The 55,553-nt window shown below is 62.2% G+C and carries 60 protein-coding genes and 2 tRNA genes (2 of these 62 only partly in view); 47 read left to right on the forward strand and 15 right to left on the reverse strand.

Translation table 11 applies throughout. The features are described 5' to 3' along the window. From lolB to ychF, 7 genes are all read left to right on the forward strand, one after another. On the forward strand, positions 1–332 hold the 3' portion of the coding sequence (lolB, locus tag BM019_RS04485) for a lipoprotein insertase outer membrane protein LolB (RefSeq protein ID WP_007928346.1). 286 nt of this gene lie to the left of the window's left edge; 332 of the gene's 618 nt are visible here — the last part of the coding sequence; its start codon lies off the left edge, out of view; it ends in the stop codon at positions 330–332. Positions 333–334: 2 nt separating this feature from the next. Further along, on the forward strand, positions 335–1,186 hold the full coding sequence (gene ispE / locus BM019_RS04490) for a 4-(cytidine 5'-diphospho)-2-C-methyl-D-erythritol kinase (RefSeq protein ID WP_092417701.1): 852 nt from the start codon (positions 335–337) through the stop codon (positions 1,184–1,186). A gap of 37 nt (positions 1,187–1,223) precedes the next feature. Further along, positions 1,224–1,298, forward strand: a tRNA-Gln gene (locus tag BM019_RS04495). Positions 1,299–1,346: 48 nt separating this feature from the next. Further along, complete coding sequence (locus BM019_RS04500; RefSeq protein WP_003171603.1) at positions 1,347–2,288, forward strand: ribose-phosphate pyrophosphokinase; 942 nt, start codon at positions 1,347–1,349, stop codon at positions 2,286–2,288. A gap of 140 nt (positions 2,289–2,428) precedes the next feature. Continuing rightward, positions 2,429–3,028 carry a 50S ribosomal protein L25/general stress protein Ctc gene (locus BM019_RS04505; protein WP_007928342.1) on the forward strand — a complete coding sequence of 200 codons (600 nt, stop codon included), beginning with the start codon at positions 2,429–2,431 and terminating at the stop codon, positions 3,026–3,028. Positions 3,029–3,196: 168 nt separating this feature from the next. Beyond that, positions 3,197–3,781, forward strand: a complete 585-nt coding sequence (gene pth / locus BM019_RS04510) for an aminoacyl-tRNA hydrolase (protein WP_007928340.1) — start codon at positions 3,197–3,199, stop codon at positions 3,779–3,781. A 22-nt stretch (positions 3,782–3,803) separates the two neighbouring features. After that, positions 3,804–4,904, forward strand: a complete 1,101-nt coding sequence (gene ychF, locus BM019_RS04515; RefSeq protein ID WP_062824652.1) for a redox-regulated ATPase YchF — start codon at positions 3,804–3,806, stop codon at positions 4,902–4,904. A gap of 224 nt (positions 4,905–5,128) precedes the next feature. Here the strand turns inward: ychF and BM019_RS30415 are convergent, their stop codons facing one another. Then, on the reverse strand, positions 5,129–6,154 hold the full coding sequence (locus BM019_RS30415) for a fimbrial protein (protein ID WP_175510568.1): 1,026 nt from the start codon (positions 6,152–6,154) through the stop codon (positions 5,129–5,131). A 520-nt stretch (positions 6,155–6,674) separates the two neighbouring features. Between BM019_RS30415 and BM019_RS04525 the strand changes: the two genes are divergently transcribed. The 15 genes from BM019_RS04525 (at position 6,675) to gspM (ending at position 22,689) form a co-directional block, all read left to right on the forward strand. Beyond that, positions 6,675–7,301, forward strand: a complete 627-nt coding sequence (locus BM019_RS04525; protein WP_092417703.1) for a response regulator — start codon at positions 6,675–6,677, stop codon at positions 7,299–7,301. Between the two features lie 4 nt (positions 7,302–7,305). Continuing rightward, positions 7,306–10,899, forward strand: a complete 3,594-nt coding sequence (locus BM019_RS04530; RefSeq protein ID WP_092417704.1) for an ATP-binding protein — start codon at positions 7,306–7,308, stop codon at positions 10,897–10,899. 253 nt (positions 10,900–11,152) lie between these two features. After that, positions 11,153–12,646 carry an N-acetylglucosamine-binding protein GbpA gene (gene gbpA, locus BM019_RS04535; protein ID WP_009045569.1) on the forward strand — a complete coding sequence of 498 codons (1,494 nt, stop codon included), beginning with the start codon at positions 11,153–11,155 and terminating at the stop codon, positions 12,644–12,646. Between the two features lie 63 nt (positions 12,647–12,709). Next, positions 12,710–13,231, forward strand: coding sequence for a cytochrome b (locus BM019_RS04540; protein ID WP_092417705.1), 522 nt, complete (start codon positions 12,710–12,712; stop codon positions 13,229–13,231). Continuing rightward, positions 13,228–13,779, forward strand: coding sequence for a type II secretion system protein N (locus BM019_RS04545; RefSeq protein ID WP_092417706.1), 552 nt, complete (start codon positions 13,228–13,230; stop codon positions 13,777–13,779). The genes BM019_RS04540 and BM019_RS04545 overlap by 4 nt, the downstream gene beginning before the upstream one ends. Further along, positions 13,776–15,677 (forward strand): type II secretion system secretin GspD, encoded by a 1,902-nt coding sequence (gspD, locus tag BM019_RS04550; protein ID WP_092417707.1) that lies wholly within the window; start codon positions 13,776–13,778, stop codon positions 15,675–15,677. The genes BM019_RS04545 and gspD overlap by 4 nt, the downstream gene beginning before the upstream one ends. Then, entirely contained in the window at positions 15,674–17,158 is a 1,485-nt protein-coding gene (gene gspE, locus BM019_RS04555; RefSeq protein WP_062824637.1) for a type II secretion system ATPase GspE, read from the forward strand. Before gspD ends, gspE begins: the two co-directional genes overlap by 4 nt. 2 nt (positions 17,159–17,160) lie before the next feature. Next, the gene (gene gspF / locus BM019_RS04560; protein WP_062824636.1) at positions 17,161–18,375 is read left to right on the forward strand and encodes a type II secretion system inner membrane protein GspF; all 1,215 of its coding nucleotides are present in this window, start codon (positions 17,161–17,163) and stop codon (positions 18,373–18,375) included. 12 nt (positions 18,376–18,387) lie between these two features. Further along, positions 18,388–18,822 (forward strand): type II secretion system major pseudopilin GspG, encoded by a 435-nt coding sequence (gene gspG, locus BM019_RS04565; RefSeq protein ID WP_009045575.1) that lies wholly within the window; start codon positions 18,388–18,390, stop codon positions 18,820–18,822. A 1-nt stretch (position 18,823) separates the two neighbouring features. After that, positions 18,824–19,306: a type II secretion system minor pseudopilin GspH gene (gspH, locus tag BM019_RS04570; RefSeq protein WP_085532408.1), complete on the forward strand. Its 483-nt coding sequence runs from the start codon at positions 18,824–18,826 to the stop codon at positions 19,304–19,306. After that, the gene (gene gspI / locus BM019_RS04575; RefSeq protein WP_007923211.1) at positions 19,290–19,664 is read left to right on the forward strand and encodes a type II secretion system minor pseudopilin GspI; all 375 of its coding nucleotides are present in this window, start codon (positions 19,290–19,292) and stop codon (positions 19,662–19,664) included. Before gspH ends, gspI begins: the two co-directional genes overlap by 17 nt. Next, entirely contained in the window at positions 19,661–20,263 is a 603-nt protein-coding gene (gspJ, locus tag BM019_RS04580) for a type II secretion system minor pseudopilin GspJ (RefSeq protein ID WP_009045578.1), read from the forward strand. Before gspI ends, gspJ begins: the two co-directional genes overlap by 4 nt. After that, a complete protein-coding gene (gene gspK / locus BM019_RS04585; RefSeq protein WP_092417708.1) occupies positions 20,256–21,128 on the forward strand; it encodes a type II secretion system minor pseudopilin GspK in 873 nt (290 codons plus the stop codon). The genes gspJ and gspK overlap by 8 nt, the downstream gene beginning before the upstream one ends. 4 nt (positions 21,129–21,132) lie before the next feature. Beyond that, entirely contained in the window at positions 21,133–22,215 is a 1,083-nt protein-coding gene (gene gspL / locus BM019_RS04590) for a type II secretion system protein GspL (protein WP_062824632.1), read from the forward strand. Positions 22,216–22,218: 3 nt separating this feature from the next. Next, a complete protein-coding gene (gspM, locus tag BM019_RS04595) occupies positions 22,219–22,689 on the forward strand; it encodes a type II secretion system protein GspM (protein ID WP_092417709.1) in 471 nt (156 codons plus the stop codon). A gap of 13 nt (positions 22,690–22,702) precedes the next feature. Here the strand turns inward: gspM and BM019_RS04600 are convergent, their stop codons facing one another. Together BM019_RS04600 and BM019_RS04605 are read right to left on the reverse strand one after the other, a co-directional pair. Next, positions 22,703–23,419 (reverse strand): MOSC domain-containing protein, encoded by a 717-nt coding sequence (locus BM019_RS04600; RefSeq protein ID WP_092417710.1) that lies wholly within the window; start codon positions 23,417–23,419, stop codon positions 22,703–22,705. 130 nt (positions 23,420–23,549) lie between these two features. Further along, complete coding sequence (locus BM019_RS04605) at positions 23,550–24,767, reverse strand: MFS transporter (RefSeq protein WP_085532420.1); 1,218 nt, start codon at positions 24,765–24,767, stop codon at positions 23,550–23,552. A 347-nt stretch (positions 24,768–25,114) separates the two neighbouring features. Between BM019_RS04605 and BM019_RS04610 the strand changes: the two genes are divergently transcribed. The 3 genes from BM019_RS04610 to BM019_RS04620 all read left to right on the forward strand — a co-directional run bounded on the left by BM019_RS04610 (position 25,115) and on the right by BM019_RS04620 (position 27,035). Continuing rightward, positions 25,115–25,191, forward strand: a tRNA-Met gene (locus BM019_RS04610). A 375-nt stretch (positions 25,192–25,566) separates the two neighbouring features. Then, a complete protein-coding gene (arsN2, locus tag BM019_RS04615; protein WP_092417711.1) occupies positions 25,567–26,016 on the forward strand; it encodes an arsenic resistance N-acetyltransferase ArsN2 in 450 nt (149 codons plus the stop codon). Positions 26,017–26,444: 428 nt separating this feature from the next. Then, entirely contained in the window at positions 26,445–27,035 is a 591-nt protein-coding gene (locus BM019_RS04620; protein ID WP_092417712.1) for an acyl-homoserine-lactone synthase, read from the forward strand. Positions 27,036–27,066: 31 nt separating this feature from the next. Here BM019_RS04620 and BM019_RS04625 read toward each other — a convergent pair whose 3' ends face one another. Next, on the reverse strand, positions 27,067–27,792 hold the full coding sequence (locus BM019_RS04625) for an autoinducer binding domain-containing protein (RefSeq protein ID WP_009045585.1): 726 nt from the start codon (positions 27,790–27,792) through the stop codon (positions 27,067–27,069). A 430-nt stretch (positions 27,793–28,222) separates the two neighbouring features. On the opposite strand from BM019_RS04625, the gene BM019_RS04630 reads away from it, so the two are divergent. The 13 genes from BM019_RS04630 to BM019_RS04690 all read left to right on the forward strand — a co-directional run bounded on the left by BM019_RS04630 (position 28,223) and on the right by BM019_RS04690 (position 41,115). Continuing rightward, positions 28,223–28,714 carry a PhzA/PhzB family protein gene (locus BM019_RS04630; protein ID WP_009045586.1) on the forward strand — a complete coding sequence of 164 codons (492 nt, stop codon included), beginning with the start codon at positions 28,223–28,225 and terminating at the stop codon, positions 28,712–28,714. Positions 28,715–28,739: 25 nt separating this feature from the next. Then, positions 28,740–29,231 (forward strand): PhzA/PhzB family protein, encoded by a 492-nt coding sequence (locus BM019_RS04635; protein WP_009045587.1) that lies wholly within the window; start codon positions 28,740–28,742, stop codon positions 29,229–29,231. A gap of 23 nt (positions 29,232–29,254) precedes the next feature. Next, positions 29,255–30,457, forward strand: a complete 1,203-nt coding sequence (locus BM019_RS04640) for a 3-deoxy-7-phosphoheptulonate synthase (RefSeq protein ID WP_009045588.1) — start codon at positions 29,255–29,257, stop codon at positions 30,455–30,457. 15 nt (positions 30,458–30,472) lie between these two features. After that, positions 30,473–31,096: an isochorismatase family protein gene (locus BM019_RS04645; RefSeq protein ID WP_009045589.1), complete on the forward strand. Its 624-nt coding sequence runs from the start codon at positions 30,473–30,475 to the stop codon at positions 31,094–31,096. Further along, complete coding sequence (locus tag BM019_RS04650; protein WP_092417713.1) at positions 31,093–33,006, forward strand: anthranilate synthase family protein; 1,914 nt, start codon at positions 31,093–31,095, stop codon at positions 33,004–33,006. The genes BM019_RS04645 and BM019_RS04650 overlap by 4 nt, the downstream gene beginning before the upstream one ends. A 2-nt stretch (positions 33,007–33,008) precedes the next feature. Then, positions 33,009–33,845: a PhzF family phenazine biosynthesis protein gene (locus BM019_RS04655; protein WP_009045591.1), complete on the forward strand. Its 837-nt coding sequence runs from the start codon at positions 33,009–33,011 to the stop codon at positions 33,843–33,845. Next, positions 33,842–34,510, forward strand: coding sequence for a phenazine biosynthesis FMN-dependent oxidase PhzG (gene phzG / locus BM019_RS04660; protein WP_009045592.1), 669 nt, complete (start codon positions 33,842–33,844; stop codon positions 34,508–34,510). Before BM019_RS04655 ends, phzG begins: the two co-directional genes overlap by 4 nt. Before the next feature lie 280 nt (positions 34,511–34,790). After that, positions 34,791–36,266 carry a 4-hydroxyphenylacetate 3-hydroxylase N-terminal domain-containing protein gene (locus tag BM019_RS04665; RefSeq protein ID WP_009045593.1) on the forward strand — a complete coding sequence of 492 codons (1,476 nt, stop codon included), beginning with the start codon at positions 34,791–34,793 and terminating at the stop codon, positions 36,264–36,266. A gap of 655 nt (positions 36,267–36,921) precedes the next feature. Then, positions 36,922–38,760 carry a gamma-glutamyltransferase gene (ggt, locus tag BM019_RS04670; RefSeq protein ID WP_092417714.1) on the forward strand — a complete coding sequence of 613 codons (1,839 nt, stop codon included), beginning with the start codon at positions 36,922–36,924 and terminating at the stop codon, positions 38,758–38,760. A 176-nt stretch (positions 38,761–38,936) separates the two neighbouring features. After that, a complete protein-coding gene (locus BM019_RS04675) occupies positions 38,937–39,437 on the forward strand; it encodes a GNAT family N-acetyltransferase (RefSeq protein WP_092417715.1) in 501 nt (166 codons plus the stop codon). Positions 39,438–40,038: 601 nt separating this feature from the next. Further along, the gene (locus tag BM019_RS04680; RefSeq protein WP_007926256.1) at positions 40,039–40,335 is read left to right on the forward strand and encodes a DUF3077 domain-containing protein; all 297 of its coding nucleotides are present in this window, start codon (positions 40,039–40,041) and stop codon (positions 40,333–40,335) included. A 100-nt stretch (positions 40,336–40,435) separates the two neighbouring features. Next, entirely contained in the window at positions 40,436–40,738 is a 303-nt protein-coding gene (locus tag BM019_RS04685; protein ID WP_009045597.1) for a type II toxin-antitoxin system HigB family toxin, read from the forward strand. 5 nt (positions 40,739–40,743) lie between these two features. Then, positions 40,744–41,115: a helix-turn-helix domain-containing protein gene (locus BM019_RS04690; RefSeq protein ID WP_092417716.1), complete on the forward strand. Its 372-nt coding sequence runs from the start codon at positions 40,744–40,746 to the stop codon at positions 41,113–41,115. A 52-nt stretch (positions 41,116–41,167) separates the two neighbouring features. Here the strand turns inward: BM019_RS04690 and BM019_RS04695 are convergent, their stop codons facing one another. Together BM019_RS04695 and BM019_RS04700 are read right to left on the reverse strand one after the other, a co-directional pair. Continuing rightward, positions 41,168–41,605 (reverse strand): hypothetical protein, encoded by a 438-nt coding sequence (locus tag BM019_RS04695; RefSeq protein WP_085532456.1) that lies wholly within the window; start codon positions 41,603–41,605, stop codon positions 41,168–41,170. Continuing rightward, positions 41,605–42,357, reverse strand: coding sequence for a hypothetical protein (locus BM019_RS04700; protein WP_139217359.1), 753 nt, complete (start codon positions 42,355–42,357; stop codon positions 41,605–41,607). Before BM019_RS04700 ends, BM019_RS04695 begins: the two co-directional genes overlap by 1 nt. Before the next feature lie 217 nt (positions 42,358–42,574). On the opposite strand from BM019_RS04700, the gene BM019_RS30965 reads away from it, so the two are divergent. The 3 genes from BM019_RS30965 to BM019_RS04715 all read left to right on the forward strand — a co-directional run bounded on the left by BM019_RS30965 (position 42,575) and on the right by BM019_RS04715 (position 44,229). After that, positions 42,575–42,742, forward strand: coding sequence for a MerR family DNA-binding transcriptional regulator (locus BM019_RS30965; protein WP_274306884.1), 168 nt, complete (start codon positions 42,575–42,577; stop codon positions 42,740–42,742). 107 nt (positions 42,743–42,849) lie between these two features. Further along, entirely contained in the window at positions 42,850–43,566 is a 717-nt protein-coding gene (locus BM019_RS04710) for a purine nucleoside phosphorylase YfiH/LACC1 family protein (protein WP_092417718.1), read from the forward strand. An 81-nt stretch (positions 43,567–43,647) separates the two neighbouring features. Further along, positions 43,648–44,229, forward strand: a complete 582-nt coding sequence (locus BM019_RS04715; protein WP_225970745.1) for a hypothetical protein — start codon at positions 43,648–43,650, stop codon at positions 44,227–44,229. 9 nt (positions 44,230–44,238) lie between these two features. Here the strand turns inward: BM019_RS04715 and BM019_RS04720 are convergent, their stop codons facing one another. Genes BM019_RS04720 through BM019_RS04745 form a run of 6 tightly spaced genes read right to left on the reverse strand, consistent with a single transcriptional unit; the run spans position 44,239 to position 47,740 of the window. Then, a complete protein-coding gene (locus tag BM019_RS04720; protein ID WP_009045601.1) occupies positions 44,239–44,592 on the reverse strand; it encodes a gamma-glutamylcyclotransferase family protein in 354 nt (117 codons plus the stop codon). Between the two features lie 15 nt (positions 44,593–44,607). Beyond that, a complete protein-coding gene (gene ddlA / locus BM019_RS04725) occupies positions 44,608–45,702 on the reverse strand; it encodes a D-alanine--D-alanine ligase (protein WP_053262634.1) in 1,095 nt (364 codons plus the stop codon). A 46-nt stretch (positions 45,703–45,748) separates the two neighbouring features. Beyond that, positions 45,749–46,228, reverse strand: coding sequence for a GNAT family N-acetyltransferase (locus BM019_RS04730; RefSeq protein ID WP_092417719.1), 480 nt, complete (start codon positions 46,226–46,228; stop codon positions 45,749–45,751). Between the two features lie 49 nt (positions 46,229–46,277). Further along, positions 46,278–46,919 carry a LysE family transporter gene (locus BM019_RS04735; protein ID WP_009045604.1) on the reverse strand — a complete coding sequence of 214 codons (642 nt, stop codon included), beginning with the start codon at positions 46,917–46,919 and terminating at the stop codon, positions 46,278–46,280. A 43-nt stretch (positions 46,920–46,962) separates the two neighbouring features. Next, positions 46,963–47,175, reverse strand: a complete 213-nt coding sequence (locus BM019_RS04740; protein WP_009050838.1) for a helix-turn-helix domain-containing protein — start codon at positions 47,173–47,175, stop codon at positions 46,963–46,965. A 7-nt stretch (positions 47,176–47,182) separates the two neighbouring features. Beyond that, positions 47,183–47,740, reverse strand: coding sequence for a DUF2975 domain-containing protein (locus BM019_RS04745; RefSeq protein WP_053262637.1), 558 nt, complete (start codon positions 47,738–47,740; stop codon positions 47,183–47,185). 154 nt (positions 47,741–47,894) lie between these two features. On the opposite strand from BM019_RS04745, the gene BM019_RS04750 reads away from it, so the two are divergent. The 3 genes from BM019_RS04750 (at position 47,895) to BM019_RS04760 (ending at position 49,592) form a co-directional block, all read left to right on the forward strand. Further along, positions 47,895–48,236, forward strand: coding sequence for a DUF190 domain-containing protein (locus BM019_RS04750; protein WP_062824613.1), 342 nt, complete (start codon positions 47,895–47,897; stop codon positions 48,234–48,236). A 67-nt stretch (positions 48,237–48,303) separates the two neighbouring features. Beyond that, positions 48,304–49,113 carry an AraC family transcriptional regulator gene (locus BM019_RS04755; protein ID WP_092417720.1) on the forward strand — a complete coding sequence of 270 codons (810 nt, stop codon included), beginning with the start codon at positions 48,304–48,306 and terminating at the stop codon, positions 49,111–49,113. 89 nt (positions 49,114–49,202) lie between these two features. Next, positions 49,203–49,592 (forward strand): cupin domain-containing protein, encoded by a 390-nt coding sequence (locus BM019_RS04760; RefSeq protein WP_009045608.1) that lies wholly within the window; start codon positions 49,203–49,205, stop codon positions 49,590–49,592. Positions 49,593–49,782: 190 nt separating this feature from the next. Here BM019_RS04760 and BM019_RS04765 read toward each other — a convergent pair whose 3' ends face one another. Next, positions 49,783–51,186: an MFS transporter gene (locus BM019_RS04765; RefSeq protein WP_092417721.1), complete on the reverse strand. Its 1,404-nt coding sequence runs from the start codon at positions 51,184–51,186 to the stop codon at positions 49,783–49,785. A gap of 96 nt (positions 51,187–51,282) precedes the next feature. Between BM019_RS04765 and BM019_RS04770 the strand changes: the two genes are divergently transcribed. Then, positions 51,283–52,167 carry a LysR family transcriptional regulator gene (locus tag BM019_RS04770; protein WP_053262642.1) on the forward strand — a complete coding sequence of 295 codons (885 nt, stop codon included), beginning with the start codon at positions 51,283–51,285 and terminating at the stop codon, positions 52,165–52,167. Between the two features lie 179 nt (positions 52,168–52,346). Here BM019_RS04770 and BM019_RS04775 read toward each other — a convergent pair whose 3' ends face one another. Beyond that, positions 52,347–52,946 (reverse strand): flavin reductase family protein, encoded by a 600-nt coding sequence (locus BM019_RS04775; RefSeq protein ID WP_092417722.1) that lies wholly within the window; start codon positions 52,944–52,946, stop codon positions 52,347–52,349. Between the two features lie 167 nt (positions 52,947–53,113). Between BM019_RS04775 and BM019_RS04780 the strand changes: the two genes are divergently transcribed. Together BM019_RS04780 and BM019_RS04785 are read left to right on the forward strand one after the other, a co-directional pair. Continuing rightward, positions 53,114–53,887 carry an SDR family oxidoreductase gene (locus tag BM019_RS04780; RefSeq protein WP_092417723.1) on the forward strand — a complete coding sequence of 258 codons (774 nt, stop codon included), beginning with the start codon at positions 53,114–53,116 and terminating at the stop codon, positions 53,885–53,887. Between the two features lie 178 nt (positions 53,888–54,065). Continuing rightward, positions 54,066–54,983: a LysR family transcriptional regulator gene (locus BM019_RS04785; RefSeq protein ID WP_092417724.1), complete on the forward strand. Its 918-nt coding sequence runs from the start codon at positions 54,066–54,068 to the stop codon at positions 54,981–54,983. A 25-nt stretch (positions 54,984–55,008) separates the two neighbouring features. Here BM019_RS04785 and BM019_RS04790 read toward each other — a convergent pair whose 3' ends face one another. Next, positions 55,009–55,553, reverse strand: partial view of a methyl-accepting chemotaxis protein gene (locus BM019_RS04790; RefSeq protein WP_009045614.1) — the final stretch only. 772 nt of this gene lie beyond the right edge of the window; the window shows 545 of its 1,317 coding nt (coding positions 773–1,317); its start codon lies beyond the right edge, outside the window — the gene reads right to left on this strand; it ends in the stop codon at positions 55,009–55,011.

Below are 55,553 nucleotides of genomic sequence, written 5' to 3' on the forward strand. Positions count from 1 at the left end.
CCGGCAAGGTCGCGCTGGAAGTCGCCAACCAGGGACGTTACGAAGCCCCGACTCCGGAAGCCCTGCTCGAAGAACAGCTGGGCTGGAACCTGCCGGTCTCGCATCTGGCCTGGTGGGTTCGCGGGCTGCCCGCCCCCGACAGCAAGAGTCGCCTGACCCTGGACGGCGACAGCCGCCTGTCCAATCTCGAACAGGACAACTGGCAGGTCGAATACCTGAGTTATGCACAACAGAGCGGTTACTGGCTGCCCGAGCGGATCAAGCTGCATGGCCGCGACCTTGACGTCACGCTGGTGATCAAGGAATGGCAACCACGCAAGCTGGGGCAGTAAGCATGAACGCGCCACGACTGACCCTGCCCTCCCCGGCAAAGCTCAATCTGATGCTGCACATCCTCGGCCGCCGTGAAGACGGCTATCACGAACTGCAGACAATTTTTCAGTTTCTCGATTACGGCGATGAAATCACCTTTGCCGTGCGTGATGACGGCGTCATTCGCCTGCATACGGAGTTCGCCGGCGTCCCCCACGACAGCAACCTGATCGTGCGCGCGGCCAAACAGCTTCAGGAACAGTCCGCATGCCCGTTGGGCATCGATATCTGGATCGAGAAAGTCCTGCCCATGGGCGGCGGCATCGGTGGCGGCAGTTCCAATGCGGCGACCACTCTGCTGGGCCTGAATCACCTCTGGCAACTGGGCTGGAACGAAGATCGCCTGGCCGCGCTGGGCCTTTCCCTGGGCGCCGACGTGCCGGTTTTCGTGCGTGGGCATGCGGCTTTCGCCGAGGGCGTGGGAGAAAAACTCACCCCGGTAGACCCCGAGGAACCTTGGTATCTCGTGCTGGTGCCGCAAGTCTCTGTAAGTACAGCAGAAATTTTTTCAGATCCGCTGTTGACACGTGACACTCCGCCCATTAAAGTGCGCCCCGTTCCCAAGGGAAACGGCAGAAATGACTGTTTGCCGGTGGTTGCAAGGCGTTATCCAGATGTACGTAACGCATTGAATTTGCTAGGTAAATTTACCGAAGCAAAACTGACCGGAACTGGAAGTTGTGTGTTTGGGGGCTTCCCAAGCAAAGCTGAAGCTGATAAAGTCTCGGCCCTTCTTACAGAGACCCTTACAGGGTTTGTAGCAAAAGGAAGCAACGTTTCGATGTTGCATCGCAAGCTGCAAAGTCTGCTCTAAAAGGAACCAAGTGCCAGGCACTTGATGCAACAGATACAGGGGCGTCGCCAAGCGGTAAGGCAGCAGGTTTTGATCCTGCCATGCGTTGGTTCGAATCCAGCCGCCCCTGCCATTTTCCTTATACTCATCCAGGTATACCCTCAGCCTTCAGGTACTGCGCGTGTCCAAGATGATGGTCTTTACGGGGAACGCTAACCCCGATCTGGCTCGGCGTGTCGTACGTCAGCTGCATATCCCTCTCGGTGACATCTCTGTCGGTAAATTTTCCGACGGCGAAATTACCGCTGAGATCAATGAAAATGTCCGCGGTAAAGACGTCTTCATTATTCAGCCGACTTGCGCTCCGACCAACGATAACCTGATGGAACTCGTCGTGATGGCTGATGCCTTCCGCCGCTCCTCAGCGACTCGAATCACTGCTGTAATTCCTTACTTTGGTTATGCCCGTCAGGATCGCCGTCCGCGTTCCGCACGTGTAGCTATCAGCGCGAAAGTCGTGGCTGACATGCTTACCGTAGTCGGCATCGACCGTGTTCTCACGGTTGATCTGCATGCTGACCAGATTCAGGGCTTCTTCGATATTCCGGTAGATAACATCTACGGCTCCCCGGTTCTGGTGGATGACATCGAAGACCAACGTTTCGAAAACCTGATGATCGTCTCCCCGGACATTGGCGGCGTCGTGCGTGCACGTGCCGTGGCCAAATCCCTGGGCGTGGATCTCGGGATCATCGACAAGCGCCGCGAGAAAGCCAATCACTCTGAAGTGATGCATATCATCGGTGACGTTGAAGGCCGTACCTGCATCCTGGTTGACGACATGGTCGATACCGCCGGCACCCTGTGCCACGCGGCCAAGGCCCTGAAAGAGCATGGCGCTGCCAAGGTCTTTGCCTACTGCACACACCCCGTGCTGTCGGGTCGAGCAATCGAGAACATTGAAAATTCCGTGCTGGACGAGCTGGTGGTGACCAACACCATCCCGCTGTCCGCTGCAGCACAAGCCTGTGCGCGTATCCGTCAACTGGATATCGCACCGGTTGTTGCCGAAGCGGTTCGCCGTATCAGCAACGAAGAATCGATCAGCGCGATGTTCCGCTAGGGCCCTGCCCTAGCCTTACATCTCGATGACGAAAAGCGCCCCGCCCCAGCATTCCTGTTGGGGCGGGGCTTTTTTGCCCATATCGCCTTTAGCGCTGGTCGCAAACGCTGGGGCGAGTGTGGTTATTTTGGAGATACAACATGAACGATTTTACTCTGAATGCTGAACTGCGTTCCGACCTGGGGAAAGGTGCGAGCCGCCGCCTGCGTCGTCTCGCAAGCCTGGTTCCAGCTGTAGTTTACGGTGGCGACAAAGCCCCTGAATCCATCAGCATGCTGGCCAAAGAAGTTGCCAAACTGCTCGAAAACGAAGCGGCTTTCAGCCACGTTATCGAACTGAACGTTGGCGGCACCAAGCAAAACGTCGTGATCAAGGCGCTGCAACGTCACCCGGCCAAAGGCCACGTGATGCACGCTGACTTCGTACGCGTTGTTGCTGGTCAGAAACTGACCGCTATCGTTCCAGTGCACTTCATCAACGAAGCTGCTCCGGTCAAGAAAGGCGGCGAGATTTCGCACGTTATCGCTGAAATCGAAGTGTCCTGCCTGCCGAAAGACCTGCCTGAGTTCATCGAAGTCGACCTGGGCGACGCTGAAATCGGCACCATCGTTCACCTGTCGAACATCAAGGCCCCTAAAGGCGTTGAGTTCGTTGCTCTGGCTCACGGTAACGACCTGGCTGTTGCCAACGTTCACGCTCCACGTGTTGCTCCAGAAGCTGCAGAAGGCGCTGCAGAGTAATTCACTCTGCTTGCCGGAGTTACCGGAAACATCGCGGACTGGAACGTAGCGAGAAAGCGGGCGGGAACGCGGAGTTTACATAATGGTAAATGAGCACTTGTCGTCCACTTTCGCCGCACGTTCCAGTCGCGGCGATGTTATCCACAACTCCAAGGAAGGGCCCCTATCGTGACTGCCATCAAACTGATCGTTGGCCTGGGTAATCCAGGCGCCGAATACGAACAGACCCGGCATAACGCAGGGGCCCTTTTTGTTGAGCGTATCGCCGAGAAACAAGGCGTCAGCCTTGTGGCCGATCGCAAATATTTCGGCCTGACCGGGCGCTTTTCGCACCAGGGTCAGGACATTCGTCTGCTGATACCCACCACCTACATGAACCGCAGCGGCCAGGCCGTGGCGGCATTGGCCGGTTTCTTCCGCATCAAGCCCGAAGAAATCCTGGTGGCGCATGACGAACTCGACCTGCCACCCGGCGTCGCCAAGCTCAAACAGGGCGGCGGGCATGGCGGGCACAACGGGTTGCGCGACATCATCGCGCAACTGGGCAACCAGAATACCTTTCACCGCTTGCGGCTTGGCATCGGCCACCCAGGCGTCGCCAGCATGGTCTCGAACTTTGTCCTGGGTCGTGCGCCGCGCGCCGAACAGGAAAAGCTCGATGCCAGCATCGATTTTGCCCTCGGCGTGCTGCCGGATATCTTCGCCGGTGAATGGAACCGTGCGATGAAAAACCTGCACAGCCAGAAGGCCTGACTCTTATCCGAGGGGAAACACCATGGGATTCAACTGCGGCATCGTCGGCCTGCCTAACGTCGGCAAGTCCACCCTGTTCAACGCCCTGACCAAATCCGGTATCGCGGCCGAGAACTTCCCCTTCTGCACCATCGAGCCGAACAGCGGCATCGTGCCGATGCCGGATCCGCGTCTGGACGCCCTGGCCGCCATCGTGGTGCCCGAGCGCGTGCTGCCGACCACCATGGAGTTCGTCGACATCGCCGGCCTGGTGGCGGGTGCCTCGAAAGGTGAAGGCCTGGGTAACAAGTTCCTGGCCAACATCCGCGAAACCGATGCCATCGCCCACGTGGTCCGCTGCTTCGAAGACGACAACGTGATCCACGTGTCCAACAGCGTCGACCCGAAACGCGACATCGAGATCATCGACCTGGAACTGATCTTCGCCGACCTCGACAGCTGCGAAAAGCAACTGCAGAAAGTCGCGCGCAACGCCAAGGGCGGTGACAAGGACGCCGTGGCGCAGAAAGCCCTGCTCGAGCAACTGATCGCGCACTTCACCGAAGGCAAGCCAGCGCGCAGCCTGATGAAGAACATGAGCGCCGAGGAGAAGCTGGTGATCCGCGGCTTCCACCTGCTGACCACCAAGCCGGTGATGTACATCGCCAACGTCGCCGAAGACGGTTTCGAGAACAACCCGCTGCTGGACGTGGTCAAGGCCATCGCCGAAGAAGAAGGCGCCATGGTGGTTCCGGTCTGCAACAAGATCGAAGCGGAAATCGCCGAGCTGGACGACGGTGAAGAGAAAGACATGTTCCTCGAGGCCCTGGGCCTGGAAGAGCCGGGCTTGAACCGCGTGATCCGCGCCGGTTACGAAATGCTCAACCTGCAGACCTACTTCACCGCGGGTGTAAAGGAAGTGCGCGCCTGGACCGTTCGCGTCGGCGCCACCGCCCCGCAGGCCGCCGCCGTGATCCACACCGACTTCGAAAAAGGCTTCATCCGCGCCGAAGTGATTGCCTACGACGACTTCATCCAGTTCAAGGGTGAAGCCGGTGCCAAGGAAGCCGGCAAATGGCGCCTGGAAGGCAAGGACTACATCGTCAAGGACGGCGACGTGATGCACTTCCGCTTCAACGTCTGACGCGTTTTTGCCGGTGTTCAGTGGCGCTCATTAGAACACCACTGACAATAGATCTCTTTAAAATAGGGCCCCATATGGGGCCCTATTGTTTTCAGCCACAAAAAACTGGGGGATCCGAGCTCAAGATCAAGTCAGGTCTCATCACCGATCCCCCTTCCAAGCTCTTGCAGATGTGATTGTTCCTTCTGGCTCAGTCTTCTGGAAATTATCTACACGCCTTTAGCTCACTGATAACTCATCGTGAAAGTCGCCAATCCGTTTGCACTACCAGGCGATACATTTGGCGCAATCTGCACATAACGCGCACTGAGTGGAATCTGAAATACCGACACGCCTTGCGCGATTGTGCCCGCCTTCCATTGATTGATATTCCCAGCAGAACTGGAGTCAGGCCCATAACCGAGCACGACATCCTCTTTGAGGATATGAATGCCCAGCCCGGATGCGGTCGATGCAGAAGTGAGCGACAACGTGGTGGAGGTATTGTCTGGGCGGGACACGTCCGTCAGCGTGACATAGGAACTGATCGCAGTACCCTGCTCCCCCCCCGAGCAAGCCAAGGTAATGGTAAAAGGGCGAGGAGGAGATGTAGTGCCCATGCCCGTAAAAATCGTGGTCGCAATGTTGCCCATCGATACCGGAATCGCCGGTGTAGAAACGGTACAGGTTGGCCCAGCCAATACGGTGCTGGTATTCGAAACGCTGACCCCCCAGTTCTGACAACCTCCCAACTGGCAGTTAAATCTCATTGTAGTGGTGGTTTGGACCGATAACGTCCCTTTTTCAATCGGACCTATTTTTATTAGCTCTACCCAGATGGTTTGTGGATAGGTGTCACCATTCTTCCAGCCAGTCGGGCCAGGGCTGAAGGTGCTTGGATCAACTATGGGCATGGTGAGACCACCCGGAAAGTTCCGAGCCTTCCATGTGCCCCACCATTTGATTCCCAAACCAGAAATGTTGGTCTGGAAAACATCGGTAAAGCCTGGAGCCAATGTTCCATTATTTACAGAGGCCCAAATCGTATTGTTATCGTCAAGCACTGCTCCATCCCGCAGTTGCGAAGTTACTGGACTGGAGGTCCATAGTATTGACCCTACGACAGCATTTCCTGGTACGACAAGGCTAGTAGGTAATGAAATAGCCGAAGCTGTCGGCCTGAACCATCCAGCGGCAAACACATAACTCGGTACAAATGCAGAGAAGATGAAAAACAGAATAAATATCGAGATAAAAATATTTCGCTTCATATAAAGGTCATCAGTATTGTCAGGGGGGGGAAACTTGAAGCAATCATCATTGCAGGCAGGCTTCTTCATCTAAACAGAAGGATTTTTTGTCGTCCGATGACGGGAGATGGTGCACTCAACGCAGCCGTTATTGTCCGTAAGAAAATGCGGCCTTCTCAATGAGACAATTCTTATATTCCTAATTTCAGAAAGGAAAAATCCTAAAGTGACCTCATGCGACCGAGGACTATCTCTATGTAGATAGGGGTTGGCTGCCGTCATTACACAGCGGCAACTCCGGGTCTCTCTATTCCCCCTTGCGGGCCAAGCTTTGACGCGCATCAAATCGCCAACCAGCCCCATCCTCTTCTCGATACAAAACCGGAGGCTTGGGTAACTCCAAGTATGAAAGTCACGGACACTTCATCGCGCCACGCGACAGGAGTACCCTGCACACCACTGACACTGCCAGATACTTGCATGCGTTCTGCTTAACTCTATGCACTCGCTCACGCTACGCACGGACAGGAACCCGCCACAGATGCAAAGGAAAGTAATAGTCGCCGATGATCACCTGCTCACGCTCATTGGCATCCGCGCCTCGCTCAGCAGCGACAGCACACTGCAGATCGTCGGCGAGGCCCAGAATGTCGAAGGGCTGTTCCAGCTGTTGGCCGAACAGCCCTGCGATCTGGTCGTCACCGATCTGATGATGCCCCACAGCGAACAGGCCGACGGCCTCCGTCTGATCGAACAGTTGCGCCGCCGTTACCCCCAGATCGCGGTCATCGTGGTGACCATGCTCAACAACCCGGCGCTGCTGGCCTCGATCCTCAAGCTGGGGGTCCAGGGGTTGATCAGCAAGCGCGGGGTACAAGGCGACCTGCAAAAGGCCATTCGCGCCAGCCAGGCCAAACCCTTCGTCTCCCCGTCCATCCGGCATCTGTTCGACCCCATGGAGCCTCTGGCCGAGGTCGAACAACTGTCCCCTCGCGAAGTCGAGGTGCTACGCCTCTACGGCGCCGGGCTGTCGGTCAATGAAATAGCCACGCACCTCAATCGTTCCAAGCAGACCATCAGCAGCCAGAAGAGCAGTGCCATGCGCAAGCTGGGCCTGGACAGCAACGCCAGCCTCTACCTGTACATCCAGGAAGTCGGGCTGGCCTGAGACTATGCCGAACCCTCCAGCCGGACTGCCGCGCCTGATCCTCTGGATCATGCTCTTGCTGACCAGTGTCGCGTCCCTGCGCGCCGCCGAGCCTGAGCCTGCTCCGCTGTCCCTGGCCACGCTGATGGCCATGCGTCAGACGCTGCCCCCTCGCCCGCTACGGGTCGCCGAAGTGAGCGCCTCCAACGAGCAACCCGAGCCTCGTGGCAACGATGTGCTCAACCAGATCACCAACGATTACCTGGAACACATCAGCCAGTTTCTCGAACTGCCGATCCAGCGCGTGCCCTACCCTTCGGTGGACAGTGCCATCGCCGGCCTGACAAACGGGGACATCGATCTGATGCCCCGCGCCACCGAGTACGAAAGAAAACAATCTGGGTTCGTCTACAGCCAGCCCTACCTGGACAACGAGCCGATCATCGTCGGGCGCATCACCGACAAGGACCTGTCCCCTGACCTGGCGGGCAAACGCGTGCTGGTTCCGGCCTACTATGTGCAGGCTGAAACAGTCGGCAAGGCCTATCCCAAGGCTGAATTGATCGTGATCAACAGCATTGTCGAAGGCCTGCAGCGCCTGTCCGACGGCGAAGCCGACGCCCTGATCGGCGATCAGCTGCGCACCAATTTCTACATGCGCAGCCTGGCCAACCTCAAGTTGCAGAACAAGTACGTCGCCAGTCTGCCGGCCATGGGTTTCAGCTTCGCTGCCCGCGGGCATGAGGACAATCTGGTGCCCCTGATCAACGCCGCGCTGAAGACGGTTTCCCGGGAGCGCAAGCAGGAGATATTGCAGCACTGGGAACGCTCGCCCTGGCTGTTCGCGCCGACCGACTCCTTCGCCCTCAACAGCGCGGAAGACAACTGGCTCAAGCATCTTCCTTCGCTGAACCTGATCGCCCACGAAATCCCCAATTACCTGTACCGCAAGGCCGACGGCCAATGGGCCGGACTGGCGTTCAATGTGCTGCGCAGCCTGGCCGACGACTATCAACTGCAACTGAACATCATCGACAGCCAGTCCCCGGACATCGACCGCCAGCGCCTGGAACGGGATGAGGCGCAAATCGCCCTGTCGCTGGCACCGGCTCCGGTCCGGCAGAAGCGCCTGTTATTCAGCGATGGCTTCGGCACCGACTACTGGGCCTTCATTACCCGCGAAGGCGCCAGTTCCCCCAGCTCGCTGGCGGCCCTGGGGGGCAGGCGCCTGGCGATCGCCGCCGGGCATCCCCTGCAGCCTCTGCTCCAGAGTCGCTACCCGAGCATCGAACTGGTACTCACCGACCACTACTCCCAGTCCCTGCATCTGGTCGAACAGGGCATGGTCGACGCCACGCTGAACAGCGCCGCCGATGCCCAACTGCTAGACAATCCCCGGCTCCGGGCCGGCAAGCAGTTCCAGGCCCAGGCCGAGCCCCTGGTGTTCGCCGTATCGGCCAAGCACCCCGAACTCCTGAGTATTCTCAACAAGCTCCTGTATTCGTTGAAAACTTCGGACGGCAATCAGCACCGCATCAGCATCCTGGCGCGGCCCGCCACCAAGGGTTCGCTCTGGGCCTATCTGCCGAGCTGGGTCTGGCAAAGCGCCGCGCTGGTCCTGGTGCTGGTACTGCTGTCGTTTTACTGGAACTGGCGCCTGCGGATTCAGATCCGCCAGCGGCGCGTCGCGCAGAATCAGCTCAAGGACCAACTGGCCTTCCAGTTCGCCTTGCTCAACGGCTTGCCCATCCCGCTTTACGTGCGTGACTTGCAAGGGCGCCTGAGCACCTGCAACCACGCTTATGAGCAGTTCTTCGGCCGGTCCCTGGACGAGATGCGCGGCACCACGCCGCAAGAACAAGGCATCGCCCCACGCGCCCTGGCCCTGGATCTGGAAGAGCAGCACCAACGGCTGCTGGATAACCGCCAGTCACAATTCCTCGACAGCGTGATCGAGGTCGATGGCCAGGCCCATCATATCTACCAATGGCTGGTGCCCTTCTACACCGCACTCGGCAAGCAGCAGGGCCTGCTGGGCGGCTGGATCGACATCAGCGTGCGCAAGCACCTGGAACACAAGCTGCTCGAAGCCCAACAGCAGGCAGTCGACGCCAGCGCCGCGAAAAGCCAGTTCCTCGCGACCATGAGCCATGAACTGCGCACCCCGCTGAACGCCATGGTCGGCCTGCTGGAGCTGGAAACCAGCGGCGCGTCCACCCCTTCGCAAAACCTCAGCATCGCCCAGCAGTCGGCGCAATCGATGATCGACCTGATCGGCAACATTCTCGATCTGGACAAGGTCGAGACCGGCCAGATGGAGCTGGTGCCCGGCCCCACCGACCTCGATCAACTATTGGCCAACTGCCTTGAGCTGTTCGCCGCGCAGGCCCGGGAAAAACACCTGGAGCTGAAGCTGCAACACCGCCTGCCCCCCGAGCGGCGCTACCAGGTGGACGCCCTGCGCCTGACGCAGATCCTTCACAACCTGTTGTCCAACGCCTTGAAGTTCACGAACCAGGGCTGGGTCGAACTGTCGGTCCAGGAGCTGGACTCGGGGCCTCGGCAAAGCCGCCTGATGTTCCATGTCAGCGACACCGGCATCGGCATCGCCGAGGATCAGCAGCCGCAGATTTTCGCGCCTTACCAGCAAGCCCACGCCGAGATCGCCCACCTGCACGGCGGCTCCGGCCTGGGCCTGAGCATCTGCAAACAGCTGGTCGAACTCATGGGCGGCAGCATCCGCCTCGCCAGTGCAGCGGGCCAGGGTTGCCGGGTCAGCTTCGAACTGACCCTGCCCTGGCAACCGGACGAGGACGAGCCGCAGCATGCCCTTCAAGGTGCTACGGCGGTGGCCGGGTTGAATGTACTGATCGTCGACGACGTTTCCACCAACGGCCTGGTGCTCGAACAGCAACTGCTCAGGCTCGGCCATCGCGGGACCTACGTCAGCAATGGCAAGGCGGCGTTGCAAGCCTGGGAACAGGGCCAGTTCGATGTGCTGGTCACCGATTGCAACATGCCGCACATGGACGGCTACGCCCTGGCCCGCAATGTCCGTGCCGCAGAACAGTCGCGCGGGCTGCCCAGGATCCCGATCATCGGCTACACCGCCCGCGCCCTGGCAGACGAAAATCAGCGTTGCCAGGCGGCCGGCATGGACGACCTGATGATCAAACCCATCGTCCTCGAGCGTCTGCGGGAAATACTCGGCAAGCTGAAAGCGCCCGGGCTATCCAGTTCATCCCTCAACGCCCCCCTCACCCCGCCCCCCGCCCCAGCGCCTGACGAGGAGGCTGCCGCGACGTTCGACCTGTCCTACCTGGAGGGTTTCCAGAACGATCCGCCGCTCAAGGAGCGCTTGCTCCAGGAGCTGCGTCGGAACCTGGAACAGGAGCGCGAGCTGCTGAGCGCCCCGCTGCCCGACACACCGGAGTTCCTCGAACAGTGGGTCCACCGGGTCAGCGGCCTGGCCTGCACGGTCGATTCGCCGGCGTTGATGCGGGCCTGCCTCGACCTGCAACGTGCGACTCATGAAGGCGAGCAGGCCCTGGAGGTGCAACGCCACGCGGTGCTGTCGGTCATCGAACGCATGCTGGGCGATATCGAACGCCACGCCTGACCCACCCCGGACAGCCCTAAGTAACAATTCCGACCCTGGGTAACCCCAGGCTGCCCTCCTGAAACATTTTGTTCCATTCCCTGGCTCGCCGTTTCGTACTCGTCTCATACAAGGCAAAAGCCCCGCTCGGCATCCTAGGCCCCCTTCGAAACCGGGCGCCGCGGACCAGGAACATTCCAGGTCGACCCATTGGGCGGCCGGCATCGAAGAACTCAAAAAAGACTCTTTCACATCCCTAACTCAAGGTGATTCGATGCTTCATAACACCCGCGCCAGCGCCATGCGCAAGCTTCCGTTGGCCATCACCCTCGGCCTGGCTTCACTGGCCAGCCAGCAAGCCTTCGCCCACGGTTATGTCGAAAGTCCGAAGTCCCGTGCCTTCATGTGCTCCGCCACCGGCGGTAACCTCAACCGCGATTGCGGCCCTGTCACTTACGAACCGCAGAGTGTCGAGTACTCGCCATCGGTTCAGCATCACTACCCCAAGGATTACTGCTCGGGCGACTTCACCAAATGCGGTCCGGCGAACGGCACCATCCCGGCGGGCGGTATCACCAGCTTCTCGCAGCTCAACGAGCAGACGGCGACCCGCTGGCAGAAAACCACGATCAAGCCGGGCATGAATGAATTCACCTGGCACTACTCCGCCGGTCACGCCAGCGCCTACTACCAGTTCTACATCACCAAGAAAGACTGGAACCCGAACCAGCCGCTGACCCGCGACTCCTTCGAGATGACCCCGCTGCTCAATGAAAACGCCGGTGGCGTGCGTCCGCCGGCCGGTGGCAAGACCAAGCACAAGGTCAACATTCCTGCTGACCGCAGCGGTTACCACGTGATCCTGGCGACCTGGAAAATCGCCGACACCGCCGCCACCTTCTACCAGGCCATCGACGTCAACATCGACAACGATGGCGCGCCGATTCCTGACTGGAAAATCCTCGGTGCCGTACAGCCGGAACAACTGCAAGTCGGCGACAAGGTCAGCACTCGCGTGTTCACCAATGCCGGCGAACAGCAGAACCGCCAGACCCGCCTGAACATCGAGACCGCCGAGCAGGCCCAGGCCAACACCTGGCCGTTCCTGTTGGCGGAAAAGGTCAACAAGGCCAATGCCGGTTATGTGATGGGCGAGCTCAACGCCAACAACGAAGTCGTGCCCAACTACGGCAAGAACACCATGTACGCCAAGAACAACAGCGACGTGGTGCGTGTGGAAATCCAGAAAGAGCAGCCGAGCATTCCTGGCGAGCTGAAACTTTCCGGCCTGCAGGCCGAGTACACCTTGAAGGACAACGCCACCGACCTGCACTTCAACGCCATTGCCCAGGGCGGCAAGTACACCATCAGCTCGACGGTCTTCAACGGCAAGAACGAGAGCATTGCTCACGTACAAGCCGAGCCTGGCAACAACACCCCGCACTTCTCCATCCCGCTGCGTAACGTCAGCGAAGGTGAGTACGACGTGGTAGTCGTGGCCAAGCCGGAGAAAGGCGAGCAGCTGCAACAAAGCCAGCGCATCACCCTCAAAGCCGAAGAAGTGGGCGGCGGCGGTGATTACGACTTCGTCTTCCCCAAAGGCCTGACCGGCTACAAGGCCGGCACCAAGGTCCTGGCCAAGGACGGCAACGTCTATGAGTGCAAGCCGTTCCCTTACAGCGGCTACTGCATCCAGTGGAACGCGGGCGCCACGCAGTTCGAGCCTGGCGTGGGCAGCAACTGGAAAGACGCCTGGATTCGCAAGTAATCCATAACCTGACCAACCGCAGCGTGGTGCCCCGGCACCGCGTTGCGGACCTTGGGAATCGACATGAATCACCCTCACTACTCAAAACCGCGCAGGCTGCTGCACTGGTTGTTCGCCGCCGTTGTGCTGTGGGCCACGATCAGCGGCTATACCAGCGCCCTGTTGCAGCCTTCGCCGTCGGTCCAACAGGCGATCGCCTTTATCAATGTCTCGCTGACCACCCTGCTGGTGCCGCTGTTCGTCCTGCGGCTGTTCTACCTGGTGCGCCATCCCGCTCCGGCGGCGCCCGCCCATCAGAGCGCGGCTGAGCGCAAGCTGGTGCATGCCGGGCACGCTGCCCTGCTGGTCACCCTCGGTACCGTGCTGTTCAGCGGCGTGCTGATGATGTCGCGCCCGATCGACCTGTTCGGTCTGCGGCTCCCGCAACCCTTGCAGGACCCGGCGGCCATCACCTTTTTCGAAGAGCTTCACCACTACAGCTGCATGGCCCTGGCCCTGCTGGTGGCCGGCCATATCGCCGCGGTGATCCTCCACCAATGGCGCGGGCATGGCGTGCTCAGACGCATGCTGCCGAAACGCCCATGAAAATGCTGCTCTCATGGCGCCCGCGCGGCTCCGGCCAACGCTACCTGCTGCCCGCCAGCCTGGTCGTCCTGGGCCTGTGGCTGGCCTGGCTCGGCCTCGACAGCTGGACCTACCGGCAAGTCGTGGCGGGCCAGCCGGTACCGAGCGCGGTACCGAGCGCCAGCGCCGAAAAACCGCTGCCCGCGCCCCTGGACGATCGCAACATCGCCAGGGTGTTCGGCGCCGTGCCGGTCGAATTCGACAGCGCTCAGGCCAGCCTGCCGCTGGTCCTGCTCGCCAGCCTGCTGGGCAGCCAGCCCGAACAATCCAGGGCCCTGATCCAGTACGCCGACAGCCGGGCCTTCTACTCCCCGGGCGAACGCCTGCCCGACGGCACGCTGCTCAAGAGCGTCAGCGCCGATCAGGTGGTGGTGCTGCGCAACGGCCGTGAACAGAACCTGCTGCTACCCGGGCGCCAGCTGCGCCTGCTCAGCCCCCAGACAACCCCACCGGAGGTCGCCGACCGAAAAGCCACGGCCCTTCTGCGAGCGATAGAGAACACACCATGAAACTGTCCAAGATTGCAGGCGCCGTGCTCAGCCTCGGCCTTCTTTTGAGTGCCATGCCCAGCAGTGCTGCCCTCACCACCCAGCGCCTGTGGACGCTGAACATGAAGGACGCCGAACTGCGCGACCTGGCCAGCGAAGTCGGTGAAATCACCGGCAAGACCCTGGTGGTCGATGCCCGGCTGCAAGGCAAGGTCAGCGTGCAATCGTCCAATGCACTGGACAAGGACGGTATCTACTCGCTGTTCCTCAGCGTGCTGCGCAGCCAGGGTTTCGTCGCCCTGGACCAGGGCGACCGGGTGCTGATCGTGCCGGCGGTGGAAGCCAAGACCAAATCCAGCGAGCAATCGGGCGATGAGTTCGTGACCCGGGTCCTGGACCTGCGCAACGCCAACGCCGCGGAAATCTCCGGGGTGGTGCGCCCGCTGGTGAGCGACGACGCCTATGTCGCGCCCTCGGCCAGCTCCAATGCCCTGGTGGTTTCCGACAGCGCCAGCAACGTCGAGCGCATCCGCCAGGTGGTCAGCGAACTGGACCAGGCCGGCAACCGCTCGTTCAGCACCGTGGCGCTCAAGCACGCCTGGGCCAGCGATGTGGCCCGGACCCTGAACGAAAGCATCAGCCAGACGGGCAACGGCCCCAGCGACGCCAAGGCCGTGGGCGACGCCCGTAGCAACCGGGTGATCCTCGCGGGCTCCGCCCAGGCCCGCCAGCGCATGGCCGATCTGGTCAAGGCCATCGACGTGCCGAGCAATGCCAATGACAGCGCGCGGGTGGTACGCCTGCACCACAGCGATGCGAAAAAACTCTCGAAGCTGCTCGACGGCATCGGCAAGCGCCTGGAAGACGGCAATCGCGGTGGCGGCGAAGGCAAGGGCAGCGGCAACTCGATACTGGTGAGCGCCGACGAAAGCCAGAACGCCCTGGTGCTGATGGCCGACCCGGCGCAACTGAGCATGCTCGACAAAGTCATCACCCAGCTGGACCAGCCACGGGCCCAGGTGCTGGTGGAAGCGGCCATCGTCGAAGTCAGCGGCGACATCAACGAAGCCCTCGGCGTGCAATGGGCGGCGCGCGCCGGCAACGTCGCCGGCGGCACCAATTTCAGCGGCACCGGCCTGTCGATCGGTACCCTGCTGGGGAATGGCAAGGACAAGAACATCACCCTGCCGGACGGCGCCATCATCGGCATCGGCACCAGCAATTTCGGCGCGCTGGTCACCGCCCTGTCCAGCGACTCGAAGAACAACCTGCTGTCCACCCCGAGCCTGCTGACCCTGGACAACGAAGCGGCGGAAATCCTCGTCGGCCAGAACGTGCCTTTCCAGACCGGCTCGTACACCACCGACACCGCCGGCGCCAGCAACCCCTTCACCACCGTGGAACGCCAGGACGTCGGCGTGACCCTCAAGGTGACGCCGCACATCAACGAGGGCAACACCCTGCGCCTGAAGGTCGAGCAGGAAAGCTCGGAACTGGCCAGCGCCCCGCCCGGCATCACCACCAGCGACGTGATCACCAACAAGCGCTCGGTGAAAAGCACGATCCTCGCCGACGACGGGCAGATCATCGTGCTCGGCGGCCTGATCAAGGACAACGTCAAGACCCAGGTCAGCAAGGTGCCGGTGCTGGGCAGCATTCCCCTGCTCGGCCGGCTGTTCACCAGCACCAAGGACGTCACCGAAAAGACCAACCTGATGGTCTTCCTGCGGCCGACCCTGGTGCGCGGCAGCGCCGATGCCGTCAACGTCAGCCAGCGCAAGTACGACGACCTGCGCAAGCTGCGCGCCAACGGCGACAGCCGCAGCGGCCTGGCCCTGCCCGCCGACTCGCGCCAGCTGTTCGATGCCGCCCCGCAGGATGGGACCCTCGACATTCGCGCCAGAGAGCCACGCCGATGAACCCGGTCGCGCGCCTGCCCTTTGGCTTCGCCAAGCGTCATGGGGTCCTGCTGGAATCCCTGGAAAACGGCCTGCGGCTTTATTGCCGGGCCGACACGCCGGTGGAAATCCTCGCCGAGGTCCGCCGTTGCCATGGCCCGTTGCGGGGCCAGCGGATACTCGACGCCGCACAGTTCGCCGAGTTGCTGGCCGAGCACTATCGCGATGGCCGCGACGACGCCATGCAAATGGCCGAGGGCCTGGGCGACCAGATCGCCGGCCAGGACGACCTGGCCAGCCTGGCCGAGCAACTGCCGCAGATCACCGACCTGCTGGAGCAGGAAGACGACGCGCCGATCATTCGCCTGATCAACGCGATCCTCGGCGAGGCGGTGAAGGTCAAGGCTTCGGATATCCACCTGGAAACCTTCGAGCAGCACCTGTCCGTGCGCCTGCGGGTCGACGGCCTGCTGCGCGAAGTGCTGCGCCCGCGCCGGGAACTGGCGGGCCTGCTGGTGTCGCGGATCAAGGTCATGTCCAAGCTCGACATCGCCGAGAAGCGCATCCCCCAGGACGGCCGCATCGCCCTGCGCATCGGCGGCCATGAAGTGGACGTGCGGGTCTCCACCCTGCCTTCGGCCTACGGCGAGCGGGTGGTCATGCGCCTGCTCGACAAACAGGCCGGGCGCCTGAACCTGGGGCGGCTGGGCATGGCCGAGGCGATCCGCGACAAGCTGGAAGACGCCCTGCTGCGCCCCCACGGCATCCTGCTGGTCACCGGCCCTACCGGCTCCGGCAAGACCACCACGCTGTATGCCGGGCTCAGCAGCCTGAACAACCAGACGCGCAACATCCTGACCATCGAAGACCCGGTGGAATACCACCTGGCCGGCATCGGCCAGACCCAGGTCAACACCAAGGTCGACATGACCTTCGCCCGTGGCCTGCGCGCCATTCTGCGCCAGGACCCGGATGTGGTCATGGTCGGCGAGATCCGTGACCGGGAAACCGCCGACATCGCCGTGCAGGCCTCCCTCACCGGCCACCTGGTGCTGTCCACCCTGCACACCAACAGCGCCATCGGCGCCGTCACCCGCCTGCTGGACATGGGCATCGAGCCCTTCCTGCTGTGCACCTCGCTGCTCGGCGTGGTCGCCCAGCGCCTGGTGCGGGTGCTCTGCGGCGATTGCAAGAGCGCCGCGCCGGCCGACGCCGCGGCCTGCCACCAGTTGCACCTCGACCCGCAACAGGCCCCGGTGCTCTATCACCCGGTCGGCTGCCCGGCCTGCCAGCACAGCGGCTATCGCGGCCGCCAGGGCATCTACGAACTGGTGCTGTTCGACGAACCGCTGCGCCAGTTGATCCATGAAGGGGCTGGCGAGGCCGCCTTGACCCAGTACGCGCGCCAGCATGCCCACAGCCTGTTCGCCGACGGTCGGGACAAGGTGCTGCAAGGCGTCACCAGCGTCGAAGAACTGCTACGTGTAACCCGGGAGCACTGACCGTGGCCGCCTACGAATACCTCGCCATGTGCAACGCCGGGCGCAAGACCCGTGGCGTGCAGGAAGCCGACAGCGAGCGGCAGGTCCGCCAGCTGCTGCGTGAACGCAACCTGATCGCCCTGCAGGTCAAGCCGGCCCGCGGGCAAAAGGACCGCTCCGGCGCCACGCTGACCAGCAGCCAACGCCTCAGCCCGGCGCAACTGGCCTTGCTCACCCGCCAGCTGGCGACCCTGGTCCAGGCCGCTCTGCCCCTGGAAGAAGTGCTGGCCGCGGTCGCCGCGCAATGCAGCAAGCGCGCGCAGCAAAGCATGATGCTGGCGATCCGCGCACGGGTGCTGGAAGGCCATGACCTGGCCCGAGCCATGGGCGAATACCCGCGCGCCTTCACCTCGATGTACCGGGCCACGGTGGCCGCCGGCGAACGCGCCGGCCACCTGGCCCAGGTACTGATGCAACTGGCCGACTACACCGAGGCCCGGCATGCCGCCCGCCAGCAGCTGCAGCTAGCCATGTTGTATCCGAGCATCCTGCTGCTGGCGGCCTTCGGCATCGTCGGCTTCCTGCTCAGTTTCGTGGTGCCGGATGTGGTCAAGGTGTTCATCGACAGTGGCCAGCAACTGCCGGTGCTGACCCGCGGCCTGATCGCCACCAGCGACTTCGCCCGGGACTACGGCCTGCTCCTGCTGCTGATGCTCGGCAGCCTCGCCGCCGGCCTGCGCGTGGCCCTGCGCAAGCCCGCCCTGGCCATGCGCTGGCATCAGGCCCAGCTGCGCTTGCCGGTGATCGGGCGGGTCATCCAGGCCAGCAACAGCACCCGTTTTGTCAGCACCCTGGCAATTCTCGGACGCAGCGGCGTGCCGCTGGTGGATGCCCTGGAAATCTCCGCCGAAGTGGTCGCCAACCAGCAGATTCGTACTCGTATGAAAGACGTGGCGCGTGCCGTGCGCGAAGGTAGCGGGCTGACCCGGGCCCTGGAACAGAGCGGCGATTTCCCGCCGATGATGCTGTACATGATCGCCAGCGGCGAACGCTCGGGGGAACTGGACGGCATGCTCGAACGTGCCGCCCACCAGCAGCAGACCCAGCTGTCCAACGGCATCGCCATGCTGGTCGGGCTGTTCGAGCCGGCGATGCTGGTGTTCATGGGCGCCAGCGTGCTGGTGATCGTCCTGGCGATCCTGATGCCCATTCTCAACCTCAACCAACTCATCACCTGAAGAGCACACAACATGCGCAACCCTTCCCGCCAACGCGGCTTCACCCTGATCGAGATCATGGTGGTCGTGGTGATTCTCGGTGTCCTGGCCGCCCTGGTGGTCCCGCAGATCATGAGCCGCCCGGACCAGGCCAAGGTCACCGCCGCCCGCAGCGACATCAAGGCCGTGGCCACCGCCCTGGAAATCTACAAGCTCGACAACCACCACTACCCCTCGACCCAGCAGGGCCTGGAAGCCCTGGTGAAGAAACCGGCAGGCATGCCGGCGGCCCTCAACTGGAACCCCGACGGCTACCTCAAGCGCCTGCCCAAGGACCCCTGGGGCAACCCTTACCAGTTCCTCGCCCCGGGTCGCGAAGGCTCGGCCTACGACCTGTATTCCTTCGGTGCCGACGGCCGCAACGGCGGCGACGGCACCAACGCCGACATCGGCAACTGGGAGCCTTGAAGTGCGCAAGCCAATGGCGGGTTTCACCCTGCTGGAGCTGCTGGTGGTCATGGTGATCATCGGCTTGCTGGCCGGCATGGTCGGGCTGGTCCAGAGCGACTCGGGCGGGCAGAAGGCCCGGCGCGAGGCCGAGCGCCTGCAAAACCTCATTGGCCTGCTGCGCGAAGACGCGGTGTTGAACAACCTCAATCACGGCCTGCGCCTGGAGCCGGACCACTACACAGTGCTGAGCCTCGACCGTGGCGGCCAGTGGCAGGCCGACAAACGCTTCAAGGAACACCGGCTGCCCGGCGAGCTGCGCCTGAATCTGCAGGAGCCACGAGGCCCAAATAAAGGCCTGGGCCAGGGCAAGGAGCCGCAACTCTGGGTGCTGGCCAACGACCAGATCTCACCCTTCAATCTGCTGCTGGAATACCGCCAGCAACCGCTGCTGTCGCTGTCCAGCGACGGTGTCGAGGAGGTGCGTCTTGCCCCGGTGCAATAAACAGGCGGGCTTCACCCTGCTGGAAGTGATGGTCGCCCTGGCCATTTTCGCCGTGCTGTCGCTGTCGCTCTACAGCGCCACCGAACACCTGATCGGCAACAACGGCGGCCTCAGCGAACGGACCCTGGCGCAGTGGCTGGCGGACAACCGCCTGAACGAGCTGCGCGCCGGCATGCGCCAACCCCAGAGCCAGCGCCAGGAACCGGTGCGCTTCGCCGGGCGCGACTGGCTGCTGACCAGCGAAACCGCCGCCGCGCCCGACCCGCGCCTGCTGAAGATCGTGCTCGAAGTCTCCACCGACGCCCCCATGCCGCGGCAGCGCGCGCGCCTGGCTGGTTATCTGGAGGCCCGCCCATGAAACGCCGGCAACAGGGTTTCACCCTGCTCGAAGTGCTGATCGCCATGGCCCTGTTCAGCCTGCTCGGCCTGGCCTGCTATCAGTTGCTCGAACGCATGATGCACACCGACCAGCGGATTCATCAGCACGAACTGCAACTGCGGCGCCTGCAACGCGCGGTGGGTATCTTCGAGCGCGACCTGACCCAGGCCATCGCCTACCCGGTCAACGGCAGCTCGGCGCGCCAGGCCCTGATCGGCGAACCGGGGCGCATCCAGCTGGTACGCGGCGGCTGGAGCAATCCGTTGCAACAGGCGCGCAACGACCTGCTGCTGGTCACCTATCGCTGGAGCGACAGCCAATGGCTGCGCGAGTACCGCAGCCCGGTGGACGGTCCCGACCTGTCCGGCACTGCCGCGCAACAACTGCTGCTCGATGGCGTCCGCCTCGAACGCCTGCGCTACATCGACGACCAGGGTCAGGCCCACCCCAACTGGCCTGTGGGTCAGGCGCCATTGAGCCTGCCCCAGGCCATCGAACTGGAACTCGACGCCCCCGGTTATCCCGGCCTGCGGCGGGTGATCCTGCTGCCGGGCTTCAAGGGGCTGGACCATGGTTAAGGCCTGTAGACAACGGGGCATCGCGCTGATCAGCGTGCTGTTGATCACCTCCCTGGCGACCCTGATCGTCAGTGACATGCTGGCCCGCCAGCGCCTGAGCCTGATCGGCAGTTCCAACCAGCTGTTGCAGCAGCAACTGTGGCAACTGGCGCTCAGCGGCGAAGCCTGGGCCCGTGGCCAACTGCGCGACGACTGGCGCGACGAGCCGGAGCCCAAGCGCGTACACCTGGGCCAACGCTGGGCCCACAGCACGCCGACCTTCGACATCGACGGCGGGCGTATCCGCATCCAGCTGCAAGACCTCGGCGCGCGTTTCAACCTCGGCACCCTGCGCACGCCCAACGACCGCATCAGTCGCCTGCGTTATCAACGCCTGTTGCAAGTGCTCGGCCTGCCGCCCCACGACCCCAGGCGCCTGCCGCCGGTGCGTGGTTTCGACGGCAAGCCGCTGGCCTGGAACGACAGCAGCGAATTGATGCGCCTGGAAGGCGTCGACACAGCGGTCATGGAACGCCTGCGACCCTGGGTCAGAACCACGCCGGGAGCCCTGAACCTCAACACCGCCCCGGCCGAACAACTGGCCAGCCTGGGCAAGCTCGACCTGGCCCAGGCCATCGCCCTGGTGCAGGCGCGTCCCGCCGATGGCTACAAGACGGTGCAGGAGTTTCTCGACGCCCCCGTGCTGAAACAGCACGAGATCAACAGCCAGGGGCTCGATGTCAGCAGCCGCTATTTCCAGGCGGTGCTGGATGTCGAACTGGGCGACCGCCAATTGCGCCTGATCAGCCGCCTGCGCATCGAGCCGGACGGTCAGGTCAGCGTACTGCAGCGCACCCTCGCCGCCCCTTCCCGTTTTCCGGAGTAACCCCATGCAAGCCTGGCTTTACCTCACCACCGTGACCGTGGACGACGACTCGCCCGTCACCTGGTGGCAAACCGACGGCGAGCCGGTGCACGGCACGCTGCAACAGGCGGCGGTGCTGGCCGGCCAGCGCCTGACCCTGCTGCTGCCGGCGGAAATCGCCAGCCATCACCGCTTCGACGTACCGCCGCGCAGCGGCCGCTGGTTGCAGCAAGCCATCCATTCGGTACTGGAAGAACGGTTGCTGGACGACCCCGAGCAATTGCACCTGGCCCGTGGGCCGTTGCAGGCGCGCCGGCACTGCCGGCTGTTCGTCCTGCAACGCCAGTGGCTGGAGCAACTGCTGGAGCGCCTGGCCAGCCATGGCCTGACGGCCGAGCGCATTCATGTCGATGCCGACTGCCTGCCGGACAGCCAGGCCCTGGCCCTGCGCTGCCACGACCGCTGGCTGATCGGCGGGGCCTGCCAGCAACGCCTGGCGCTCGACGACCAGGCCCTCGAAGAGCTGGCCCCGCTGCTGCCCGACAACCTGCAACGCAGCGAGGAAACGCCCTGGCCGCTGTTGGCCCGGGGCAGCGCGCAGGCCATCGATCTGCGCCAAGGGGCATTCGCCCCGCGCAGCCCGTCGCGTACGCCATGGCGGGCGCTGCTGGCAATCCTGGTCATCGCCTGCGGCGCTCAAGTGGCCCAGGACGTGGGTCATCGCTGGTTGCTGCAACACAAGGCCGCCGAGGTGACCGAGGCCAGCCTGGAACTCTGGCGCCAGCGCTTCCCCGACGAGCCCCGGGTGATCGACCTCGCCCGCCAGGTCCAGGCCCGTGCCCAACAGGCCGGCCAGCCCCAGCAAAGCCTGGCGCGCCGGCTCGACAGCCTGGCCAGCCAATGGACCGGCAGCGATGGCGGCGATACGCGGGTTCGCCGGCTGGACTACCAACAGGCGCAAGGCTGGACCCTGCAAGTCAACGCGCCGGATTTCTCCACCCTCGAACGCCTGCGCGAAGCCCTCGCGCAGCAGGGCGCGAATGTGCAGGCCGACTCGGCCGTGCTCGCTCCCGACGGGGTCAGCGCCCGCCTGAAAATCACGGACTAACCCATGACCACCCTTTTCAATCGTTACTCGAACCGCTGGCAGCAGCTACCGGCCCGCGATCGCCTGGCCCTGAAGTTGCTCAGCCTGTTTCTGGCCGTGACGCTGTTCTGGACCCTGCTCTGGAATCCGCAGCGCCAGGCCCTGCAACAGGCTGAACAGCAGTTCCAGGAGGCCCTACAGTTGCAAACCGATCTGCTCAAGCTCCCTTCGTCCACCCAGGCTCGCGGCCCGCAGGCCAACGGCCGGACCCTGGCCGGCCTGATCACCGCCAGCACGGCCGCGGCCAACCTGAGCATCGAACGCATGGACAGCGAAGAATCCGGACGCCTCAATCTCAACCTGGGCGGCGCGCTGCAAGACCTGCTGACCTGGCTGGACGAGGTGGAAAACCAGGGCGTCAACCTGGTGTCGCTGCAGTTGGAGGTCGACCCTCAGGCCATGGTCCAGGCGCGCCTGACCCTGGAGGCGAACTGATCGCGCCCGCCGCTCAGCGGGCCGACTCCTCATCGACCCGCTCAGTGCCCTGCAGGCGCGGGCCCCAATCCTCGACCGCCGCCTGCTCGACCCGGCGCTCCAGGATGCGGCGCCAGGAGGGCACCAGCGGTAGTTCCAGGCACAGGCGAATCTCCTCCAGTGCCACCTCGCGGGAAAACAGCACCGCGCTCAAGCGCGACAGCGGCCACTGCTCGAACGGGCGCTCGACCTGCTGCAACACGTCCCCGGCGCTCAGGCTGCCCGCCTCCAGCACCCGGTAATACCAGCCCGTGCGTCCGCTCTGCTGGACACGCAGCGACATGTCTTTCACGGCAAAGCGGTCATTGAGTTTCCAGCACGGCATGCGGCCCTGGGACACCTCCAGCAACACGCTGCCGACCCGGACCCGGTCGCCCAGGCAGACGTTCTGCTCGGTCCAGCCGTGGCTGCTGAAGTTCTCGCCAAAGGCGCCCGGCTGCTCCAGCAACGCATGCGGCCCCAGCTCGGCGGCCCAGGCGGCGTAATGCTCGCGGGGATAGTGATGAATGGCTTTCTCGGTGCCGCCATGCACCCGCCGGTCGCCCTGCTCGTCTTCCAGCAGGCCCTGCGGACCGACCTGCAGGCTGCCGGTGCGCGGGGTCTTGGCGATCGCGCTCATGGACCCCGGCCGGCTGTAGGCCACGGCGCGGCCAGTCAACAGGGCATCGAGGGTTATACGTTCAGGGGTCATGACCTTACTCCATGGTTTCAGCGGCGAACGGACGTTCCCGGCAGATCAACTCACTGTCGGCAGCTGCCAGCGACTCTTCGGCCAGGCCCAAGCTCGGCACATCCCGGGCCCTTTCGTTCAAGGCCTGCACTCAGGCTTTTCGGGTCCGCGGCAGGAAGATCGCCAGCAGGCCGAACAGCGGCAGGAACGAGCACAGGAAGTACACGTACTCGATGCCGTGGATGTCCGCCAGGTGGCCCAGCAATGCCGCGCCGATCCCGCCGAAGCCGAACATCAGGCCGAAGAACACCCCGGCGATCATGCCGACATTGCCCGGCACCAGCTCCTGGGCGTAGACCACGATGGCCGAGAACGCCGACGCCAGGATGAAGCCGATCACCACGCTGAGCACGCTGGTCCAGAACAGGTCGACATGGGGCAGCAGCAGGGTAAACGGCGCCACGCCGAGGATCGAGAACCAGATCACCGCCTTGCGCCCGATCTTGTCGCCGATCGGCCCGCCGAAGAAGGTCCCGGCCGCCACCGCACCGAGGAACAGGAACAGATGCAGCTGCGAGCTGGCCACCGACAGGTCGAACTTCTCGATCAGGTAGAAGGTGAAGTAGCTGGTCAGGCTGGCCATGTAGAAATACTTGGAGAACACCAGCAGCCCCAGCACCACCAGGGCGCTGAGCACCCGCCCCTTGGACAGGCCGTGGGTCGCCGCCTGGCCCTGCTTGAGCTTGAACAGCTTGAGGTGGTTGGCGTACCAGCGGCTGATGGCGTAGAGCAGCGCCACGGCGAACACCGCCAACAGGCCGAACCAGGCCACATTGCCCTGGCCGAAGGGAATGATGATGGCCGCCGCCAGCAGCGGGCCGAAGGCCGTGCCGGCATTGCCGCCGACCTGGAAGGTCGATTGCGCCAGGCCATAACGCCCGCCGGAGGCCAGCCGCGCCACCCGCGAGGCTTCCGGGTGGAAGGTCGAGGAGCCGACACCGATCAGCCCCGCCGCCAGCAGGATCAAGGCAAAGCTGCCGACCTGGGACATCATCAGAATGCCGATCAGGGTGCAGACCATGCCCACCGGCAACAGGTACGGCTTGGGATGGCGGTCGGTGTAATAACCGACCCACGGCTGCAGCAGCGAAGCCGTGAGCTGGAAGGTCAGGGTAATCAGGCCAACCTGGGTGAAGGTCAGGCCGTAGCTGGCCTTGAGCATCGGGTAGATCGCCGGCAGCACCGCCTGGATCAGGTCGTTGATCAAATGCGCCAGCGCCACCGCGCCAATGATGCGCAGCACCAGGGGGCTGCTGTGGGAAGGCGCGGGAGTCGCCACGGAGGCGGACTGAACATTGCTGATAGCCATGAGAGTTTCCGTACAGCAGATGGATGCGCAGTTGCAGGGGTGGCCAATGTGCCATTTTTCGGTGCACCGAGGCTATCCCCTTAGCTTGCTAACGACTTGAATATTTTTCTTGATGCGCGGCACGGTAAAACATCGAAGCCTGCGTTCAGCGGCACGGCCGACGCAAACCGGCCAATACGGTGTAGCGACTAAAACGCGGGCCAGGGTTCACGGCGCGTTGCGCGTGCAATCGCAGGATGCGCTAGCGGCTACAGGAGGGAATTGGATAAACGGTTGATAGCGTAGATAATTTTTTTATAAAAAGCGCTTGACGCCTTACCGTTCTACGCGAATAATGCGCGCCACTTGGCTACATAGCTCAGTTGGTTAGAGCATAGCATTCATAATGCTGGGGTCCGGGGTTCAAGTCCCTGTGTAGCCACCAAGTACCGATCCATAGATGGCTACAGCAGTCTATGAATCACCCCAAGAAGCCCGCCTAGTGCGGGCTTTCTTGTTTCTGGCTGTATCTCCTTGTCTCCCCCTATACCTTCCCGCTGTGTATCCTCGAAAAATAATCGAACCGAGGGAATAGGGAACGACAGGCGGCTCACATGCGTGAGCCACCTACCACTATTCATCAGATTGAATTGCGCGGTAACCACCAAAAGTAACCACCTCAGCCTGGTTACCTCCATAAAAGGAATCTGCGTTACGGAGTCATCCAGCGGCCTCTGACCTTGAGCTGGTCAATGTCAGGTTGCTGAAGCTGGCCAGATCGGCAGATATCCAGCTTAGGCCGAATTCAAGGGAGCTCTTCATGAAGAATGCGGTAGACATCCAAGTGGTACCGATTGGTGCTGACCAAATAGACGCTCTGCGCCTGTCTCTCGAACGTGCGGGCTTGCCTACCGCTGACTTGGTATTACCTGCGCGACGGTTCTTTCGCTTCGACTATGAGGGCGTGCCGCTTGGCTACGGAGGACTGGAAGGGCAAGGACAGGATGTGCTGCTTCGCTCGCTAGTCATTGAATCTGAAAAACGTGGCCAAGGCTGGGGAGCTGCAGTGCTTGAACAAATGGAAGCCATGGCAGCAACTTTTGGCGCGATAAAACTGCATCTGCTTACCAACACTGCCGCAAACTTCTTCAAGGCCCATGGCTACTCAGAGTGTCCTCGCGCCTTAGCTCCAGACCATATAAATCAATCAGAACAGTTCAAGTCGCTTTGCCCATCGACAGCGACGTATCTCGCTAAAACAATTGCCTAGGCATTGACCATCCGACCGGCTGGTATCCACGGTTGGGGATTGTCTTCGTAGGGTTGAGTACCGTTCCATAGATGGCTACAGCAGTCTATGAATCACCTCAAGAAGCCCGCCTAGTGCGGGCTTTCTTGTTTCTGGCTGTCTCTCTTCGTATCCCCCTATCCTCGCCAAACGAAGCCATCCGAGATAAAACGCCGCCTCCTTACCGCATGAGCGCACGAATCATTCTCTACGACTACCGGGCCAGACTGCCGCCTTCAATGCCGACGGCCGGATCAACGCCACTGTCGCCGCCGTTCGTTTCGGCAAAGTCCCCAGCGAAGGGCTTCACCTCGATGCCACCGATGCCCCTACCAGATCTTGCAGGTGCCAAGCCGGTACAAGTCCTCTATAAAACTGCACTCCCTTTATCCCTAAGGAAAACTTCAGTAATGCACATGGAAGAGCACACACTGAACCAAATGAGCGACGAGCTGAAACTCATGCTCGGCCGCTTTCGGCACGAACAGTTCGTCGAGAAACTCGGATGGCGGCTGCCGGCCCATCCGAGCCAGGCAGGTTGTGAATGGGATCAATACGACACCGAGCACGCCCGCTACCTCCTGGCGTTCAATGAAGACCGTGCCATCGTTGGCTGCGCCCGCCTGATTCCCACCACGTTCCCCAACCTGCTTGAAGGCGTGTTCGGCCATACCTGCGCCGGGGTCCCGCCCAAGCATCCAGCCATCTGGGAAATGACTCGCTTCACCACCCGCGAACCGCAACTGGCGATGCCGTTGTTCTGGAGAAGCCTCAAGACAGCCAGCCTGGCGGGCGCAGATGCCATCGTCGGGATCGTCAACAGCACCATGGAGCGCTATTACAAAATCAACGGCGTCCACTACGAACGACTGGGCCCGGTCACGGTGCACCAGAATGAAAAAATCCTCGCCATCAAACTCTCGGCCCACCGCGAGCATCACCGCAGCGCAGTCGCACCGTCAGCCTTCATGTCCGACACATTATTGAGAGAGACCGCTTGATACAGGCCGAGTCGTCCTTCTTGAATGACCCTCAGATATAGCCCATCGCGACGGCGTAAGAGACTGCCTGCACGCGGTTACTGGCGCCGATTTTGCGTTGGATGTTGCGGTGGTGGTAATTCACCGTATCGGTGCACACCCCCATGATCACGCCGATTTCCTCCGAGGTCTTGCCGTCGGCCGTCCAGCGCAGCACATCACATTCCCTACCGCTGAATTCCACATCCGTATTGAACACACGCACGTCGCTCTCCAGCTCGGAAATCTTCTCGTGGACCGCTGCGGCAAACGCCTTGGTCACCACCTTCAACGCCTCAAATTCCTGAAGACTGATGGGATTATCCTTGCGCGCCAGGCTTAACACCCCAACCCTCCCCTGGGTGTTGAACGAGGGTTGTGCCAGGCCGTGGCGTAAATTCGAGTCGTTGGCTTCGGACCACAGATCCGGGCACCCCCGGAACAACTCATTGCTCCACAAAATAGGGGACGACGAGACTTTGCTGTGCTTCACCGTGGGATCGATCACCGCGTAGTTAGCCGCCTGATATCGCTGCACCCAGTCCTCGGGATAATTGCCATACATATAAGTCCTGGGCCGCATGAACGGAGTCACGCTGCACATGCCGTAGGCAAAAAAATCAAACCGTAGTTCGCGCAAGGCCCTCAACGCGACAGCCGTAAACTCCTGCATATCCATGGTTCGCGCAAAGATACTATAAAAGTACGCATCCCATCCCAACTGCTGCCCTAATTCCATTTTGAGCACCACCAAAGTTGAAAACAGGCCGTTAGACTAGACCAACCTGAACCTCTGTCAACAAGCAAAATCACACCGTCATAGACGGCTTCGCGCTAGCACTAGATTCATTGTGCCTAATCCAACTAACTACTTAGAACATTGCATCCGGGCGATGTTAGTAAGCCATTACCGTCTCTCAGCCGACGAATGAACCCGCCTCTTCACAATAATGCAACAGTTCATCCGGCGGGCTGCAGCCAGCCCGCTCATGCCCCTAATCACTACAAGATCTGGTAGTTCCACCCCCAAGAAATGCAGGTGTATAAACAACACCCACTCAGCACCGCCACGCAGGAACAATAGTTAAACGCTGTAAATATTCACCCATGTCAGTTAACTAAATATTTACTTTCAACATTATCACCCCCAACTAAGGAGGATGCTGCCCATGCCTGCTTCGCTTTCCCCTAGCGGCTTTAATGATCACCTTGAACTTCGCCAGAAAAATCGCGCCACGGTCGAACAGTACATGCGCACTAACGGCAAAGATCGCCTGCGTCGACATGAACTGTTCACTCAGGATGGCAGTGGCGGTTCCTGGAACACCGAAACCGGTAAACCCCTTGTGTTTAAAGGCCACACGAAGCTGGCGGCCCTCGGCGTATGGCTGGAGAAGTGCTTTCCGGACTGGCAATGGCACAACGTCCGGGTGTTTGAAACCGATAACCCCAACCACTTCTGGGTGGAAAGCGACGGTCGCGGCAAGACTCTGGTTCCCGGTTATCCCGAAGGTTATTGCGAAAATCATTACATCCATTCTTTCGAACTGGATGACGGCAAGATCACGCAGAGCCGTGAGTTCATGAACCCCTTCGAACAACTTCGCGCCTTGGGCATCCCCGTTCCAAGAATCAAGCGTGAAGGTATCCCCGCCTCATAACCCCCTGATTCATTGGAGATTGAGCATGTCTAATAGTGCAGCGCAACAACTAACCGCTAACGACACCACTGAACTTCGCCGCAAGAACCGCGCCACGGTCGAGCAATATATGCGCACCAAAGGCCAGGACCGCCTGCGCCGCCATGAACTATTTACCGAAGATGGTACAGGCGGCTTATGGACCACCGACACTGGTGCGCCGATTGTAATCAGTGGCAAAGCCAAGTTGGCCGAACATGCTGTTTGGTCACTCAAGTGCTTCCCGGACTGGGAGTGGTACAACGTCAAAGTATTTGAAACCGATGACCCTAACCATATCTGGGTCGAGTGCGATGGCCACGGCAAGATCCTCTTTCCCGGCTATCCGGAAGGCTATTACGAGAACCACTTCCTGCACTCCTTCGAACTGGAAGACGGCAAAGTAAAACGCAATCGCGAATTCATGAACGTCTTTCAGCAACTGCGCGCCCTGGGTATTCCAGTACCGCAAATCAAGCGCGAAGGCATTCCAACTTAATCCCTCGTGAGAGTGATCGCATCATGGAAGACTTACTGAAACGGGTTTTAAGTTGTGAAGCGTTCCAGCAGCCTCAATGGAGCGAGCCCTCACAATTGCATGACGCGCAGGCCTACCTCAGGGACAGCGCCTCATTGATACGAGTGGAAGACATCCTGGTGCTGCGCGCCACGCTGGCGCGTGTAGCGGCCGGCGAAGCAATGGTCATCCAGTCCGGTGACTGCGCCGAGGACATGGATGAAAGCACTCCCGACCATGTGGCCCGCAAAGCTGCGGTGCTGGACATCCTGGCCGGTACGTTCCGGCTGGTGACCCAACAACCGGTGGTACGGGTGGGACGGATTGCCGGGCAGTTTGCCAAGCCGCGTTCCAACAACAACGAACGCATCGGCGATGTCGAATTGCCGGTGTATCGCGGCGACATGGTCAACGGTCGCGAGGCCGTCTGCGGTCATCGCCAGCACGATGCGCAACGCCTGGTTCGAGGCTATAGCGCCGCGCGGGACATCATGCAACACCTGGGCTGGAAAGCCTCGGCAAGCCAGGAACAACTCAGCGGTTCACCGGCCTGGACCAGCCACGAAATGCTGGTACTCGACTACGAACTGCCACAACTGCGCCAGGACGAACAGGGCCGGGTATTTCTCGGTTCTACCCACTGGCCGTGGATCGGCGAGCGTACCCGTCAGTTAACGGGCGCTCACGTGACGCTGCTCAGCGAAGTGCTCAATCCGGTGGCCTGCAAGGTCGGCCCGGACATTACCCAAGACCAGCTGCTGAGCCTGTGCGAGCGCCTGGACGCCAAGCGCGAACCCGGCCGGCTGACCCTGATTGCCCGCATGGGCGCGCAAAAGGTCGCCGAGCGCCTGCCGCCGCTGGTTGAAGCGGTGCGCCAGGCCGGCCACAAGATCATCTGGCTGAGCGACCCGATGCACGGCAACACCATTGTCGCGCCCTGCGGCAACAAGACCCGCATGGTGCAGGCCATCACCGAGGAAATCGCCGCCTTCAAGCATGCCGTGACCTCCGCCGGTGGCGTGGCCGCCGGCCTGCACCTGGAAACCACCCCTGACGACGTCAGCGAGTGCGCTTCCGATGCCGCCGGCCTGCATCAGGTCGCCAGCCGCTACAAAAGCCTGTGCGACCCGCGCCTGAACCCCTGGCAAGCCATTACTGCGGTGATGGCCTGGAAAAACCAGCCCTCCTCAACCCTTGCCTCCTTTTGACTGGAGTTTGTCGTCATGACCGGCATTCCATCGATCGTCCCTTACGCCTTGCCTACCAACCGCGACCTGCCCGTCAACCTCGCGCAATGGAGCATCGACCCCGAGCGTGCCGTGCTGCTGGTGCATGACATGCAACGCTACTTCCTGCGGCCCTTGCCCGACGCCCTGCGTGACGAAGTCGTGAGCAATGCCGCGCGCATTCGCCAGTGGGCTGCCGACAACGGCGTTCCGGTGGCCTACACCGCCCAGCCCGGCAGCATGAGCGAGGAGCAACGCGGGCTGCTCAAGGACTTCTGGGGCCCGGGCATGAAGGCCAGCCCCGCCGACCGCGAGGTGGTCGGCGCCCTGACGCCCAAGCCCGGCGACTGGCTGCTGACCAAGTGGCGCTACAGCGCGTTCTTCAACTCCGACCTGCTGGAACGCATGCGCGCCAACGGGCGCGATCAGTTGATCCTGTGCGGGGTGTACGCCCATGTCGGGGTACTGATTTCCACCGTGGATGCCTACTCCAACGATATCCAGCCGTTCCTCGTTGCCGACGCGATCGCCGACTTCAGCAAGGAGCACCACTGGATGGCCATCGAATACGCCGCCAGCCGTTGCGCCATGGTCATCACCACCGACGAGGTGGTGCTATGAGCCAGACCGCAGCCCACCTCATGGAACGCATCCTGCAACCGGCTCCCGAGCCGTTTGCCCTGTTGTACCGCCCGGAATCCAGCGGCCCCGGCCTGCTGGACGTGCTGATCGGCGAAATGTCGGAACCGCAGGTCCTGGCCGATATCGACTTGCCTGCCACCTCGATCGGCGCGCCTCGCCTGGATGTACTGGCGCTGATCCCCTACCGCCAGATCGCCGAACGCGGTTTCGAGGCGGTGGACGATGAATCGCCGCTGCTGGCGATGAACATCACCGAGCAGCAATCCATCAGCATCGAGCGCTTGCTGGGAATGCTGCCCAACGTGCCGATCCAGTTGAACAGCGAACGCTTCGACCTCAGCGACGCGAGCTACGCCGAGATCGTCAGCCAGGTGATCGCCAATGAAATCGGCTCCGGGGAAGGCGCCAACTTCGTCATCAAGCGCACCTTCCTGGCCGAGATCAGCGAGTACGGCCCGGCCAGTGCGCTGTCGTTCTTTCGCCATCTGCTGGAACGGGAGAAAGGCGCCTACTGGACGTTCATCATCCACACCGGCAGCCGTACCTTCGTGGGTGCGTCCCCCGAGCGCCACATCAGCATCAAGGATGGGCTCGCGGTGATGAATCCCATCAGCGGCACTTACCGCTATCCGCCCGCCGGCCCCAACCTGACCGAAGTCATGGACTTCCTGGCGGATCGCAAGGAGGCCGACGAGCTCTACATGGTGGTGGATGAAGAGCTGAAAATGATGGCGCGCATTTGTGAGGACGGCGGCCACGTCCTCGGCCCTTACCTCAAGGAAATGGCGCACCTGGCCCACACCGAGTACTTCATCGAAGGCAGGACCCATCGCGATGTGCGGGAAATCCTGCGCGAAACCCTGTTTGCCCCGACCGTCACCGGCAGCCCATTGGAAAGCGCCTGCCGGGTCATCCAGCGCTATGAGCCGCAAGGCCGCGCGTACTACAGCGGCATGGCCGCGCTGATCGGCAGCGATGGCAAGGGCGGGCGTTCCCTGGACTCGGCGATCCTGATTCGCACCGCCGACATCGATAACAGCGGCGAGGTGCGGATCAGCGTGGGCTCGACCATCGTGCGCCATTCCGACCCGATGACCGAGGCTGCCGAAAGCCGGGCCAAGGCCACTGGCCTGATCAGCGCACTGAAAAACCAGGCGCCCTCGCGCTTCGGCAATCACCTGCAAGTGCGCGCCGCATTGGCCAGCCGCAATGCCTACGTCTCGGACTTCTGGCTGATGGACAGCCAGCAGCGGGAGCAGATCCAGGCCGACTTCAGTGGGCGCCAGGTGCTGATCGTCGACGCCGAAGACACCTTCACCTCGATGATCGCCAAGCAACTGCGGGCCCTGGGCCTGGTAGTGACGGTGTGCAGCTTCAGCGACGAATACAGCTTTGACGGCTACGACCTGGTCATCATGGGCCCCGGCCCCGGCAACCCGAGCGAAGTCCAACAGCCGAAAATCAACCACCTGCACGTGGCCATCCGCTCCTTGCTCAGCCAGCAGCGGCCATTCCTCGCGGTGTGCCTGAGCCATCAGGTGCTGAGCCTGTGCCTGGGCCTGGAACTGCAGCGCAAAGCCATTCCCAACCAGGGCGTGCAAAAACAGATCGACCTGTTTGGCAACGCCGAACGGGTGGGTTTCTACAACACCTTCGCCGCCCAGAGCTCGAGTGACCGCCTGGACATCGACGGCATCGGCACCGTCGAAATCAGCCGCGACAGCGAGACCGGCGAGGTGCATGCCCTGCGTGGACCCTCGTTCGCCTCCATGCAGTTTCATGCCGAGTCGCTGCTGACCCAGGAAGGTCCGCGCATCATCGCCGACCTGCTGCGGCACGCCCTGATCCACACACCTGTCGAGAACAACGCTTCGGCCGCCGGGAGATAACCATGCACCATTACGTCATCATCGACGCCTTTGCCAGCGTCCCGCTGGAAGGCAATCCGGTCGCGGTGTTCTTTGACGCCGATGACTTGTCGGCCGAGCAAATGCAACGCATTGCCCGGGAGATGAACCTGTCGGAAACCACTTTCGTGCTCAAGCCACGTAACTGTGGTGATGCGCTGATCCGGATCTTCACCCCGGTCAACGAACTGCCCTTCGCCGGGCACCCGTTGCTGGGCACGGCCATTGCCCTGGGTGCGCGCACCGACAATCACCGGCTGTTCCTGGAAACCCAGATGGGCACCATCGCCTTTGAGCTGGAGCGCCAGAATGGCAGCGTCATCGCCGCCAGCATGGACCAGCCGATACCGACCTGGACGGCCCTGGGGCGCGACGCCGAGTTGCTCAAGGCCCTGGGCATCAGCGACTCGACCTTTCCCATCGAGATCTATCACAACGGCCCGCGTCATGTGTTTGTCGGCCTGCCAAGCATCGCCGCGCTGTCGGCCCTGCACCCCGACCACCGTGCCCTGTGCAGCTTCCACGACATGGCCATCAACTGTTTTGCCGGTGCGGGACGGCGCTGGCGCAGCCGGATGTTCTCGCCGGCCTATGGGGTGGTCGAGGATGCGGCCACGGGCTCCGCTGCCGGGCCCTTGGCGATCCATCTGGCGCGGCATGGCCAGATCGAGTTCGGCCAGCAGATCGAAATTCTTCAGGGCGTGGAAATCGGCCGCCCTTCACTCATGTTCGCCCGGGCCGAGGGCCGCGCCGATCAACTGACGCGGGTCGAAGTATCAGGCAATGGCATCACCTTCGGACGGGGGACCATCGTTCTATGAACAGTTCAGTACTAGGCAAGCCGCTGTTGGGTAAAGGCATGTCGGAATCGCTGACCGGCACACTGGATGCGCCGTTCCCCGAGTACCAGAAGCCGCCTGCCGACCCCATGAGCGTGCTGCACAACTGGCTCGAACGCGCACGCCGCGTGGGCATCCGCGAACCCCGTGCGCTGGCGCTGGCCACGGCTGACAGCCAGGGCCGGCCTTCGACACGCATCGTGGTGATCAGTGAGATCAGCGACACCGGGGTGCTGTTCAGCACCCATGCCGGAAGCCAGAAAGGCCGCGAACTGACAGAGAACCCCTGGGCCTCGGGGACGCTGTATTGGCGCGAAACCAGCCAGCAGATCATCCTCAATGGCCAGGCCGTGCGCATGCCGGATGCCAAGGCTGACGAGGCCTGGTTGAAGCGCCCTTATGCCACGCATCCGATGTCATCGGTGTCTCGCCAGAGTGAAGAACTCAAGGATGTTCAAGCCATGCGCAACGCCGCCAGGGAACTGGCCGAGGTTCAAGGTCCGCTGCCGCGTCCCGAGGGTTATTGCGTGTTTGAGTTACGGCTTGAATCGCTGGAGTTCTGGGGTAACGGCGAGGAGCGCCTGCATGAACGCTTGCGCTATGACCGCAGCGCTGAAGGCTGGAAACATCGCCGGTTACAGCCATAGGGTCCCGCGATAAACATGCTTTGAAGTGCCTGGCTGCTCCAGCTTCGAACTCATTGCGCAAACTTCAACACTTATGACACCCGGTCAACATGAGAAAAGTCCAGATGCGAAAGAACGCGTATTCGAAATACCAAACAGAGAGTCCGGATCACCAAAGTGTGTAACGACATTAATTCCTATCTGAATTTTATAGTTGCTCTAGAACGTTGTCCTTGACCCAGCGATAGACATCGGGCCAGAACCTACATAAACAAAGTCAGACATTACTGAGGCTGCTACCATGCTAGATTTTCAAAACAAGCGTAAATATCTGAAAAGTGCAGAATCCTTCAAAGCTTCACTGCGTGATAACCGCACTGTTATTTATCAAGGCCAAGTTGTTGAGGATGTGACTACACACTTCTCTACGGCTGGAGGCATATCGCAAGTTGCAGAAATCTACGAAGAACAATTCAGCGGTGAACACGACGACATTCTGACTTACGTACGCCCCGACGGTTACCTGGCCTCTTCTGCCTATATGCCCCCTAGAAACAAAGAAGACTTGGCGTCGCGACGCCGCGCAATCATGTACGTCTCGCAAAAAACCTGGGGCACCCACTGCCGTAACCTGGACATGATCGCCAGCTTCACCGTCGGCATGATGGGATATCTGCCGACATTCAGGAAAAAATGCCCTGAGTACGCAGAAAACATTACCGAATACCATGACTACGCCGAGCGCAACAGCCTGTATTTGTCTGAGACCATTGTTGATCCACAGGGCTATCGGGCACGTACCCACGGCACCGACCTCAACCTGCCGCCGCCCGATCGTGCCGTGATGAGGATCAACAAGCAGAACGCCGAGGGCATCTGGATCAGCGGCGTCAAAGGCGTGGGCACGGCAGCACCGCAGTCCAATGAAATATTTGTTGGCAGCTTGTTCCCCGCAGCACCCGAGGAGTCATTCTGGGCTTACGTCCCTGTCGATGCGCCGGGGGTGAAGATTTTTTGCCGAGAGATTGTCTCCCAGCCTCACGCCAGCGCCTATGACCACCCGCTCATATCCAAAGGTGAAGAAGCCGAGGCGATGGTGGTATTCGATAACGTGTTCATTCCACGCTGGCGAATCATGGCGGCGAACGTGCCGGAACTGGCCAGCGCCGGCTTCTTCAGCCTGTGGACCTCATACAGCCATTGGTACACGCTCGTGCGCCTGGAAACCAAGGCTGACCTGTATGCCGGACTGGCCAAGGTGATCATGGAAGTCCTGGGCCTTGAGGGGATTGCGGTGGTTCGCCAGCGGGTCAGCGAAATAGTGCAGCTTGCGGAAATACTCAAAGGCATGTGCATCGCCTCCATCGAAACAGCCGAGATGTCCGACGGCGACATATTGCTGCCTGGCCACAACGCACTGGCCGCCGGAAGGGTTTTTGCCATGGAGAAATTGCCTCGGGTGCTGCATTTGCTCAGAGAGCTGTGCGGACAGGGCTTGATCCTCAGGTTCAACGAGAAAGACTTGGCCGCCGACGCCGCCTTTGGCCAGAAGTTCTCCTGGTTTCTTGACACGCAAAGCGTGGGCGCCAGAGAGAAGAACCTGCTGATGAACCTAGTGTGGGACGTGGCTGCCAGTGAGCACTCCACACGTGCATTGGTGTTTGAAGAACAGCACGCACTCAGCGAGCCCCTGCTGCGCGATAACCTGGTGCTGGACTACGACTACCGCGAAAGCACAAGCCTGATACGCCGCCTAGTGGGGCTCAACGCCAAATAGACCTGATTGCCGTGTAGGCGCCGCGCAACCCTTCATTCGTGCCGACTGAACTCGGCACGAATGAAGGGTTGTCCGCCTCCGGCCCCTGGCATCCCGTAAGCTTCCAACCTTCAACGGTAGTACACCGCCCCATTAGCATCCAAATGAATACAGCAGGAGCCCGTTACAGCGCTGGCGCTGGATGCCTGGCTACGCTTGCACGGGATCTCGGTCCGAGACGAGCCAGGTTTACCGGCCCCCCTTTGTTCGAGCCATGCCACTTGGCAGGCTCGTTCTGTTGTAGCGGTCAGCCTGTCGCCGGTTGGCTTGCCACCCGTACCGAACGTCAGTAGGGCGCTTGGTCCGGGTGGCATCCGGGAATGCAGTGAAACGCGTCGCCTGGTTCCAGGCCCAGGCGCCAGCCACCGGAGAAAACAAGGCGCTCACCAGCGCCCATGCACACAGGCGCGCCGCGCTTTCAATACCAAAGCCCAAGCCCCGTCACAGCCCCCCAAGCGCCACCTCCAGGCCAGCGTCCAGCATCGGCCCTCGCCCAGAAGCGCCAGCCATATCGGCACCGTAGCGACCAGCGAAAGGGTCAGCATGGGCCCGCTCACTGTTGTACATTCCTCCCCACGGACGACACATCATTTACCCAGTGAACGGAGTTCAACGCGTGTTCTCGACCCTCAATCCGCGTCACCGCCGGCTTGCCAGTTTCTCGTTGCTAGCCGTGGCCTTAAGCCTCGCCGCCTGCAACGCTTCCGCCCCTTCCCACACCGCCCTGCCCCCCGCCCCGGAAATCGCTTCGGGTTATCGCACCGACCTGCAAGTGCAGCACGCCGACCGGCATATGGCGGCCGCGGCCAACCCGTTGGCGGCCGAAGCCGGGCGCGAAATGTTGCGCAAGGGTGGTTCGGCCATCGATGCGGCGATTGCCATGCAAGCGGTGCTGACCCTGGTGGAGCCGCAGTCGTCGGGGATCGGCGGCGGCGCCTTGATCGTGCTCTGGGACGGCAAGGCGGTGCGCACGTACGACGGTCGCGAAACCGCGCCGGCCGGGGCCACCGAAAAGTTGTTCCTGCAAGCCGACGGCAAGCCCATGCCGTTCCCCCAGGCACAGATCGGCGGACGCTCGGTGGGCACCCCCGGTGTACTGCGCGCCCTGGAACTGGCCCATAAAAAACACGGCCGCCTGCCGTGGGCGCAGCTGTTCGAGCCGGCGATTCGCCTGGCGGACCAGGGTTTCCCGATCTCCCCGCGCCTGCACAGCATGATCGTCGCCGATCCGTACCTGGCGAAATCGCCGGACATGGCCGCCTACTTCCTGCAGGCCGATGGCACGCCGAAAGCCGTCGGCACCCTGCTGAAGAACCCGCAGCTGGCCGCCGTGCTCGAACGCATCGCCAAGGAAGGCCCGAACGCTCTGTACCAAGGGCCGGTCGCCCGGGAAATCGTCGCCAAGGTGCAGGGCCACGCCAACCCGGGCAGCCTGTCGCTCAACGACCTGCAAGGCTACCGCGCCAAGGAGCGCGAACCGCTGTGCACCGACTACAAGCGCTGGCAGGTCTGCGGCATGCCGCCGCCTTCGTCGGGCGGTATCGCCCTGGCGCAGATCCTCGGCACCCTGCAGGCGCTGGAAGCCCGCGACCCGCGTTATGCGCTGCCACCGTTGAAGCCGGCCAAGACCCATCTGCCGGCCGGCCTCGAACCGGCGCCTGAAGCCGTGCACCTGATCGCCGAAGCCGAACGCCTGGCCTACGCCGACCGCGCGTTGTACGTGGCGGACTCGGACTTCGCCCCGGTGCCGATCGCCGGCCTGGTCGCCCCGCGATACCTGGCCCAGCGCGCTGCCTTGATCGGCGAGCGCAGCATGGCCAAGGCCGAGCCCGGCAAGCCCCAGGGCATCCAGGTGGCCTACGCCCCGGACCGCTCGCCGATGCGCATCTCCACCTCGCAAGTGGTGGCGGTGGATGACCAGGGCGGCGCGGTGTCCATGACCACCACCGTGGAAGCCGCCTTCGGCTCGCACCTGATGGTCCAGGGCTTCATGCTCAACAACCAGATGACCGACTTCTCCTTCATCCCCGAAGAGAACGGCCAGCCGGTGGCCAACCGCGTGCAGCCGGGCAAGCGCCCACGCTCGTCCATGGCGCCGACCCTGGTCTTCGACCGCGACAGCGGTGAACTGCTGGCCACCGTCGGCTCGCCGGGCGGCTCGCAGATCATCGAGTACGTGGCCAAGTCAGTGATCGGCATGCTCGACTGGAACCTAGACCCGCAAGCCGCCATCAGCCTGCCCAACTTCGGCAGCCGCAACGGCCCGACCGAGCTGGAACAAGGCCAGTTCACCCCAGGGTTGAAAGCGGCGCTGAAAGCCAAGGGGCATGAGCTGAGCGACATCGACATGACCAGCGGCACCCAGGCGATCGTGCGGGTGCGCGATGCCCAGGGTAAAACTTCATGGGCCGGTGGCGCCGATCCACGCCGTGAAGGCGCAGCGCTGGGGGATTGAGGCCAACGCAGGAAAACCCAAAGGGCTTGCCGCGAGGTGGGCCCTTTTTATTTTTCACGCCGCGCAGCGCAGGCATGGGGGGTGAATGCTGTATGCCGATTTTTCCTGGGTTCTGTGTCTGACACAGTCTTTTGATCGCTCCTAGCATCAGTTTTTTTTTGGCCGAGGTGCAGGCGATGAAGCAGATTCCCGGCGGTATCGATTTTTCCGGCTTGACCGTGCGCCGACTGGTGGCCGACGACCTCGAACTGGTCTGCCGGCACCGCGAGGCGATGTTCCTCGAAGCGGGAGGCGAACCCGCGGCCCTGCAAGTGATGAGCGAACACTTCCGCCCCTGGCTGCGCGAGCGTTTGCCCGATGGCCGCTACTACGGCTTTGCCCTGCTGGACGGCCAGCAACCGGTGGCGGCCATTGGTTTGATGAGCATCGACTGGCCGCCCCACCCGGCCCATCCGACCCAGGACCAGCGCGGTTATGTGCTCAATGTGTACGTCGAACCCGCCTACCGGCGCCGAGGGCTGGCCTCGGCGCTGATGAAGCTGGCGGAAGCCGAATTCATCCAGCGCGGGCTAAGCTTTGCCGTGCTGCATGCGACCGAGGTGGGCAAGCCGGTGTATGCCGGATTGGGCTGGGCGGCCACCGCGGAAATGGCCAAGGCACTGAACACCGGCCTGTAGCCGCTGCCGAGCCCGCGAGGCTGCGAACGACCCCGCAGGGGGCGCAGGAATCTTGCGACCGCTGGAGGACCTTCGGTCCTATCGCAGCCTTCGGCAGCGGCTACAGGAACCAGTGGGCCTTCGACTGGTGCGTTAAGCCTTTTGGGTAGCCGCTGCCGAAGGCTGCGATCGACCGGAACGGGCGCTGCGATCTTACTGACGCCGAAGGCCCTTCGGGCCTTATCGCAGCCTTCGGCAGCGGCTACAGGGGCCAATGAGCTTTCACCTGATGCGCCACGCCATCTGCGCGGTCTGATTGTCGTCACAGAATGTCGCAGCAATGCCGTTGCGACGCTCTTCCCTCCCCGCTATCCTTCGCCCCGTCGCTGTCAGATCAGCGAACGGGCTTGGCGGCCCGAATCACGAAAGGCGCAATAGCGCCCAAACACGAATGCAGGCGCTTTTTTTGTGCCCGCATTTTTGTGTAATGGCGGATTGCGCAGGGACCCCTCCGGGGGTGCCGGTTCCTTTCGTGCCGGTCCGCCAACCTTGTGCAATTCGCCACCCTAATCTGCTTGGCGGCAGACGGTGGTGATCCCCTCAAACGAAAGGATTCGTCACCATGAAACACACCCTCAATCCGTCCCCTTCCTCCCTGCACACCCTCGGCGAAATAACCTTTGCCAATTGTGGCGAAGGCCAACGCCCGCTGCTGCGGGTCAACGCCGACGTGCCCCTGGCCGACGCCCTGGAACACGCTTCGTTGCTGCTACATCTGGCAAAACAGTTGACCCTGGACGCGGCCATGGAACCACAGGCGGACCGCTATGCTTGGGCGGCACATTACCTGGGTGAGATGGGTAAAGCGGTGATGGATGATGTGCACACCGCGATGACAGCAGGCGCTGATCGACACTAAGCAACACCTCTGGGACGGGTAGCCTCGATGACTATCCGTCCATCGCCTTCCTCTCTCACCCCATTGCTTAAGTCCCATGACGGGACTAGGATTTCGAGCCATGAGGATTATCGCCGTCAGTCATTTGAAGACGTTCTGGGAACAGCACCCGGATGTCGAACAACCGCTTCTGGCCTGGATCGATGAAGCGCGCAACGCCAACTGGTCCAACCCGGCACAGATCAAGGAGCAGTTTTGCAGCGCCAGCATTCTTAAAAGCCGTCGCGTGGTGTTCAACATCAAAGGCAATGACTACCGCTTGGTAGTCGCCGTGGCTTACCGCTTTGGCGCCCTCTACATCAAGTTCGTTGGCACTCACCAGCAGTACGATGCCATCGACGCCGACCGCGTTGAAATGGAGTAACGAGCATGCAGATTCGCCCCATCCACACCGACCAGGATTACCGCGCGGCGCTCAAGCAGGTGTCCGTACTGTTCGATAACGAGCCCGAACCCGGCACCGCAGAAGGCGACTACTTCGACGTGATGATCACCCTGATCGAAGCCTATGAAGCCAAGCACTTCCCGGTCGACCTGCCCAACCCGATCGATGCCATCAAATTCCGCATGGAGCAATCGGGCCTGTCGGCCGCCGACCTGGCTCCCGCCATCGGCCGAACCAACCGGGTCTACGAAGTGCTCAACGGCAAACGCGCCCTGACCCTGCCAATGATCTGGAAACTGCACCAACTGTTCGGCATCCCCGCCGAGAGCCTGATCAAGCCGGTGAAGTCGGTCTGAGCGGTTCTATCCTCGATCAGGCTCCAATGACTCAGGCCTTGCACCCTCGCCCTTAGCGGGGGTTATTCCTGATCGCGCATAAACTCCAGCCCTTGATGATTTCAGACAGCACAATCATCCCCAGCAGCATCAGCGGGTTGTAGTTCGGGAAAAGATACGCGCCGATCAGAAGCACGGAAAAAGACGGCACGACAAACACCAAACGCAAAGGGATTTGTGCAAGCCCCAGCCACTTGGCTTCTTTGCGCTGAAACAGAAACAGGAAAGCGCTGACGACTATCGATAGCTGCAAACCCCAATTGATCATCACCATAACCACAGCAGCGGTTCCATGATCCTTGAGCACTTCAGTCGCCACAGTCAGGTCATTCCAGAACGGAGTCTTGCCCAGCCGTACACTGCTCGTGACGTACCACAACAAATAGAGCACATCGAGCCCGCCCCAAAACTGCCAGATTCGGGTCCGGCTCAGCTTCCTGAAAAAAAACATTACCACTCCTTTTTGTACTCATAGACAACGTCAGCGGTCACTGGCTGCCAGTGCCAGGCACTCCCAGAGACAGGCCAGCTGTCTGCCCCTTCAATGAAGCGCTGACTGATATGACGCAACTCGCCATATCGATGAACAGAAGACTGATGTGAAAAATGACGCTCTTCCTCAGTGAGAGGTACCCACTCTTGAATCAAGGTTCGGGAAGTATTCATAAAATCCTTTCCCTCTCCCAAAAACATCCGCCCCTCCTCGCCAAATGAAGTCAGCCGGTTGGCAAAGACCACTAATGAATTCCTGACACCATCGTAATCAATTTTCTTGAGAACCCATTTGCCCGGACCGTCTACCTTCTGAGAATCTGTCGCCACCCTCTCCAGCGTGAGCACCTCACCCTGAACCAATGGCAAATCCGAGGCGGAAAGCTGGCGCAAGGTGTAACTCCCCAAAGAGAACGTCCTGCCCGAGAGGTTTGAGTATTTACCAAACGTATCAGCGCTCAGGGGGCTGAAGGGATCATCCGACACCATCAACCAATCACCCGATTCAACTTTTTCCAGAACCTTGCACCGGTCTTGCTCGGTGTAGTTTTGCCCAACTGACAATCCACAAGCCTCAAACAGATCGCGCAGTCCCGTTAACCCCTCTGGTTCTGCCAGTGCTCGCTTAACCTCATAAAGCGCAAAAAAAGGGCTTTCTATTTGCGTCAGGGAATACCCCCCAACATCTAGATGGCAAACCAGTCGTTTCATGTTCATACCCACATAGAAATACAAAGCGCCAATGCTCAGCACTTACGCGTTATAGGGTTATGAACAAAACCTGGCTGTCATCCCGCGCCTATTCACCCTCCAGACTTCTCTGAAAGATTCTCGGACACTTAAAAAACACCCTGGAACAGCCTTGAGTTTGCCCCTAGGTAAACCCCTAAAGTGCCGCTCGACCTTCACCACAAAAAAGGACGTTTGCATGCTCACCATCGGTCAAATGGCCCGCTGTCATGGCCTCACCACCAAGACCTTGCGCCACTACGACAGCATCGGTCTGTTCACCCCGTCGCTGACCGGGCAGGACAACGGTTATCGCTACTACAAGCCGGAGCAGATGGTCGAACGCTATATCCCGCTGAAAAACTGATGCCGCGATCGGACGAGCTGCCGACCAGTTGACAGGCCTCTGTCAGCAAAAGGACTCATGATCCCGCTATGCTCTGTAGCAGTCCAAGGCAACAGAGCGAAGGTCCGATGAGTTTCCAGGCGCCAGTGTTGAAGCAGATACCGGGCATCCGTCACGAGTTTTCGCGTATCGGGGCGACAAAGCCCGCCAACCTGTTCTTCTGCTCCCAGGCCCACACCGGCGAGGTGGTGGAGGCCAGCACCACCCTGCCGAGCGGCATCATCCGCGGCGACGCGGTGTTCACCCGCACCGGTCGCCCCATTGCGGTGATCACCGCCGACTGCCTGCCGCTGCTGATCAGCAGCGAGGACGCCTCGTGGGTCGCCGCGGTCCATGCCGGCTGGAAAGGCTTGCACGGCGGCATCATCGACAATGTGCTGCAGCACTTCGCCGCCAAGGGCATCGCCGCCCATCAGTTGCGGGTGGCGTTCGGCCCGTCGATCAAGCCTTGCTGCTACGAAGTCAGCCCGGATTTCATTAACACCCTGTCGGCCAGCCAAGGCCACCTGTGGTCGCCGGAGCAGACACCCTGGAGCCAGCAGCGCCCCGCGCCACTGCTGCCCCCGGAGATTGCCCCGCCAGCGCCGACCCGGCCGGACTCGCTGTGGTTCGACCTGAGCCTCTATGCCCTGAACCTGTTGCGCGCGGCGGGCATCGATGAGGAGCAGATCGAACACTGCGAGCACTGCACCTACTGCTCCAGCGCGACCCTGGCCAGCTATCGCCGCCGCGGCCACCGGGGCGAGGAAAAATCCTTCCAGTATTCCTGGATCGGGCGCGCCTGAAACCGCATCTTCAGATTTATCGCGATAGGTCCTTGGCGCCGCACCGGGTTAATCTTGCGCGCCCTGTAGACCCACAAAGGAATGATCGTGTCTGACAAGCTCTATGCCCCGCCTCAAGCCCAGCTGGCCACTGCCAGCGACGTGCAGCGCCCTTTCTACGTAGTGTCCAAGACCAAGTTCATGACCCTGTTCATGCTGACCTTCGGCCTCTACCTGCTGTACTGGGCCTATAAGAACTGGCAGCAGTTCAAGCAGGCCAGCGGACAACCCATGTGGCCCATTGCCCGGGCCATGCTCATGCTGTTCTACACCCACGCGCTGTACCGCGAAGCCAATACCCTGATCAAGAAAAACGGCCGTCGCCATGACTGGCTACCGTGGGACCTGGCTTCGCAGTTCGTAGTGATACTGCTGATCAGCCACGGCCTTGATGGCATGTCCAAAAGGCATCCCGACAATCTGTGGCTGGATATCGCCAGCCTGGTGCTGTTGCCGATCCAGGCGCTGGTGACCTTCAAGGGCCAGCGCGGCCTCAACGCCGCCGCTGGTGACCCGCTGGGCGAAAGCAACGCGCGGTTCACCCCGATCAACTATGTGTTCATGGCCCTCGGAGCAACGCTGTGGTGCACGATGCTGTACTACATGGCCACGACTGTGAACTGACCCCGGGCCTCAAACGCTCACATACACCCACGCCTCGATCCCGGACTGCAGCACCACACTCACGCGCTTGTAGTCCGCCACCTCGTAGCTGTCCGCCGCGGCCAGCTCCTGGGCAGTAATGCGAAACACCGTCCCCGGGATCGGCGCGCTGGCTGCGCTGCCCGGGCGCAGGATCGGGTGATGGGTCTTGCCGCTGGTGGCCAGCACCTGGGGGTCGGTGATCTGCACCCAGGCCTGTTCATACCCCGGCAGCGCGTCCGCGCTGCCCTCCAGTTCGCGACCGAAGTTGGCCAGTTGCACGGCCTTGTCCTGCAAGGTGCCGTAGGAAAACAGGTACTGCGACGCTTCAGTGGCAACGCTCATTGTTCACTCCGGAATTCAGCGGCTGATTTTCAACGCCTGGCGCGCCGCATGGCGTTCCAGCGCCAACTCGATCAGGCGGCTGACCAGTTCGCTGTAGGTCATGCCCGCGGCCTGCCACAGCTTCGGATACATGCTGATGCGGGTGAAGCCGGGCAGCGAATTGATCTCGTTGATCAGCACTTCGCCGCCCTGGGTCAGGAACACATCGACCCGCGCCAACCCCGAACAGCCCAGCACCTGGAACGCCTCGACAGCCAGGGTGCGAATGCGCTCGCTGACCTCTTCGCTGAGGTCCGCCGGCACCACCACCTGGGCCGCCTGGTCGTCGATGTACTTGCTGTCGTAGGAATAAAAACCGCTGCCGACCACGATTTCCCCACAACCGCTGGCAATCGGCTGATCGTTGCCCAGCACCGCGCATTCGATCTCGCGACCACTGACCGCCGACTCCACCAAGACCTTTTCATCGAAGCCCAGCGCCAGCTCGATGGCCGCGTGGTACTCCGCTGCGCTGGTGACCTTGCTCACGCCTACGGACGAACCCTGGTTCGCCGGTTTGACGAACATCGGCAGGCCCAGCTTGCCCTGCGCCAGGGCAAAGTCGGTACGCGCCGCGGTGGCCCGGTTCAGGGTGATAAAGGGCGTCACCGCCAGGCCGGCATCGCGCAGCAGGCGCTTGCTGATGTCCTTGTCCATGCACACCGCCGAACCCAGCACGTCGGAGCCCACGAACGGCAGGTCGGCCATGCGCAGCAGACCCTGCAGGCAACCGTCTTCGCCGAGGGTGCCGTGGACGATGGGGAAAATCACATCGACATGGCCCAGCAGTTCCTGGCTGGAGGTTTCCACCAGTTGCTGGCTGGCCTTGCCCGGCACCACCGCCAGTTCGCGGTTGGACCGGTTGAGGGCGATCAGCGCCGGGTTTTCCTGGTTGATCAGGAAGTTCGAGGTGTCGTTGAGGTGCCAGTGACCGTTCTTGTCAATGCCGATCAGCACCGGCTCGAAACGCTCGCGATCCAGCGCATCGACGATGTTGCGCGCCGATTGCAGCGACACTTCATGTTCGGCCGAACGGCCACCAAAAATAATCCCGACCCGCAGCTTGCTCATGGTTTGTTCCCGTTAAAAAAGTGGTTCAGCGCTTGTATCGGACCGCTCAAGCCGGCTGATGTCGCAGGTGGATCAGCGCCACCCGCTCATTTTGTTTGTTCCGGCGCTCTTCGATGGCGAACGGCACGAAACCGAGCTTGGGATACAGCAGCAGGCCCGCCACGTTGTCATTGAAGCAGGACAGGGTCACCTGCGCGGCCTGGTGCTTGTCCCGGGCGATGCGCAGCATCTCGCCGATCAACTGCCCGGCGACACCGGCGCCGCGGGCCTCGGGATCGACGATGAGATTGCCGATGGTGCAGGTGCCGTGGGCGCCCCATTGGTAGAAGTTGGCGAAACCCAGCACCTGGCCGTCCCGCTCGATCACTGTCGAATCGGAGCGCTGGGCAATGGAGTCGCGCAGTTGCTCGTGGGTCAGCGGCCAGGTGGCCGCCGGGAAAAAGAAAAACAACTCGCCGGGATCCCGGGCAAAACCGCAGATCCGTGGAATATCCCGATCCTGCACGGGGCGAAAAGTGAAGCTCATGTCCTGTCTCCTGACCCTGGAAATCCATGGCGTGCGCCCAGCCCCGGCTTCAGCGATTGGCCACCAGATGGGCGCCAAACAGCAGGTAGCAACTGCCGGCAAAGCGGTCCAGCCATTTGCGTGAACGACTATAGACGGCAGCCATGCGGCTGCTGGCGAAGAACAGCGCGACGCAGCAGTACCAGGTGAACGACAGCGAAGCCATGGTGAGCACGGCCAGGGCCAGCAGCAACGGCGGCGGTGACGCCGGCATCGAGGTGGCGAAAATGGTGGCGACGAACAGCGCCGACTTGGGGTTGGTCATATTGCCGAGAAAGCCCAGGCGATAGGCCGAGAACAGGCTACGGCCCGACTCGCCAGGCAAGCCATTGCCAGCCCCGGTCGGCGCCGGCTTGCGCCTGAACTGCTTGAGGCCAAGGTAAATCAGATAGCAGCCGCCGGCGATCTTGAAGGCCAGGTACAAGGCCGGGGCCGCGCTGAACAGCGACTTGATCCCCAGGCCGCCGGCCAGCCCCCACAGCACCGTGCCGGTGGCGACGCCCAGCGCCGCGGTCATGCCATGCCGGCGCGAACAGCTGGCGGCCAGTTGCGCCGTGGTAAAGAAATTCGGCCCCGGTGTGACCACGGCCACGGTCCAGAGCAACGCCAGCGACAGCAGCGGGCCGGCATACAGCCAATGTTCAAGCGCCATGACACAGACCGCCTTTTGTCACATGAGGGGGGGGACGCTGACGCTACTCCACCTCGGGCTCATGGATCAACAGGTCTCCCGGCTGACACTCCAGGTATTGGCAGATCGCGTCCAGGGTCGCGAGCCGCAGGCCCTTGACCTTGCCCTGCTTGAGCAGGGACAGGTTGGCCTCGGTGATGCCGATCGCCGCGGCGAGGTCCTTGGATTTGACCTTGCGCCGGGCCAGCATCACGTCCAGCTGAATGACAATTGACATACTGATCTCACACGAAGGCGCGGTTTTCCGAATCCACTTCACTGGCCTGCCAGAGGATACGCGCGATGATGGAAATGCACGCAGCCAAAAACAGCGCGACAAAGGTCGGGGCAGTGATGCTGAGACTGATCAGGCGTTCGCCCACTGGCGCGTTCAGGGTGACCCAGACACTGAGCAACGGCTCGCAGAGAAAATCCAGCAACACCCACAGCCCCACGCCCCGGCCGACCTTGCCCAGGTGCACCGCCGCGGCACAGGAAAAATACTCGCCACGGGCATAGCTCTGGAACAGCCGGCGCAGATGGCTCAAGCCATAGGCCAGCGCCAGCAGGGGGATGCTCGACAGCAAAATACCGCCCAGGGTTTGCCACCAGGGAAAAGCGGCACCGGCAGCCAGATGGCTCGACAGGCCATTGCTCAGGCCAAACCCGAACCCATAGCCATTTTCCGCGCTCAACTGCGGAAACAGCCACAGCGCCGCGTTGAGCAGCAGCATGGCAATGATCAGTAACAGGGTGACAGCCGACATGCGCTGGCTGAACCGGGCAAGACCTTGGGACGTCATGGGAAGGCTCCAGAGGAAGGAATGTGGGAGAAACCATAAAGAATTAATTATCGTAAAACAATAATTAATTTCTGTTTATCGATCATTCAATTCATAAGCCCAGCGATACCCCCGGGGCTATGCTGAAAGTAATGGAGGCCATTGGAGAACGCTCATGAACGGTTTCCTGGTGATTTTCTTCACCCAGCAAAACCGCCGCTACCACGGCAAAATGCTGGGTGACTGGCTCGTCGACCTGGCCAATGAACTGGGCCTGCGCGGCGCGACCATGAGCACCGCCATCGAAGGCTTCGGCCACACCGGCCGGCTGCACTCCGCACACTTTTTCGAACTGGCCGACCAGCCCATCGAGGTGCGCCTGGCACTCTCCGAAGAGGAGTCGGCCCGGCTGTTCGAACGCCTGGAGGACGAGGACATTGCGCTGTTCTACATCAAGACGCCGATCGAGTTCGGCACCCTCGGCAAAGAGGCCAGGAAAGCCGACGCGGGCGGATGACGCGCTGAAGACAGTCGCACGCGCCTGGGTTACCGTACGGGCCTGACGTTGTGTCGAGGACAGTTTCATGGGCAAGCCCGCCCCCCGAAAAGACTGGGTCCACCGCGCGCCTCCCGCCCGGGGGCTGGAGCGTATCGAGGCGTTTTTCGCCGGGCATGGCTACGACCTGCACCGTCACGACACCTACGCCATCGGCCGCACGCTGTCGGGGGTGCAGAGCTTCCAGTACCGCGGCGGCTGGCGCCATAACCTGCCGGGCGGGACCATGGTGCTGCATCCGGATGAAGTCCACGACGGCGAAGCCGGCACCCAGGACGGTTTCCATTACCGCATGTTGTATATCGAGCCGGCGCTGATCCAGCAGATCCTCGGCGGCCAGCCGCTGCCCTTCATCAAGAACGGCCTGTCCACCGACCCACGCTTGTTCGCCGCCACCGACACCTTGCTGCGCAGCATGGAAAGCCCGCTGGACCCGCTGGAACAGGAAGACGCGCTGTTCGACCTGGCCCATGCGCTGAATGCCGTGTCCGGCGTTTCCCGGCCGGCGCAGCGCTTCGACTATCAGGCCGCGGAGCGCGCGCGGGAATACATGCACAGCGTCCTGGACCAGAGCATCACCCTCGACGAACTGGCCACCCACAGCGGTCGCGACCGCTGGAGCCTGTCGCGGGACTTTCGCCTGCTGTTCGGCACCAGCCCCTATCGCTACCTGACCATGCGCCGCCTGGACCTGGTGCGGGCTCTGTTGCTGCAAGGCCAGTCGCTGGTCAGCGCGGCGCTGTTGGCCGGCTTCACCGACCAGAGCCACATGACCCGGCAATTCAGCAAGACCTACGGCCTGCCGCCGGCGCGCTGGCTGAAAATGCACGGCCGCTGAACGCCGCCCCGGCACGCACAATCGTACAAGAACTGCAGCACCGCGCTGATTACCGTAGAGGCCCGATCCCCTCTTTACGGAGCCGCAGCATGAACCCGGCCAACACCACGCCCATCACTTACCAGAGCCTGAATTTCGCCTACAAACTCAGCCTGTTCGACGACCACTGGCAAGCCCGCGTCATCGCCGAAATGAACGACTACCAGTTCAAACTGGTGAAGCTGCAAGGGGACTTCATCTGGCACGACCACCCGCACACCGACGAGACCTTTATCGTCCTCGAAGGCCAATTGCGCATCGACTTCGCCGACGGCCAGGTGACCATCAACCAGGGCGAGATGTTTGTCGTGCCCAAGGGCATGAAACATAAGCCGTACGCCGAACAGGAGGTCAAGCTGCTGCTGATCGAACCCAAGGGCGTGCGCAACACCGGTGAAGAAGGCGGCGAACGCACGGCCGCCAATGATGTGTGGATTTGAGCTCTCACGCTGACTCACCCTGTAGCCGCTGCCGAGCAACGCGAGGCTGCGATCGGCAGCGCAGCGGCCGTAAAGGCGGGCGATGCGTTCCTCTAAGGCAAACCGCATGCGCAGGTTTGGCGAGGACTGCGTCCTCGTTCGCAGCCTCGCGGTGCTCGGCAGCGGCTACAGCACCGTCATCGGCGGCCGCTCAACCGCGTTCGGCGGCTGCCGCCAGGCCTTGGCCTGTCGGCACTCGCAAACGCAGAGCCAGCAGCGCCCCCAACAGGGCGAGCAAGGCGCTGGCACCTACCGCCTGCTCGATGCCGACGGCCTGTGAGCCGCCCAGCCCGGCATTGGCCAGGGACACCAGCAGCGCCAGCCCCAGCGCCCCGCCGATCTGCTGGCTGGTGGAAGCAATGCCCGCCGCCACGCCCTGCTCGCCTGGCGCAATGCCCTGCCCGGCCGAAACCCACATGGCGGTCCAGGTCATGCCCTGGCCGATGCTCAGCACCACGATGCCCGGCATCAGGCTCCAGAACCCCGCCCCGTCGGGCAGCGCCACATACACCCCGCCAATGCCCAGCGCACCCAGGAGCAACCCGCTGACCAGGGTCGCCCGCAGCCCGAAGCGCAGCAACGAGCGTTCGGCCAGCCAGATGCCCACGGTGCACAGCAGCGTCGCCGGCAAAAACGCCACGCCGCTTTGCAGCACGCTGTAGCCGTAGACCTGCTGGAAGTACAACGCGAGGAAGTAGTACTGCACACCGAAGCTGCTCATGAACAAGGCGGTAAGGAACATCGCCAGGCGCAGCTCGCGATGGGCCAGCAGGCGCAGCGGCATCAGCGGGTCGTGGCCACGCCGTTCGATCCAGGCAAACACACCGAGCAGCAACAGCGCCAGCGCCCCGCAGCCCAGGGTCGCCGGTGCGCTCCAGCCCCATTCCGGGCCTTGGACGATGGCGAACACCAACAGCGTGCCGCCCACCGTCACGGTCAAGGCGCCGCTGAGATCGAAACGCCGGCCCCGCTCGCGCTGGCCATCGGCCGGAATCCAGCGCCGGGCCAACAGGGCACAGGCGCCAGCCAAGGGTACGTTGACCAGAAACACCGCCTCCCAGCCCCACCATTGGGTCAGCACGCCCCCCAGCAGCGCGCCCAGGGCCAGGCCCGCCGCCGAGGCTGCGCTCCACACCGCGAACGCCCGGTTGCGCGCCGGCCCTTCGGGGTAATGGCTGTTGATCAGCGCCAGCGTCGCCGGGAACAGCATCGCCCCGCCGACACCCTGCACCGCCCGCGCCAGCACCAGCAGCAGCGCACTACCACCCAGGCCGCCGGCCAGCGAAGCCAGCGCGTACAGGCTTTGCCCGACGATGTAGAAACGCCGTTTGCCCAGCAGGTCGGCCGCCCGACCGCCCAACAGCAGAAAGCCGCCGAAGGCCACGCTGTAGGCACTGACCACCCATTGCAGCTGTTGCGCGGAAAAACCCAGGTGGTTGCCGATTTCCGGCAAGGCAACGAAGACGATGGTCGCGTCCAGGGCAATGATCAGTTGCGCGCTGGCCAGCAGGAGCAGCATCCAGCCGGACGGCCTGGCTGTAGAGGTGGCGGGCATCGTGTCGAGTCCTTGCGTGAATAGAGGGCCCTCAGTTTCTTTGATGCCGATTAGATGATAAATACCGTCATTACTCTTTCAGTGATGACTTTAATCATGGATCTGAACGCCGTTCGTTTGCTGGTCCGGGTCGCCGAGACCCGCAGCTTTACCCGCGCCGCCGGCGATCTGCGGCTGACCCAGTCCGGCCTGTCGCGGGCCATTTCGCGCCTGGAGCAGCAACTGGGCGTGCGCCTGCTGCAACGCAACACCCGCAGCGTCAGCCTGACCCCGGACGGCCAGCTGCTGGTGGAGCGCGCCGCGCCGCTGCTGGCCGAACTGGCGCAGACCGAAAGCCTGCTGCTGGACCGTCGCGACTCGCCCACCGGGCTGCTGAAGATCAGCACGCCGTCGCTGTTCGGACGCAAGGTGGTGATGCCGTTGATCGGCCGCCTGACCGAGCAATACCCAGACCTGAGCATCGAGGCGGTGATGACCGATCGCCTGGTGGACATCGTCGACGAAGGCTTCGACGCCATCCTGCGCACCGGCGAGATCCAGGACCAACGCCTGATCGCCCGGCCCCTGGCGCCGCTGCGTTGGGTCACCGTGGCATCCCCGGCCTACCTGGCTCGCCATGGCACGCCGCAGACGGTGGAAGAGCTGCAACAGCACAACTGCCTGACCGTGCGTAACCTGCGCAGCGGGCGCCTGGTGGACTGGCAGTTCATGCGCGACGGCAAGGTGCGCGATGTCAGCGTGCCCAGCCGGCTGATCTTCGATATCGGCGACGCGCTGGTGGACGGTGTGCTGGGAGGCTTCGGCATCGCCCAGTTGATGAACTTCGCCGTCGAGGACGCCCTCGCCGACGGCCGCCTGGTGCCGATCCTGCAGGCCTTTTCCGGACGCAGCCGGGCACTGTCGCTGGTCTACCCGCCGTCGCGCCAGTACTCGCCCAAACTCAAGGTCTTCGCCGACGCCCTGAACACCGTCAGCTGGTAAGCCCGCCTGTAGCCGCTGTCGAGCGAAGCGAGGCTGCGTTCGAGGACGCAGTCCTCGCCAAACCTGCGCACGCGGTTTAGCTGGATGAATGCGGCGCCTGGTTGGCGACCGCTACGCGATCGATCGCAGCCTCGCGGGCTCGGCAGCGGCTACAGGAGAGTTCAGCGGTGTATTGCCGTTCACGACGCCAGGGTCTTGCCATCCAGCGCATCGCCAATCGTCAGGAAATGCCCGCCCGCCACATGGTGCAGGGTGCGCAAGGCATCGTGCCCGGTGAAATGCCAGCGGCCGTCGCTGAACACTCGCTCATCGGCCTGGGCGGCGATGACCTCGCCGAGGAACAAGTCGTAGCGTTCATGGTTGTGCGGTTCCGGCAGCAGCCGGCATTCGAGCCAGGCCACGCAACCCTCGAGCAGCGGCGCGTCGATCAGCTCACCGGCGAAGGTCGCCAGGCCATAGCACTCGAACTTGTCGCGGCCCTGGTCGCGGTTCAGTTCCAGGCCGGAAGTGGAGCCCACGGTCTGCACGATATCGACCTGGGCGGCGCACGGCACGTTGAGCACGAAGGTACCGGAGGCTTCCAGCAGTTGCCGGGTCCAGGTGGACTTGTCGAGCACCACGGCGACTTTCGGCGGCTCGAAATCCAGCGGCATGGCCCAGGCCGCGGCCATGATGTTGCGCTGGCCGCCATGGGTGGCGCTGACCAGCACGGTCGGCCCGTGGTTGAGCAGACGGTAGGCCTTGGCCAGCGGAACCGGACGACGATGGGATGGGCTCATGGGGAAGGCTCCAGGAGAAAAACGCCGATTGTAGCGGCATCCCGGTCCGGCACCGCAGTCGAGATTGGGCAATTTCCCTGGACAATCCATCCAGATTGACCGGGCTTATCCCTGACTCGCGGCTGCTTAGACTGGGCCTTCACCTCACAGGCTGAAGGAGCTTTTCCATGGCAGACCATTCCTTGAACAATAAAGTGGCGTTGATCGCCGGTGGCGCGAAGAACCTGGGCGGCCTGATCGCCCGGGACCTGGCCGCCCATGGCGTGAAGGCCATCGCCGTGCATTACAACAGCGCCGCCAGCAAGGCCGACGCCGACCGGACCGTGGCGGCGATCAAGAACCTGGATGTCGATGCCCATGCCTGGCAGGCCGACCTGACCGCCGCCGCGGCCGTGGAGCAACTCTTCAGCGACGCCAAGGCGCGTTTCGGCAAGATCGACATCGCCATCAACACCGTGGGCAAGGTCCTGAAAAAACCCATAGTCGAAATCAGCGAAGCCGAGTACGACGACCTGTTCGCGGTCAACTCCAAGAGCGCGTTCTTCTTTATCAAGGAAGCCGGCAAGCACCTGGAGGACCACGGCAAGCTGGTGTCGCTGGTGACCTCGCTGCTCGGCGCCTACACGCCCTTCTATGCCGCCTACGGCGGGGCCAAGGCTCCGGTGGAACACTTTACCCGCGCCGCCTCCAAGGAGTTCGGTGCCCGCGGTATCTCGGTGACCGCCGTGGGTCCTGGGCCGATGGACACGCCATTCTTCTACCCGGCCGAGGGCGCGGACGCCGTGGCTTACCACAAGACCGCCGCGGCGCTGTCCGGCTTCAGCAAGACCGGCCTGACCGACATCAAGGACGTGGTGCCCTTCATCCGTCATCTGGTCACCGACGGCTGGTGGATCACCGGCCAGACCCTGCTGATCAACGGTGGCTACACCACCAAGTGAGGCCCGTCCTTCTGATCGACGGTTGTCATCGACCCGAGTAATCCGCCAAGGGGCGAGGTAGATTGGCGTTTGCAAAAGATCGCCATCAGGTGCGACATGATCCCGTAGGAGCGAGCTTGCTCGCACCTACAACAGTACCCAGCGCACCACCCACAAGCTCCGGAACAATGCCCCATCCATGGATAAGCTCGAGCAGTACCGTGTATTCATCCAGGTGGCTGACATGGGCAGTTTCATCAAGGCCGCGCACGCCCTTGAACTGCCCCGGGCTACCGTCTCGGCAGCGGTGCAGCAACTGGAAACCGCCCTCGCCACGCGCCTGTTGCACCGCACCACGCGCCAGGTTCAGCTGACCGCCGACGGCGCGGTCCTGCTGGAGCGCGCGCGCCTGTTGCTGAGCGATGCGGTGGAACTCGAGCAGCTGTTTCACACCCGTCAACTGGACGTCTGTGGCCGGCTCAATGTCGACGTGCCCAGCCGCATTGCCCGGCGCCTCATCGCCCCCGCCCTGCCCGAGCTTTTCGCCCGCTACCCCAGCCTGAAGCTGGCGCTGGGTTCCACCGACCGTTCCATCGACCTGGTGCAGGAAGGCGTGGATTGCGCGATCCGCGTCGGCGCCCTGCGCGACAGTAGCCTGATCGTCCGGCGCCTGGGCCACCTGGCCCTGATCAATTGCGCCAGCCCCGCCTACCTGGCCCGGCACCGCCAGCCACAAACGCCGGGCGACCTGGCCGACAGTCACTGGATGGTCGGCTACGGCTCCCCCAGCACGGGCCGCGAACAGCCCTGGGAATACCTGGCCGAAGGTCACGAGCTGGAACTGAATTTGCCCAGCCGGGTGATCGTCAACAACGCCGAAAACTACATCGCCTGCTGCCGGGCCGGGCTGGGCCTGATCCAGATCCCGCGCTTCGACGTGCAGTACCTGCTCGAGCGGGGCGAACTGGTGGAAGTTCTGCCCGGTTTTCGCCCCGCGTCCATGGCGATCTCCGCGCTCTATCCCAATCGCAACCATCGCTCGCGCCGGCTGAACGCCTTTATCGAATGGTTCGAAACCCTGATCGCGCCCCATCTGGAAAACCACCGGCAGGACTGACAGCGGCCCCCTCCATGCCAGCCCATCAGCCGGACAACTGATGGGCGAACTGGCCGACGGCGCTTACCACCTTCTGCGCGCCGTCCTGGATCTCGACGATCACCGTGCCGGCTTCGGCGGCCAGGCCCAGGCCCTGCTCGGCCTGGGTCTTGCCGTCGGCCATGAGCACCACCGCGTCGCGGGCCATGTCCTGGTTGCGCCGGACCACGCCGACGATCTCGTCGGTGGCCTTGCTGGTGCGCGAGGCCAGTTGCCGGACCTCGTCCGCCACCACCGCGAAGCCGCGCCCCTGGTCACCCGCGCGGGCCGCTTCGATGGCCGCGTTGAGCGCCAGCAGGTTGGTCTGCTCGGCAATGTCGCTGATGGTCTTGACGATGCTGCCGATCACCCGCGACTGCTCGTTCAGCGCCTCGATGCTGTCGCTGGCCTGCTGCATGTGGGTCGCCAGGTCGCGCATCACCTGCACCGCCTCGGTCACCACCGAAGAGCCGCGCTGGGCGCTGCTGTCGGTCTGCTGCGAGATGGTGTAGGCGATCTCCGCGGCGTCGGCGACGGACTGCTCCTGCTTGA

The sequence above is a fragment of the Pseudomonas sp. NFPP07 genome, assembly GCF_900115645.1.
Taxonomy (GTDB): Bacteria; Pseudomonadota; Gammaproteobacteria; order Pseudomonadales; family Pseudomonadaceae; genus Aquipseudomonas; species Aquipseudomonas chlororaphis.

Bases quoted from the DNA above. Each gene is read 5' to 3' on its own strand.
- ispE (WP_092417701.1), top strand. From the start codon at position 335: ATGAACGCGCCACGACTGACCCTGCCCTCCCCGGCAAAGCTCAATCTG.
- BM019_RS04505 (WP_007928342.1), top strand. From the start codon at position 2,429: ATGAACGATTTTACTCTGAATGCTGAACTGCGTTCCGACCTGGGGAAA.
- ychF (WP_062824652.1), top strand. From the start codon at position 3,804: ATGGGATTCAACTGCGGCATCGTCGGCCTGCCTAACGTCGGCAAGTCC.
- BM019_RS30415 (WP_175510568.1), bottom strand. From the start codon at position 6,154: ATGAAGCGAAATATTTTTATCTCGATATTTATTCTGTTTTTCATCTTC.
- BM019_RS04525 (WP_092417703.1), top strand. From the start codon at position 6,675: ATGCAAAGGAAAGTAATAGTCGCCGATGATCACCTGCTCACGCTCATT.
- BM019_RS04530 (WP_092417704.1), top strand. From the start codon at position 7,306: ATGCCGAACCCTCCAGCCGGACTGCCGCGCCTGATCCTCTGGATCATG.
- gbpA (WP_009045569.1), top strand. From the start codon at position 11,153: ATGCTTCATAACACCCGCGCCAGCGCCATGCGCAAGCTTCCGTTGGCC.
- BM019_RS04540 (WP_092417705.1), top strand. From the start codon at position 12,710: ATGAATCACCCTCACTACTCAAAACCGCGCAGGCTGCTGCACTGGTTG.
- BM019_RS04545 (WP_092417706.1), top strand. From the start codon at position 13,228: ATGAAAATGCTGCTCTCATGGCGCCCGCGCGGCTCCGGCCAACGCTAC.
- gspD (WP_092417707.1), top strand. From the start codon at position 13,776: ATGAAACTGTCCAAGATTGCAGGCGCCGTGCTCAGCCTCGGCCTTCTT.
- gspE (WP_062824637.1), top strand. From the start codon at position 15,674: ATGAACCCGGTCGCGCGCCTGCCCTTTGGCTTCGCCAAGCGTCATGGG.
- gspG (WP_009045575.1), top strand. From the start codon at position 18,388: ATGCGCAACCCTTCCCGCCAACGCGGCTTCACCCTGATCGAGATCATG.
- gspJ (WP_009045578.1), top strand. From the start codon at position 19,661: ATGAAACGCCGGCAACAGGGTTTCACCCTGCTCGAAGTGCTGATCGCC.
- gspK (WP_092417708.1), top strand. From the start codon at position 20,256: ATGGTTAAGGCCTGTAGACAACGGGGCATCGCGCTGATCAGCGTGCTG.
- gspL (WP_062824632.1), top strand. From the start codon at position 21,133: ATGCAAGCCTGGCTTTACCTCACCACCGTGACCGTGGACGACGACTCG.
- gspM (WP_092417709.1), top strand. From the start codon at position 22,219: ATGACCACCCTTTTCAATCGTTACTCGAACCGCTGGCAGCAGCTACCG.
- BM019_RS04600 (WP_092417710.1), bottom strand. From the start codon at position 23,419: ATGACCCCTGAACGTATAACCCTCGATGCCCTGTTGACTGGCCGCGCC.
- BM019_RS04605 (WP_085532420.1), bottom strand. From the start codon at position 24,767: ATGGCTATCAGCAATGTTCAGTCCGCCTCCGTGGCGACTCCCGCGCCT.
- arsN2 (WP_092417711.1), top strand. From the start codon at position 25,567: ATGAAGAATGCGGTAGACATCCAAGTGGTACCGATTGGTGCTGACCAA.
- BM019_RS04620 (WP_092417712.1), top strand. From the start codon at position 26,445: ATGCACATGGAAGAGCACACACTGAACCAAATGAGCGACGAGCTGAAA.
- BM019_RS04625 (WP_009045585.1), bottom strand. From the start codon at position 27,792: ATGGAATTAGGGCAGCAGTTGGGATGGGATGCGTACTTTTATAGTATC.
- BM019_RS04630 (WP_009045586.1), top strand. From the start codon at position 28,223: ATGCCTGCTTCGCTTTCCCCTAGCGGCTTTAATGATCACCTTGAACTT.
- BM019_RS04635 (WP_009045587.1), top strand. From the start codon at position 28,740: ATGTCTAATAGTGCAGCGCAACAACTAACCGCTAACGACACCACTGAA.
- BM019_RS04640 (WP_009045588.1), top strand. From the start codon at position 29,255: ATGGAAGACTTACTGAAACGGGTTTTAAGTTGTGAAGCGTTCCAGCAG.
- BM019_RS04645 (WP_009045589.1), top strand. From the start codon at position 30,473: ATGACCGGCATTCCATCGATCGTCCCTTACGCCTTGCCTACCAACCGC.
- BM019_RS04650 (WP_092417713.1), top strand. From the start codon at position 31,093: ATGAGCCAGACCGCAGCCCACCTCATGGAACGCATCCTGCAACCGGCT.
- BM019_RS04655 (WP_009045591.1), top strand. From the start codon at position 33,009: ATGCACCATTACGTCATCATCGACGCCTTTGCCAGCGTCCCGCTGGAA.
- phzG (WP_009045592.1), top strand. From the start codon at position 33,842: ATGAACAGTTCAGTACTAGGCAAGCCGCTGTTGGGTAAAGGCATGTCG.
- BM019_RS04665 (WP_009045593.1), top strand. From the start codon at position 34,791: ATGCTAGATTTTCAAAACAAGCGTAAATATCTGAAAAGTGCAGAATCC.
- BM019_RS04675 (WP_092417715.1), top strand. From the start codon at position 38,937: ATGAAGCAGATTCCCGGCGGTATCGATTTTTCCGGCTTGACCGTGCGC.
- BM019_RS04680 (WP_007926256.1), top strand. From the start codon at position 40,039: ATGAAACACACCCTCAATCCGTCCCCTTCCTCCCTGCACACCCTCGGC.
- BM019_RS04685 (WP_009045597.1), top strand. From the start codon at position 40,436: ATGAGGATTATCGCCGTCAGTCATTTGAAGACGTTCTGGGAACAGCAC.
- BM019_RS04690 (WP_092417716.1), top strand. From the start codon at position 40,744: ATGCAGATTCGCCCCATCCACACCGACCAGGATTACCGCGCGGCGCTC.
- BM019_RS04695 (WP_085532456.1), bottom strand. From the start codon at position 41,605: ATGTTTTTTTTCAGGAAGCTGAGCCGGACCCGAATCTGGCAGTTTTGG.
- BM019_RS04700 (WP_139217359.1), bottom strand. From the start codon at position 42,357: ATGAAACGACTGGTTTGCCATCTAGATGTTGGGGGGTATTCCCTGACG.
- BM019_RS30965 (WP_274306884.1), top strand. From the start codon at position 42,575: ATGCTCACCATCGGTCAAATGGCCCGCTGTCATGGCCTCACCACCAAG.
- BM019_RS04710 (WP_092417718.1), top strand. From the start codon at position 42,850: ATGAGTTTCCAGGCGCCAGTGTTGAAGCAGATACCGGGCATCCGTCAC.
- BM019_RS04715 (WP_225970745.1), top strand. From the start codon at position 43,648: ATGATCGTGTCTGACAAGCTCTATGCCCCGCCTCAAGCCCAGCTGGCC.
- BM019_RS04720 (WP_009045601.1), bottom strand. From the start codon at position 44,592: ATGAGCGTTGCCACTGAAGCGTCGCAGTACCTGTTTTCCTACGGCACC.
- ddlA (WP_053262634.1), bottom strand. From the start codon at position 45,702: ATGAGCAAGCTGCGGGTCGGGATTATTTTTGGTGGCCGTTCGGCCGAA.
- BM019_RS04730 (WP_092417719.1), bottom strand. From the start codon at position 46,228: ATGAGCTTCACTTTTCGCCCCGTGCAGGATCGGGATATTCCACGGATC.
- BM019_RS04735 (WP_009045604.1), bottom strand. From the start codon at position 46,919: ATGGCGCTTGAACATTGGCTGTATGCCGGCCCGCTGCTGTCGCTGGCG.
- BM019_RS04740 (WP_009050838.1), bottom strand. From the start codon at position 47,175: ATGTCAATTGTCATTCAGCTGGACGTGATGCTGGCCCGGCGCAAGGTC.
- BM019_RS04745 (WP_053262637.1), bottom strand. From the start codon at position 47,740: ATGACGTCCCAAGGTCTTGCCCGGTTCAGCCAGCGCATGTCGGCTGTC.
- BM019_RS04750 (WP_062824613.1), top strand. From the start codon at position 47,895: ATGAACGGTTTCCTGGTGATTTTCTTCACCCAGCAAAACCGCCGCTAC.
- BM019_RS04755 (WP_092417720.1), top strand. From the start codon at position 48,304: ATGGGCAAGCCCGCCCCCCGAAAAGACTGGGTCCACCGCGCGCCTCCC.
- BM019_RS04760 (WP_009045608.1), top strand. From the start codon at position 49,203: ATGAACCCGGCCAACACCACGCCCATCACTTACCAGAGCCTGAATTTC.
- BM019_RS04765 (WP_092417721.1), bottom strand. From the start codon at position 51,186: ATGCCCGCCACCTCTACAGCCAGGCCGTCCGGCTGGATGCTGCTCCTG.
- BM019_RS04770 (WP_053262642.1), top strand. From the start codon at position 51,283: ATGGATCTGAACGCCGTTCGTTTGCTGGTCCGGGTCGCCGAGACCCGC.
- BM019_RS04775 (WP_092417722.1), bottom strand. From the start codon at position 52,946: ATGAGCCCATCCCATCGTCGTCCGGTTCCGCTGGCCAAGGCCTACCGT.
- BM019_RS04780 (WP_092417723.1), top strand. From the start codon at position 53,114: ATGGCAGACCATTCCTTGAACAATAAAGTGGCGTTGATCGCCGGTGGC.
- BM019_RS04785 (WP_092417724.1), top strand. From the start codon at position 54,066: ATGGATAAGCTCGAGCAGTACCGTGTATTCATCCAGGTGGCTGACATG.